Below are 54,932 nucleotides of genomic sequence, written 5' to 3' on the forward strand. Positions count from 1 at the left end.
GCTGAAGCCGCCACATCGGCCACGATGGCCAACTGCGCCTGCACGGCTGGGAGGACGGTGTTGGTCTCTACCTGCTCAGCCGTCGCCACTTCGACGGATACACGGTGCCAGTCGATCGTCACCGCCCCAACCGGGTTGAACGTGGACAGCCGGGTTCGCGCGAAGACTGAGTAGCCGTTCACCCCGGCCTGACGCCCGTCGAGCAGCTTGGTGAAGGTATAGCGCCGCCCCGCCACGCCCGATCCCGCGACGTTGCCCGCCGCATCGGCCTCGGTGGCGAAGTTCAGGTTCAGGCTGCCGCCGATCTGCGAGCCGTCCTGGCGCTTGTGGATTTGGACGCCGGACCCGCGCAGATCGCCAGACACGAGCGTGAACTCAACTGTAAGCGCCAGCCACTCGCCGCCGACCGCACCCGCGAACGTCGAACTGTTAACGCTGTAGTTGGCCGTGCTGGTCGAAGCCGTCCGCAGGCTTTGCGGCTGACCATTGGCTCCCGGCCCCTTCGACAGAACGCCATTGCCCGCGTTGACGGCGAACCAGTTGTCCGGACCGACTGAAGCCGATCCGCTCCATGCCGAGAAAGTCGGGTTCTGGTTCATCGACCCGCCGCCGATCTGGGCAGCAAGGTTGGCGGTGAGCTGCGCCTGCGCCGCCGCCGCCGCTGCATCATCGCGGGCGCTCCGCGCATCGTCGCGGGCATCCTGAGCGGCCTGCGCCAGGGTTCCCGTCGCGTTCCGGGCCGCCACCGCGCCATCGCGGGCGTCGACGGCCTGGTTACGAAAGGCCTGACTGTCGCCCGCGTTCGTTTCAGCCTGCACCGCTGCGCCTTCCGCCGCCGCAGCATGGTCTCCCGCTTCACCTGAGAAAGCCTCTGCCGTGGCGGCTGAAATAACCGACGCCGCCGCTGCGGCCCTGGCCGCCTCCCTCGCCGTCACGTCCTCGATCGTCACCGGGCCGATACGGGTGTCGATCGGCGTCCCGTCGGAACGGTTGAGCCGACAGAGGCGATGATGCGCGCTTGGCACAGGTCAGCTTGGCCTCAGGGACCAGAGGTCTCGCCAATGTCCCAGGCAGGTCTGGCTTTCAATCGTCCCTACGCCGCCATGCTCTCCGCAGCCCCCGCGCCGGAAGGCGGGGTGGTGTCGATCTGGAGCGACGCGCGAAACGTGTTCGTTCGCTACGCCGAGCTGTTCGCCATGACGGAGCGATACGAGGAAGCCAGCGCGATTGCCGACAAGGCAGCGCGTGAGATCGAAGCCCTCCGCGCCCAGCCGCCAGCCCGCTCAGGAGAAGGTCAATGACCAGCACCGTGCACGTCGAAGTCTCGGGCCTGACCGGCTCGGGCAAATCGGCCGTCATGGGCGAGATCGAAATCGCCCTGAAGGCCCTAGGACTGAAGGTCGAGCATGGGCCTGATTTCCAAGCCGAGAAGAACGGCACCCATGCCGACTGGCAACAGGCGCTGGACCTCTATCAGCCGACCGTCGTCCTGACTGAGCGCAATGTCTCCCGTCAGCCGCCAGCCCGCGAGGATGCGCAGCCGTTCGGATATTGGGTTGAACATCGGTCGGGCGAGAACCCGGTCTTGATCCGCTACGGCTCATTCGTTCCTGCCAGCGATCATTACAAGATAACCACGCTCTACTCCCACCCCGCCCCCGACGCCCTGCGGGATGCGATGGCGGCGATCCGCGCCGAGATCAACGCTCCGTTGACCGGACCGACGCACGGCGCATGGGATCGCGGCCGCATTGCCGGACTGAAAGAAGCCCTCGCCGCCCTGCAAGCCGAACAGAAAGGCGGTGCGTGATGGTCGCTTGGTCTCACTACCAGAACGACTTCGACGCCATGTCGGACGCAGAGATCGAATACGAAACGCGCCGGTCTCAGGATCAGGTGGACGAAGCCGAGGACTGGCTTGAAGCCGTTGCGGCGTGGAAGGCGGCAGGCAAACCGCGAACGAAACTGCAAGCCGAACAGGGGGCGAAGTGATGTGCTGCGAAGGATGGGACGACCGCGACGAAGCGGACGGCGAATGCCCAGATTGCGGCGAGCCGACCGTGCAGGGAGAGGCCGCATTTGGGTGCGCCTACTCGCCGGTCGCCTGTGAAAAATGCGGATGGAAACCCTGCGATGGATCGTGCTGACATGACCCACCCCCTCACCCCCCGCGCGAAGGTGGCGCGGGCAGTTTACGACACCGTGACGCGGTTCGACGGCGGGAGCCTGGACGGGCTGGAGCATCAGGTGGTGGACGCCAAGGCCGCAGCTGGGATCGACAAGCACCTCCACGACGCGCGAGGCACCTTCGCCACGCGCCTGCGGAGGGCTGGCCTGACCGCCGCCGAGATCGCGGACATCCTCGGCTGGGAAGAGGATCGGGTGCAGCGTCTGCTGGCCGTTTACGTCGATCGGGACAGCATCGTCATGGAGATCGCAAACCGCATTCGGCGGAACGAAACGGCGACAGATTCTCCCAACTAACTCCCAACTGCGTCTTTCGCGTCGGGCCAGATAGGACATAAGTTGTTGAAAAGATTGGAGCGGGTAGCGAGAATCGAACTCGCGACATTCAGCTTGGGAAGCTGACGTTCTACCTCTGAACTATACCCGCATCTTTCAACGATTTCAGCATCTTACCACCCAATCGCTGAAGCACATCCGCTTCAGTTTACAGGTTGGTTTACACTGACGTTCGCCAAGCGTTCCCTCTAGCCTGTCACGCGCTTCAGCTCAAGACGTTCGATTGCATCGCGGGCAATGAGATCCGGATCGACATACCGCCGAATTATCTGATCAACGCGAGACCGCTCCCAACCGAGAAATGAAGCGACCTCTTGCGGGCTAAACCCACTCCGAATGTATCGTGTTGCCGCCGTCCCTCGGAGGTCGTGAAGCGCTTTTGATACGCCCGCATCTTTCGCCGCGCGAATGAAGGCCTGAGTGAGCGAGGGTCCAAGCCATGCAGTTCTACGTTCGGTGGTCAGGACAAATGCCGACGGAACCCTGCCCTCCGCAATCTGACGCTCTCGCTCCAGACGCAGCTCTTCAACCACCGCCGCTCCGTCTCCCACGAGTGGCGCAATTACAAATGTTCTGCCCCCACTCTTTTTGGTGCTCAGCTCAACACGGTTTCCATGAACCTGATCCCAGCGAAGGGCGACAAGATCGCCCCGGCGCAGACCCGTCGCCGCAGCAAGCCGAATGGCGTAGCGCGCATGAGGAGTTGCTTTGGCGAGGACAACTTCCAGCTCCTCGCTTGAAAGAATCACGTCAGCCCGGTTGGCTCGATAGAGTTGCTTGATACCTACGGCTGGATTCTCCGCAATCACTTCTCGCTCGACACCCACGGCCAGGACGCGCCGCAACACCTGAATGGCATAGTCTGCTTGGCGCGGTGTCGAGGCAAAACGGTCGCGCCATTCCGTGAACGTTCGCCGCGCCCCCTTGGCCTTTAGGAGCTTGAGCGGGAAATCACCGAGATCGACCTCAATGCGGTCCAACCACCGCACCCATTGCGAGCGCGTCGTTATAGCGAGGGCCTGGAGTCCTTCCGGCACCTCCCGGTACAGCTTAACCAAGGAGCCTATCGTCTCCCCGCCATGCGAAGATGCGGCTTTCGCCATATAGGCGGCCAACAACTCATTGGAGCTGGCAGCTTCGATACGTTCCGCGTCCGAAAGCGACGCTCCGGAAAACGCGATCAGCTGGGGACCACCGCGATGTCTGTACCAATAGATCGTTACCCTGCCATCGGAGTGGCGCTTAACGATCCGATGAGTTCCAGGAATCGATACACGTTTAGTAGCCACGGCTAGCCCTCCACACGCTCAACTCAGACTCCATGGCGAAGTCGTCATCCGCAGACGGCGCACAACGTTTGATCGATGACAGGCCGTCCAGCCAGTGATCAAGGGCTCGGCGATCCCACCGCGGAGCCCTCCCCACACCAACTGGAGAAAGCCTGATCGGCCCGACCGGAATGTTCTGAAGAAGCTCCACACTCTTAAAGCCAAGATACGCGGCTGCCTGTGGTCCGGTAAGCAAGCGCGGCGCGGGGCCGTTATTCCGCAGCGGATTTGTTATGGGCGTGTTGTCGTTCGAGCTCGCCCTACGCTCGGCAATGGATGCGTCATGCATGATGTGAAAAACGGCTGGCGGATTTGACCGCTCTTGATGGGCTATAGCCCGCGACATACGCACCGGAGACGTATGAAGTTATTGGTTTAAATAGCTGAGCGCGGCGCTTGCAGCCCGATCACTCAAGGAGAACCGTATAGCGGAGAAGCCCATGAAATGCTCGAATAATTTGCCTTCCACTCCCACTAGCCTAGCGGAGGGGAGGCTCCCCCAAGGACCCAAGTCCTTGCGGAGTATCAGGGCGAGACATATCGGGCAGCGATTTGAAGGTTATACGTAACAGGTGCGCGTAACAAGCGTTTGACTGTCGAATGTCTATGGCGCTTTTCGAAGCGCCTGTTATCCCTCCGATGTGGGAGGTGGCATTTGCGATACATCGATACTGGCGCTCGCGATCCGGGCCATGCCGTAGCAACATGGCTTGGAGCCGTTCTTCTGCCTGATGTTGTTGAAGCGCGCATCCAGTCAGGCTTTTATAGCCGCGAGGTGCTGCCTCTGTTTGTGGGCCCCTTCGCAACGCTGGCCGCTTTAGGGGCTCCAGTGCGCGTCGTGATCGGCTCAAACGATGGCGGGACAGTTGCGTCTCATCTCGATGAGCTTCTGGCCGCCCTCCAAATGCCACGCGTGAACGCGAACCTTGGGGTAGTGTATTTCGCGGGAGCTTTCTTCCACCCTAAAACATATCACTTTCGGAGGGCCGATGGATCGCAAGCTGCTTACATTGGCTCTGCGAACTTCACGTTGCCCGGCATCGCAAAGCACGTTGAAGCGGGCATCACATTAGATACGCGTGACGGCGACCCCCAGCACATCCTCGATGAAATTGCTGCGGCTACTGATGCTTGGTTCACCCCAGGACGCCCCGGCATCGAAGTCATAAATGATGGCGCTGACGTTGTACGGTTGTTAGCCGACGGCATCGTTAGGGCAGCTCCATTGCCGCGACCGCCTTGCCCAACCGGCCGCGGAGGTCAAGCACCGCAACGTCCCGGGCTCGCTCCATTGGTCGCAATCAATGCGCCGCCTCCCGCACCGGTAGCGGCCCGGCCGATAGCGGTCGCTCCCGCATCGACGCCATTGCCGACCATGCAACAAACTCCCCCATACCCTCCCTATATGTGGTTCGCGCCAGGCGCTAACACACCGACGAAGGGGGCGGGCGCATTGACCGGGACGAGCCTCGGAGGCGCTACTGGATTGATACTCCGGCTAAACCGCGATAACGACAGACATTGGCGAAATGCGCCTGGAACCGCAAACGTCAGCATCCCGGTATCGACTGCATCGACGCTACGCTTCGGCATCTACGGCCCCCGAGCTCGACCACGGGCGGAGTTCGAGCTGCAGATACGGTACGTAGATAATAACTCCGACCTCCGCGCCCCTGTTGATGAAACAGGCATCATGTCCTTTGGTTTCACCCCCGGCGATGCAGGCCATGCGGATTTACGATTAGTGCTTCCCAAGGCACCAATCGTCGATCTCAGAGGTCAATTGAATGCGCAGGGAAAACGTTTACCTCAAGCATTAGACTTAGCGCTCTTGGAGTGGCCATCGCCGGCCACCCCGAATTTCCGCCTAACATTTGTTGACCCCGCCTCCGGGCTGGGCACTGCGATTGACGGAATTTGGCAAAATGCCGTTGCAGCAAATCAGCTCGCTAGCCGTGGCGCGTGTTGGTTACCGGTGGGCGTTTCGCCTGCATGGTGAGGAGCGCGAACTACGAGAAGCGTTTCAGCCTTAACGGCGTTCGAAGCGTGGATTCCATATCGCTGATAAGCCTGAAGCGCGGTTACTTCCGATACGGCCCACCCTTCGCTTTCTGCCAAAGAGGCCAAATGCTTCGGAGTATCGATATCGAACCGCTGCCCGCCCAGCACTGTGTGGTTATGACCCACGATTAGCGCAAACGGCGCCCCGGGTTTCAGTTGACGTGAGACCGCCCGGAACGTCTGCGCCATCTGGTCGAAATACCGGTACAATAAGACGGGGACGGCTTGACGCCGGAAGCCATCTTTCTCGGTGAGGGCTGCTTGGAGCTCGGCGCAGAAGTTTGCTTCGGCTTCCGGGAGCCGGGCGAGATTGGAGCATATCGCTTCGACACCGGCTCGCTTGGCCTTAGTGCCCATCTCTCGACTGCCAGTGAGATTGGCCTCTACTTTTGCAATCTCATCCGGCTCAATCAGGCTCAGCCAAACCAGCGACAGGCGCTGGGTGTCGATGTATGGCAGCGCAGTTGCGTAGGGAGGGCTCGTGATCGCAGCGTCCGCCTTTTCAGGCATCTCGACATCCGTCAATGCCCGATTGTCCTGCAAATACGCACGGCCAGGGCGCAGAGCTGTACCGACCACGGCTTGCGCGGACGCAAGCTTCCTAATAGCTTCGCGAGCAGACGCTGAAAAAACTTCAACAAACGACTTAGTGACGTTTGCGGTGGGGCGTCGCCTGATGCGGAGATCAGCAGGATCCTGAAGCGAAAACTCCCGCAGGAGATCACTGGCTACCACGAGGAAGAACTTTGCGAGATGCTCGCTCTCTTGTTCGATGGCAATCCGAAGTTTTTCAATCTGAGGGAGAATCTCCGGTTCGAACCAAGCTTCGAGATACGCGCCCCGTGCAGTTAGATTCTCGCCGAGGCCGATCCCACTTTCCCGATCCACCACCCTTTGCAAAGCCGCGTCCAGCTCATCGGCAGGAGTTACGAGAGCCTGAAGCTTCGTATTCGCAATAAATACAGCCAGCGGATTGAGATCGGTGCCAACTCCTCGCGCGCCCCTATGGGCGGCTTCAACCAAAGTGGTGCCGCTTCCACAGAACGGATCAAGAAGCACGCCATTCTCGGGAACCCCCAAAATGTTGATCAGAGCGCGACAGACTTGAGGATTAAACTTGCCTCGGTACTCATGCAGGCCATGCACTGAGTATCTCGTCGATTGTCGACGTTGAGTGGCCGACGCCGATTGCTCTAGCTGGCGCTGAATCGTAGCCGCCTGACAGCCATCGACTTGTACAGACGCAAAGTACGTCAGCATTTTCGCGGCAGACAGGCTAGCGCCCTCCGACTGGATCTCGCCGGTCGAAGTGAGGCGGGCATCAGTCCCCATGAGAGCTGCAATCTCCCTGAGAGCTAACTCGCGCTCATACGGGAAATGCTTGTACGATCCCCAATCCAGCTTCACGAAGCCACCTTCCGCAGCACTACAATGGCCTCTTGCTTGATGTTAGCATGCGAGAGATTGAATGACTTCCGAGACCCGAGCACGTTTCGTGTACCTCGATAGACAGCCTCAAATCCCATAGCCAACCCAGCCTCTTCGACGATTTTTGCATTGTCTATCACTTCGCCGTGGATGACTGACCGGCCAACCACAAAGCAAACCCACCCTCCGGGCATTAAAAGCTCCCCGAAGCGGGCGAACGCCTCCTGCATCTGATGCACGAAGGTTTCAGACGTGTGGCGATTTTTCTTAAAGAAATGAGCCCGCGCGCCAATCTCCTTTTCTTTGACAGAAATAGGATTGTGACCAAGCCACCACATTCTGTATTTATGATATAACCAGTATTCGTATGCATTCGGGTACGGGGGAGATGTCACAATCATACCCACCCGACCGGAGTACTCTCCCATATCGACCTTGAGAAGGTCACCCTCCACTACGGTTGCGGCATTCAAAACGTAGAATCTTGAAGTCAAAGCAGCGTGAAGGCGGTCGCAAGATTTTCGGAAAGCTTCCCGCACGTCTTTTGCCTCAACACCTTTCTCTATTGCGGCATATCGCGTGTCGCTCTCTTGGTTAGAGACGCGAACGATGATGCTTGATGCTGCCAGACGTAAGAAGTCCTTATGTGCCTCCGGTGCTCGCTCTATCGCCTGCGTTAGTCGGGTGAGCGCTACTTGGATGGAAGGTTTGAACCAGTGCGCAAGGTTGGGGATCAGAGGCACTTCAACCGCAGCGCTCTTATCCAGCTCACGGACCACCAGATCAGCCGACTTCAGGACGCCCTCCGGAAGAGGTGAGGTCTTCACTCGGGCCATTAGGCAGGCGATCGGATTTAGGTCGACGCCCAGCGTCTCAAACCCCCTCCTTTGAGCCTCCGCCAAGGTTGTTCCGCTTCCGCAGAACGGATCCATGATCAGACCACCGGAGGGCACCGGAAGAACATCCAGAAAGGCTCCCGGAAGATCGGCAATAAACTTGGCGGGGTAGGGATGAACGCTCTCAATGTCGTGCTGAACCACGCGGACTTTGAAATCCCAATCGACGGCAGCAAGCTTTGCTGCGACGGCAGCGTTCTCAGCTTGCCGGGCACCAGCAGCAGTCGAGTATGGGGTCGCTTCCGCGGCTCTAACAGGCATTCGAAAACTCCGTACGGGAAACAGCCCGCACTCCATTGAATCCCGCGCCGGACTCTGAAGCAATGGGCGTTCTGTCGATCCCGGTCGCAAGGCGACATTTCCCAGCTTCGCAGCAAGGATCATCACACTGCGTTACCCGAGATCGCTTCGTAAGCAACTCACCACGCCTACCGCCGGACCTTCCCACGTGCGTTTTCGTACGCATAGCCCGCTCAGTCCTGTCAGCAGCACAACTCGTCGTCATTCTCACACGACCGTGCTCTAGTGAGACGCCCACCCCACCCCGGAACAAGTCTCACATAAATAGGTCTTGCATATTGAGACACGACGTCTCACAAAGTCTTTATGTTTGAGAGACACCAACACACCACCGGAGCGGTCGTCGGATACGCTCGCACCTCCACCTTCGACCAAGTTGCGGGACTGGAAGCCCAGATTGCCGAGCTCAAGGTGGCCGGCTGTTCAAAGGTCTATTCAGAGCAGATTTCTAGCATCGACGCTCATCGGCCCCAGCTTAAGGCCGCGCTGGATTTCCTTCGGGAAGGGGACACGTTCGTTGTCACCCGGCCAGACCGGCTTGCGAGAGGCACTACCGACCTTCTCGGCATCGTTGACGATCTGCGAAAGCGCGGCGTGCGCGTCCGATTGCTATCAATGGACCTGGACACTGGAACAGCCACAGGCGAACTCGTGCTGACGGTTCTGGCAGGGATTGCGACATTCGAAAGATCCCTCATGCTCGAACGTCAACGAGCCGGGATCGCCAAGGCCAAGGCAGAAGGAAAATACAAAGGGCGCGCCCCCACGGCGCGAGCCAAGGCCGGAGAGATCATGACTCTAAAAGAGCAGGGAAAATCGATCCCGGAGATCGTGAAGGCTACAGGCGCTAGTCGAGCCAGCATCTATCGCGTCCTGAAAGCCGCGTAAGTCGCACTGAAACCAGCTACCGCCGCTTTCTCGCATTCTGACCCTGACCCAAGATAGAGCGCCCTTGTCGTTGTAGCTGGAGCCTATCCCGGAAGTGGAGCCGCTTCCGCTTTTCCTCTTCCTCGGCCAAACGGCCCAAGCGATTCAATCGATCGATATCTCTCTGCAAAAAACACGCTACCGGGATGGCAACAAAGATAAGAACTGCGCCAAAAATGACAATCGCTTGCATTGGATCCAATATCGCCTCCGTAAGAATTCTCAGTTCAAAGATAAATATCCAACTATTACCCATAGAGAACACAAACGACAACATCAATAAGCTTGATGACCATAAATCAATATCCCACTTATTAGGGAATATTTATTCTCCGCCTTCGGCGTCGGTGCGATCACCTACGCCTTCGCTTCGCTTCAGCTTCGGCGACCACACTCGTTATCGTTTTTCGATGATGTCCATTCTAGAGAAGTCTTCCCCCCCCCCGCGAACAGGAACAGGCATCGCAAACCAACCCGACGACCGCAGAGGGACCGACAGGGCCGGGGCGATGACCTAGAACCTGCTCGCGGGGGGGTTCACAGCGACCATTCCGTCGAAGTGTCGAAGAGTGTTTTCGGCTTTGACATGCCGAGCGCGCCGAGGCGGAATCCATTGCCTGCGCTACACTCCGAACCCGGACTTTCGTCCATTCGGTTATCCGCTTTCACGGAAGCGCCTCGCTTTGCTCAAACTCCTACGCCGCGAGGCCGGGAGCCAAGCTCCCATCTTTCGGTCATCAGTTTCACACCCTCAGAAACCTGAGAGTGTAGGGCCTGAACCCAGAGGCGTTGCAAGGCTTTCGCCGGTCCGCTTGGATTTCCCTTTGGCTGCGCTGCCTACGTCCTGGTCTAAGTCCCAAGTTCGCATTTCCCGGGGGAGGGCCGGCCTAACTCCCTGCGCGATATACGGGCCTGCGTCAGAGGACCGGCTGCGAATGAAGACTCGCAACGACATTATAGTAGCACGAGACCCCGCACACGTAAACCCAAAATGGGTTATCCCGTTTCAGGTTCTATTATCGCTTCCTCACACCAGAAACTGCCCATGCCCAAGCCGCTACATGACCTTGACTACCGGACGCTAATCGAGAGCCTGACCTTGATCAGGCAGGGCTTGGGCATGACGCAGGCCGAACTTGCCGCCCGCCTGGAACGCCCCCAATCGTACGTGTCAAAGATCGAGAGGTTTGAACGTCGAATGGACGTCGGCGAGTGGCGGCGCATGGCCCTTGCGCTAGGCCAGCGGCCCGCCGACGTCTTTAGTGAGGCGGATTCCTTACTCACGGACATGGACATTCTCGCCGAAACCAACCCCTCTCCTCCACGCGAGAAATCAGCGCCGCAAAAGGCGTTAACGAGGACCGCGCATCGACAAATCGGCGGCAAACCCTGACGCGCGCAAAGCTATCTGGCCGCTGCTGACCGTTTTCGTACCACCGGAGCGGCGCGCTCAACTTCAGGCTCGGGTTCGTCGTGGGGGTCGGCCACATCGAAGCGCGGACGCAGCTTCGTCGCCACCAAGAAGTCGTCGTTGCGGTCCGGATAGCTTGAACCAAGCGGATTTAGAACAGTCGCCCGCAGGAACCCCTCCATCTCCGGGTGCATCTCAATCAAACAGCCCGCCATCAACTCGACCGGGTTGACCCCCAACCCTTCCGCAACCTCTTGCCACATATCAACGCTCGGCAAAGCGTGGCCGTCCTCCCAAGACTGGACTTGTCGTGGGTTCGAATGGCCGAGATAGCTGGAAAGCTCAGAAACAGACAACTTCTTGGCTTTTAGAGATTGTCTTACGTAGTTCGAAAAAAGCAGGTTCTGCATGCGTACTCCATTTAAGATTTTAAGATCGTACGGAGGAACCACGCACCTGTCATTACTTTTTTATCTGATAATCACTAGGGAATGTTATTTCCCTTATACTAATCATCATCCGAACGTTTGAATGACGGCGAAGCTTGAAACGCCTAAGGCGGCATACACCCCAAGGGATTCGATTTCTTCGGGCGCGTTAGCTTTCGTAAGGTTGGCCCAACAGGGCCTAGGACCAACCGCCACTAGAACCCTTACCGGGCGGGCATCCAGGCAAAGTATAAGCGATGCCTAAATTTACCGGAGCGGATTTGTTCGGACTTGTACGGGTTGTGTAAGGCAACCCAAACTATAAGGGTCGGCTTGCATCCCACCACTTTAGGTTGGGGACCCGAGTCCTATAGGATGTCGAAATGTCTAGGACTTCGGTTTACCCGAGACGGGTAAGACATTGATAGATATGGCGGTAAACGACCACCAGTTTACATCTATCGTGTTGATTTAAAAGGAAAAGAGTCAGCTTGGGAAGCTGACGTTCTACCTCTGAACTATACCCGCGCTAAAATCTCGTTAAAATTTATCAACTTAGCGCTCAAAACGGCTAACCTATAGGGCGAGGGTTAGCCATTTCCTGTTCCTATTTCAACCCTTTTGACGCGCGATCCGCAAGGCGTTTTTGATCGTGGGCGCGGGTGTATCGCTGAGCCTCTTTCGCCGTCTGGTGACCGGACCAAGCCATGATCTCCACTTCACTGCTCGCGGCCTTCGCAAGCCGGGCGCATCCCGCCTTGCGAAGGCCGCGAGCAGTGCCCGGAACGCCGCCGCTCTGGTTGTTCCCGGGCCAGACGGCTCGTCGCTGGCCACCCTGCGCAAGTCGCTGCAGTTCTCAGACACCAATGATCTGATGCTGAAGGGTGTGCAACGACCAGAACGGCGGCCTGGCGTCAGAAAGCGCGCCGACCGCAAAGAGCATCCGCTACATCGCGACCAACAAGCAGTTGCGTCTCAAGAGGGATGATGGAGTTGCCCTGCTGCTACTTCAGCACCTAGCGAGCGGCCCTGTCGCTGCGTTTCGGCGGAGCGGCGTCGTCACAAGCTCCATAGGCGCCTACCTCGGACGTACGCAATACGGCCTGCCCCCCGACTCCGTTATTATGGGTGGCGTTGGTAGCCAAAAGGGTCTGTCAACGTATGCCCTGGCTCTCATTACATTCGCACAGACGGCGCAGAGGGCTCGACCGGCTATACAAAGTTCGCCGGTACAAGAACCGGAAACACCGGCTGGGCAGCCGTATTCTAGAAGCGCATCACACTAGTCACCCACGACGTCGACGACGCGATCATCAACATCGCTCCTGGGATTGCGTGCCGAACTGGTCGAGACTGGTCTGTTCGACCCGAACGGCAATCCGCTCATGCGCGAAGGAAATGCGCAACCCTCTCCCCGACGGGGCCTATGAAGCCGAGGCTGACATCATCGAGGGCTGGGACGGCGGACTGTACGCGTCCGACGACCCGCGCCGTCTGGGCTAGCATTGCCGACATCGCTGCGTCCCTGCTATGCCTTTCTGAACAATGAAAGGTACGTTATGGCAGACGGCTCCGCAGCAGGTTTGGTAAACGCGAGCGATCTAGACGCAGCTGTAAGGACGTTTCTCAACGAACACCTTTCCAGCCAGAGAGCAACGGCTCTTGAGTTCTATCGTCTAGCTGACGCCCTAACGGATAAAGGGCGGCAAGACCTGCACGACCAGGTGATCCGCGCCGTCCCTGTCGACCGCCTTTCCGAATGGCGCGACCGCAGAAACCATAAGCGGATCGGTGTTGGCCTGTCGTTCTGCGCCGCCATGCACCATCACCGGCAGGTCTACACTGACCTTGAGTTGGAGGGCATTCCCGCTCGCTATACCAGTTCGAAGGTTGGGGGCCGCGAGTTCGCCAAAGCTGTGGGGCTGCGCGTTGCCGAGCGGTATATCGAGCGCGCAAAGATTGATGACATCATCCCGCGCGCCGGAGCCGTCCTGAAGCCCGCCAACGATAGCGGGTCACGAGGCGTCTATCTGTGCCAGGACGATGGCACCTTCTTCTCAGTCCGCGACAAAACCACCTTCACAGATTTCGCTGAGGTGGTGCAGATCATAAAATCGCAGATGAAGTCGAAGGAGATTCTGTCTCATCGCTTCCACCTTGAGGAGATGATCGTAGAGGTAGACGGAGCGCCCGCCCGAGACTTCAAGTTCTACGCTTTCTACGGTGAGATCGGCCTCGTCATTGAGATCGTCCGAAAGCCGGAAACTCGTCACTGCTTCTACGTGAACGGCAAGCCGGCCAACGTCGGAAAATACCCCGGCGAGCTGTTCAAGGGGACAGAAATACCTAAAGGCCTTAGTGAAGAAATACAGGCTGTCAGCAGAGAGCTTCCGGTCCCCTTCACACGGATCGATGTCTACAAGTCCAAGAACGGCGTCGTGTTTGGTGAGTTCACGCACACGCCCGGCAACTTCGAAGGCTTCTCACTGGAGCATGACAGACGGTTGGGTGAAATGTATACGCGCGCCCAAGCGCGCCTTGCAGCTGATATGTTCGCCGGTAAGCGGTTTGAGGCCTTCCGCAAAGCAGCGCCTGCTGGAACAGCCTCGTGACTGAAGAAATCAACCATGCAAACGGCGGCGCCCCTCTGTGGAATCCGGCCGTGCGCTGGGGTGCCTTTTCGCCGAAGAGCGTCCATCGTGATGTGATGCTGTCCGCCGCCGCCGCGCGAGGCGTAGCTGTTGAGCGGTTCGACAATCAGGTGTTTCGCCTGAGCCACCTGGGCCGTAGCGTTCTCTTCCACGGACATATGCCTGACACCACGTCGTTCGTAGCGAGGACGATTTCAAACTCGAAACACCAGACCAAGTTCTTCCTGAAAGAGGCGGGCATTTCCTTTCCTGAGGGCCAGATATTTGAGGTCAAGGACATGGAAGCGGCATGGACGTACGCCAAGTCGCTCGGCCTTCCCACCGTAGTCAAGCCGCTGAGCGGCAGCGGCGGTGACGGCGTGACCTCAGACATCAACGACAAGGAGCATTTCGAACTGGCCTGGCGCTCTATGGCTCCCGCCATCAAACGGGTGGTGGAGAAGCATATTAGAGGCACCGATTATCGGTTGATGATCATCGGTGACAGGTTTATCGCCGCCACGCTCCGGGTTCCTGCTTTCCTGATCGGCGACGGCCAGTCCACTGTCTCGGAACTCATTGAGGCCAAGAACAAGGCACGGGCGCTCAACCCCTATGTCGGCGGCAAGCCTATAAAAGCCACCGAGAACATACTGCGCACCCTGCGAAAGCTCGGCTTGACGCTTGAGTCGGTCCTAAAGGCCGACAGGACCGTGCAGCTCCACGCGGTCGCGAACATAGGCGCCGGGGGCGACAGCATTGATGTTACGCACATGGTCCATCCCGACTTTGCAGACATTGCCGTTAGGGCTGGCCGCTCGATCCCAGGAGCATTCCACGCCGGCGTCGATCTTCTCGTTGATGACATTACCAAACCGGCCGCAGGGCAGACCTATGGCGTCTGCGAAGTGAACACTCGCCCCGACGTTGCGCTCCACCACTTTCCGCTTCAGGGACCAGCGCGAGATGCAGCAGGAGTGATGATCGAAGCCATGTTCCCGCTGGCTCGCCTGGTCCCCAAGGAGAAGTGGGTCACTAAATCGTTGTCACTGACGGGCAAGGTAACGGGCGTGGGTCTTCGCAAGAAAATTGAGCACTTAGCGGCAGAGAACAGCTTGGCTGGGTGGGTGAAAAACAATGATGACGGAACAGTCAGCGCCATTATCTCTGGCCCGCCCATAGCCCTCAACCACGTGATCGACGTCCTGAGAAAGAGACCTTCTACTAGGGTCAACATCTCTGACCACGAGGGCGAAGTCCCAGACGATTTCCGCATCCACCGCTAGGAAGTCGAAACTCCAACATAAACAGCCCCATTCGCCGGGGGCTTTTTTGTGTCCTGAGGTCAGATGACCGCGTCCAAAAAGTTCAACTGGTCGATGGCAGCGTTGTGGTGTCCCTCGTCGCCCAGGCTGCGGCTCTCGTACTCTGGGGAGGGGACCTCTCTCTCGCGTAGCGGCGTTGGAGGCCAGGGCTGTGCCGCTGGCGGATGGAACTCTGACCCGGCTGAATGAGCGGACGCTCTCCATCAGCAAGGCGCTTGAGAGGCGGGAGCGCAAAGAATAGGTGAGGCGGTGATGGACCGCGTCAAACACCTGATCGGCGATCTTGCGGGGCCCTTTGCGATCTGGTGGACCTCTCGCGCGGCAGGCATCGCCATTGTTCGCCTCGCCCGGCCGGACAATCACTTATCCGGGGCCGCTGTTTATATCGGCGCGCGGTCCTTGCGGGCGTGGCCGCCCTCTACGTCGACAAAGCGCGGGAAAACACCAAGACCCGCGCAAAGCTGGACTGATCCATCTGATAATCTGCACCGGAGCCAGCATGGCCTTTCGCCTTGGTGCGCAGTCGCGCGCTCGGCTCACTGGCGTTCACCCTGACCTCATCCGAGTGGTCGAGCGCGCCATCGAGCTATGGCCCGCCTGCTTCTCCGTGCCGGAGGGCCTTCGGACGCCTCAGCGCCCCCGCGAGCTTTACGCGCTGGGTTGCACCAAGCCAGGCCCCAGGGTCACATGGACCCTGACCAGAACCATTACGTCAATGCGAAGACCGGCTATGGTCACGCCGTCGACCTGATCCCTTTTGCCGTCGACTGGAAGAAACCGATTCGCCAAGGCCAGGTTCGCGGCGGCCGCCAAGCTGGGCGTTTCGATCCGTTGGAACACGAACTGGAACTGCAACGGCAAGTCGCGCGAACGGGGCGAGACCAACAGCCCGCATTCAAGTTGGTTAAACGAACTGGACCCGCATCCTTACGGCTACCGGCTGGCGCGCCGTGGTCTGTCTAGCCCTCGCCATGATCCTGGTCACCATGTGCGCCGTGTATGACCGCCAGAAGACCGCTGACAGGCTCCGGCAGACCGAGGCGCACGAAGAGCCAATGGCCGCACAGGGCCCCAGTGCCATCCGCGACCGGGCCGACGCCCGCGATCAATCCAGCGCCTCCATCGTCACCCAGGCTAAAAAGGAAATCCGCCATACGTCTGATCGCAATGCCGCCGCTGATGCAGCTCGCCGCAGGATGTGCCAGCTCTCCGATTACCGTCATGCACAGTGCGCCGTGTTCCGCGCTGATCCCGTCCGGGTGGATTAAACCTGTTCCGTTCGCAGGAGCTCTCCGACGAGCGGGACTGGATGGCGTTCGGTGTGGCGCCGATAGGCGCGCTCAGGACGGCCAACGGGCGAACGGCGGACGTGATCGGGATCGTGCGAGCGTGTGAGGCCCTCGAGTGAACGTGGCGGGCTCGCCTGAGGCCGGGCTGAACTATTGAGCAATAAAGGTTCAACCTGTAAGGCCCGCTTACAAGTTCAACGTCGAGCCATCAGGCTCCGCAACCCGCCCCGTCGCCCTTCACCGCGTGGCGGGGCTTTTTTTTTGCGTTTCAGAGGTTAGCCAGCTGTCGGAAAACGACTTGAAGATCAAAAGCCCCAAAATTGAGGTTAGCCATCACAAGTCGTTAAAATAAAGCGGGGTAGCCTCTACCTCTGAACTATACCCGCATCGCCTAGGCGAGCGCGGAAGATATAGGGCGCGGAGCAAAAGAAAAGGCCCGGCGAACCGGGCCCCTGATTTTTCTCAGATCAGGCGACGAGCCTAGTCGCGCACTTCCTCGACCTTGACGCCGCGCTTGGCCAGCATGGTCTGGACGCTGTCGGCGCCTGCCAGATGGCCCGCGCCCACCGAGATGAAGGCCGTGCCCGAACCTTCGAGCAGGGTCATGATCTGCTGGGTCCAGTCGGCGTTGCGGCGCGTCAGCATGACGTCGTACATCTCGGGAGACTGGTCCTTCATCTCCCGGCCGATCAGGGCGTCAAGGCCATCGACGTCGCCGGTCGACCAGGCGCTGACCATCCGGGTCATGACGACGGACGCCTGATCGAACTCCTTCAGGCCGGAGCGCAGCATGGCCAGTTGCGCCTCTTCGGACATGTCGGCGATCAAGCCGATCTGCTGCGACATGGTCTCAAAGCCCTTGATCGGCTTGCCGGTGGCGGCGGCGCGGGCGTGCAGCACCTGATCCCCGCCGTTCTGCGGCAGATAACCTGCCTTGCTGATGCTGGCGATCGCCAGTTGCAGGGCCGCGAACCAGGGGCGCAAGGGATCCAGGGCGGCCCCCGTGGAACCGACCTGGCGTGCGGCGGCGTCGAGGTCGGCCAGTTCTTCAGCCGTCAGCAGGCTGGACAGGGGGCGGTCGGGCGACACGCCCTTGGCCTGAAAGATCGGCACGGCGCCGGCCACATCGTTCAGATCGGCGATTTCAAACCAGTATTCGTCGGCGCTGTCGAAGGCCCGGTCCAGCTTGGCGCTGCCCCAAGGCGTCTCGGGCTTCAGCACATGGACGGTGCCGAACAGATAGAGGGTCGAATCCTCGTCCTTCACCACCCACAGGCGCGGACCCGATCCGGCCGGAGCGGCCACCACCGCGGCGGGATCGACGGCGGCGGGCGCCGCCTGGGCGAAGGCGGGCGTGGTCGGCGCCAGCAGGGCGGCCGCCAAAACTGCGGTCGAGGCGGCGACGGAAACGGAGGCGCGGCTCCAAAGGCGGCGGATCATGGTCAGACTCCCAAGGGGTCGCAGAAAAAGCGGATGGCGCGTCAGCCCTCTTCGTCGATGAAGATGGACTCGATGGGCATTTCAAACAGCCGGGCGATCTTGAAGGCCAGCGGCAGGGACGGGTCATAGCGGCCGGTTTCGAGCGCATTCACCGTCTGGCGCGACACGCTCAGTTCCTGCGCCAGGTGCGCCTGGCTCCAGTCGCGCTCGGCGCGCAATACCTTGAGGCGGTTCTTCACGGCGTCCTCCTCAACGGCGTCCCAGCCACCACCAGGCCCAGGCCAGGCCGTAGCCCGCGAGCTGGAACAGCAGAATGGCCATCATGCCGTTCAAGAGCAGCTCCGGCGGCGTCTCGCCCGCCCATTGAGGCAGGACGACTTCGTCCCGGCGCAGCGACAGGGCCATCAGCAGCACCGCGCCGACTGCCATGCCGCTGGTTCCGCCCCAGAACCAGGCCCATTTGTGAGCCTCACGCGCAGCCTCATCGAGATGACGCCACCACCAGACGCAGATCGACAGCGCCGCCGCCATCACCAGACTCAGCATCACAGCGGTCATGGCGAACCCGGCCACGCCGGGCTGTTCGGACAGGATGACGCCCAGGACGCCGCCGATCAGGCCCAGCCCCAGGGAGACTGCGAACACCAGCAGGGCGCCGCGAACTCCCAGCGGTTTGAATGATTTGAACGACATCAGCGCTCTCAAGCAGAAACAGACAAGTTTGTTTGTCAGTCCCAGCGCGGAACGTCAAGCGTGTTTGTCACATTCCGACGTCACTCCGGGGCGTTCAACAACTCCGGACGGCTGAGGGCGCGGGGGGATTGTTCGACCGCATTCAGTTCGGGCAGCTCCTTGCCTTCGTGGTCGACCTTCAGGTCCTCGAAGCGGCGCGCCGAGACCATGACCTGACTCTCCAGCGAGCCGACGAACTGGTTGTAGCGGGAAACGGCCGCATCCAGCGCCTTGCCGACCGAAGCCGCGTGGCCCCCCATGACCGACAGCCGCTTGTAGAGCTCCTTGCCCAGACGGGCGACGTCCTCGGCGTTCTTCGCCTGCTCCTCGGCGCGCCAGCCATAGGCGACCGCCTTGCACAGGGCGAACAGGGTGGTGGGCGTGACGATGACCACGCGCGAGGCCATCGCCGTGGTCATCAGGTCCGGCTCATGATCCAGCGCGGCGGCCAGGAAGGCGTCGCCGGGCACGAACATGGCGACAAAATCGGGGCTTGGTTTGAACTGGTCCTGATAGGCCTTGGACGAGAGCTGACGCACGTGGGTCTTCATGCTGGCGGCGGTGCGCAGGGACATGGCGCGCGCCTGTGCTTCTTCGTCGCCATCGGCCTCATCGGCGAAGGCCAGCGACACCTTGGCGTCGATGACGAACATCCCGCCGCCGGGCAGTTTGACGATGAAGTCCGGGCGCTGCTGACGGCCCTCTTCGGTGGCCGAAGAGTTCTGCTCCTCAAAGTCGAAGCGGCCCGCCATGCCTGCGGCTTCCAGCACATTGCGGCAGGTCTGCTCCCCCCAGCGGCCACGACGGCCGGTGTTGCCCTTCAGCGCCTCGGTCAGACGCCGCGCCTCGTCGCGGGTGGCGGTGGAGGCGGCCATCAACAGGTTGAGCTGCTCCTTCAGCCCGCCGTTCTCGTCGGCGCGCTGTTTTTCAAGCGCCGTGACGTGCTGCTGAAACTTGGCGAGGGTTTCGGAGACCGGCTTGAGCTGGGCCTCCATCCGTTCGCGCGCGACGCGGTCCTGGGCCTGAAAGGTCTCGGTGGCGCGCGCGACCAGCTTTGACGCGACCGCCTCGGCCGACTGCGAGGCCTGGGCCTTGAGAAACTCGGCCATGGAGTCGCGGCTCTCCTCCATCAGCTCCAGCCGGGCGTCGGCGGCGTCGAGCGCGCCGCGCGCCTTCTGCCAGCCCATATAGGCCCAGAGGAAACCGCCGCCCGCCATGAGCGCGACGACCAGCAGGATGAGTTCGAGCGTGTTCATGCTCCGTTCCTAGCGGGAGTCGGAGCCCGTTGGAAGTTACCCCTCCCGATGGGAGCGGCTTCAGGCCGGACGCCTGGCGCGCAGGGCCTGGATGATGGTGCCGTCGTCCAGCCAGTCCAGCTCGCCGCCGACGGGGACCCCGCGCGCCAGGGACGTGACCTGCACCCCTGCCGCCGACAGGCGCTCGGCCAGGTAGTGGGCCGTGGTCTGGCCGTCGACCGTGGCGGGCAGGGCCAGAACGACCTCCCTCGCCTCGCCGCCCCCCATCTCGCCGCCTTTGACGCGGCCGATCAGTTCGGCGATGCGCAGCTGTTCGGGGCCGACGCCGTCCAGCGCCGACAGCAGGCCGCCCAGCACATGATACTTGCCGCGAAAGGCGCCCGAACGCTCCATCGCCCACAGGGCGCCCGCCTCCTCGACCACGCAGATCAGGGCGTTGTCGCGGGTCTGGTCCGAACAGACCGAGCAGGGATCGCGCGTGTCGGGCGAGCCGCAGACCGAACAGTTGACGACCTTTGCCGCCGTCTCGGCCAGAGACGCCGCCAGCGGGACCAGCAGTTGCTCGCGCCGCTTCAACAGGGCCAGCGCCGCGCGCCGGGCGGAGCGCGGCCCCATGCCCGGCAACTTGGCCAGCAGGCTGATGAGCCGTTCGATTTCCGGCCCCGCGGAAGCGGCCATCAGAAGAGTTTCGGCATTCCGGGGATGTTCATCCCGGCCATGGGGCCGGCGGCCTCGCGCATCAGGGCGTTGTTGACCTCGTCCAGCTTGCGCTTGGCGTCGGCGTGGGCCGCGACGATCAGGTCGGCCAGAATCTCGCCCTCGCCGGGGGCCATCAGGCTGTCGTCGATCTTCACCGAGGTGATTTCGCCGGGGCCTTTCAGGGCGATGGTCACAAGACCGCCGCCCGAGGTGCCCTCGGCGGTGGATTCGGCCATTTTAGCCTGGGCGTCCTGCAGCTTCTGCTGCATCGCCTGGGCCTGTTGCATCAGGGCGTTGAGATCTTTCATGCCCCTTAGATAGGGCCAAGCGCCGCGCGGCTCCAGACCCCGGCGAAGAAAGCGTCCACCCGCCTCTGTAGATATTTCGCAGAAAATCATCGGCCGATCCCTTGACGCCTTCGCCGCCCCTCCCTAATTAGCCACACCTGAAGTTACCAATCAGTTTCTGGAGAAGCCGTAATGGCCTTTGACGCCCTTTCCACCCGTGACGTTCCGGTCGCCGACGCCGTTCTGGCCCAACTGTTCACCGAAGCGCGTACGCGCAACGGCTGGAGCGACCGGCCGGTGTCCGAAGAGCTGATCCGCAAGCTGTACGACCTGACCAAGTTCGGCCCGACGGCGGTCAACATGACCCCGGCCCGTTTCGTCTTCGTCACCTCGCCGGAAGCCAAGGCGCGTCTGTCCGTGCACATGGCCGAGGGCAACCGGGCCAAGACCCTGGCCGCGCCGGTCAACCTGATCATCGCCCAGGACATCGACTTCCACGACACCCTGCCCAAGCTGTTTCCGCATGCCCAGGGCGTCCGCGACTGGTTCCTGGACGAGGCCGGCCGGCGCGAGGCCGCCTTCCGCAACGCCTCGCTGCAGGGCGGTTATCTGACCATCGCCGCGCGGGCGCTGGGTCTGGATGTCGGTCCGATGTCAGGCTTCGACCCGGCAGGCGTGAAGGCCGAGTTCTTCCCCGACGGCAATGTCGAGCCGAACTTCATCATGAACCTGGGCTATGGCACGGACGAGAACCTGTTCCCGCGCTCGCCCCGCCTCGACTTCGAGGAAGCCGCGCAGATCCTGTAACGCCCCTCCTCCCCATCGACTGGGGCGGAAACCATCAGTCGTCGTCGCCCGCCTCGCCGTCCTCGGGGATGGCGGGCATCTCGACGGCCGGGGCCAGGGTGACGATCTCCTTGATCTCGGCGCCGGGGAAGGCCTGCATGATCGACACGACGAAGGGGTCCGCCTCGACCGCCGCGCGGCGGGCGATGCGGGCCTTTTTCTCGACCTCGATCAGGGTCTCGCCGCCGCCCTGGCCGTTGGCGGCGATCAGCCAAGTGCGGCCGGTCCATTCCTTCAGCCGTCCGGCCAGACGCCGCGCCAGATCGTGGGGCGAGCCTTCGGCCGGTTCATAGGTGATGGCGCCGGGGCGGAAGCTGACGACGCGGACGTAGCGCTCCACGTCCATCTGCAGGGTGATCTCGCGCTTCTCGCCAATCAGGGCGACCACGGCCTCGAAGCTCTGTGGATCCGGCAGGGCGGGCGCCGTCATCGGCCGCGCCGCCAGCATGGCCGAGGCACCGCCGCCTCCACCGCCAGAACCGCCGCCGCGAGGACCGCCCGCGCCGCCGCCGGGGACGCCGCCCGACTGAATCGCCTTCAGCGCCTCTTCGGGGCCAGGCAGGTCGGCGGCGTAGGCCAGCCGCACGATGGCCATCTCCACCGCATCGGCGGGATTGGGCGCGCGCCGCACCTCGTCCAGCGCCTTCAGCAGCATCTGCCAGGTGCGCGATAGCGTCCCTGCCGAAATGGCTGCGCCCAGCGCCGCCAGCTTCTGCGCCTGATCGCCGGGCAGGCGGGTGGCGTTCGGCCCCAGCATCTTGGCGACCGAGGCCGCGTGGCAGTGCTCCAGCAGGTCGTTGGCCACCTGCACCGGATCGGCGCCGTAGCCATAGAGGGTGCGGAAGGTCGTCAGCGCCTCGGCCGTCTTGCCCGCCATCGTCTGTTCGAACAGGGCGATGGTCTGGGTGCGGTCGGCCAGACCCAGCATATCGCGCACCGTGGCCGTCTCGACCACCGTACCGCGTTCAGCCTGAACCAGCGCCTGATCGAGCAGGCTGAGGCCGTCGCGCACCGACCCTTCGGCCGCGCGCGAGATGAGGGCCAGGGCCTCCTGCTCGATCTTCATGCCCTCGCGCTCGGCGACGCGGCCCAGATGGCCGACCAGAACCTCAGGCTCGACCCGGCGCAAGTCGAAGCGCTGGCAACGGCTCAAGATCGTCACCGGCACCTTGCGGATCTCGGTAGTGGCGAAGATGAATTTGGCGTGGGGCGGCGGCTCTTCCAGCGTTTTCAGCAGGGCGTTGAACGCCTGCGTCGACAGCATGTGGACCTCGTCCAGCACATAGACCTTGTAGCGGGCCTCGACCGGGGCGTAGCGGACGCTTTCGAGGATGTCGCGGATGTCATTGACGCCGGTGTGCGAGGCGGCGTCCATCTCCATCACGTCCATGTGCTGGCCCGCCATGATGGCGGCGTCGTGCCGCCCGGTGGGCGTCAGGGCCAGGGACGGCTTGTCGATGGTCTCGGTTTCGTTGTTTAGCGCGCGGGCCAACAGGCGCGCCGTCGTCGTCTTGCCGACGCCCCTCACCCCCGTCAGCATGAAGGCGTGGGCGATCCGGCCGGTGGCGAAGGCGTTGGTCAGGGTGCGGACCATCGCCTCCTGACCGATCAGGTCTTCGAACGCGCGCGGGCGGTATTTGCGGGCCAGGACGGTGTAGGCCTCGCCCTGCGCGGGCGGCGCCTCGAACGCTGCAGGGGCGTTAACAGATGCTGGCTCAGCCTTCGTTTCAGGCGCGGGTTCAGCCGCCGCGACAGGCGGCGGGGCGCCGAACATGTCGTCGGTGTTGGGGTCGCGCTCCTCGACTTCGGGCGCGTCTTCCTCCCACGGAGGACCATCGAGACTGTGATCGGCGTCGCTCATGGTCCTGTCTTAGCGCGAAGGGGGGCTGTCGCGCACCCCCTCGCGCCAGAGAGACTCAGAGATCGGTGGGCAGTTGGCCGCCGTTGTCGCGGATCTTCTGGATCACCTGCTTGTGCAGCCAGATGTTCATGCTGGCGCTGTCCGACTTGTCGCCGGTGTAGCCCAGTTCGTCGGCCAGCTCCTTGCGCTCGGCCAGCGAGGACTCCATGCCCACCAGCTTCATCAGGTCGACGATGGAGGTGCGCCAGTTCAGCTTCTGCGCGCGCTGCTCGTTCATGAAGTCCAGGATGCCGGCGACATCGACCTCGGGCGCGGGCTGGGGCGCGACGGCGGCTGCGGTGGGGGACGGCGCCGGAGTCGGGGCCGACGCTTCGGGGGCGGGGGCCGCGGGCGTCGCCTCCTTCTTCTTGAAGACGCCGCCGAGAATCTTGCCGAGAATGCTCATTCGCCTGCTCCTGAAAGGGATGAAGCCCTTTCAGCGAATGAGGCGCGCGCCGGTTCCGTGAAGCTTGGACGACGGGTAGATGCAAACGATAGCGCGCTCAAACAGCGAGGCTCCGCGAGCCAAGCGATAGCGCACTAAACATGACGCACAAAAAAAGCGCTCAAGTCGTGAGCGCCCGCGGCGCGAACATAGCGCCCTAAAATAAAGTAGAGACCGCGACCCGAAGGGGAATTCGTTGTGGCTGCTGCCTTCCGGCCCTGACCAGGTTGGCGAAGCCTTCGCCCGCGATCTCCGAGAGGGGATATGAAGGCGGACGGCGCGGGAATCAAGCCCTCCCCTGTACGCGCCGTCGGGGCTATGAAGCGACATGCCCTATCGCAACGCCTTTTCCGGCAATCCCCTCGACCGCTCCGGCGACCTTCGCAACGACGCCGCCTGGCTGGCCGAGCAGGAAGCCAATCCCGAAGCCCTGGCCATGATCCTGTGGGAGGGGCGGCCGCTGATCGAAACCCATGAGGGCGCCGAGCGGCTGGTCTGGCTGTCGCTGGGCCATGCGCGCGATCTGGCGCGCGACCGCGACGTCTTTCTGGGCCTGTGGAAGGGGGCGCCGGTCTTCGCCGCGGAGTTCGAGGGCTCGATCGACCCGACCAGCGGTCCCGCCGGAGGCCTGGGCCGCTTTGTCGAAATGCGCGAGGCGGCTGTCGTCCTGCCCGAAGCCGACGCCGCCATCGCCGCCACAGCCAAGAGCCTGTTCGACTGGCGCCGTCGTCACGGCTTCTGCGCCGCCTGCGGCAAGGCGTCGGATCAGGCGTCCGGCGGCTGGAAGCGCGTCTGCCCGGCCTGCGGTACCGAGCATTTTCCGCGCGTCGACCCGGTCGTCATCATGCTGCCGGTCTACAAGGGCGGGGCCGAACCTGTTTGCCTGCTGGGCCGTCAGGCGGCCTGGCCCGCCGGTCGGATGTCGGCTCTGGCGGGCTTCATGGAGCCGGGCGAAGCGATCGAGGAGGCCTGCGCCCGCGAGGTGATGGAGGAGGCCGGGCTGACGGTCTGCGACGTGCGCTACCACTCCAGCCAGCCCTGGCCCTTCCCGGCTCAACTGATGATCGGCCTGATCGCCGAGGTCACGACCGATGAAGCCGCCCCCGACCAGACCGAGCTTGAGGCCGTCGCCTGGCTGACCCGCAGCGAAGCGCGCGCCGTTCTGGACGAGACGCACCCGACCATCCACGCCCCGCCGCCCTACGCCATCGCGCGACGGCTGCTGGAAAGCTGGGCGGCGGAATAAAGCCCTTCTCCCCTTGTGGGAGAAGGGCAGCAGGGTCACGCCAGCGCTCGCGCCGCCTCCAGGTCGGCTGGATTGTCCACCGACAGCGGCGCCTCGTCGATCACTGAGGCCCAGATCTGCAGGCCCATCTCCAGGGCGCGCAGTTGCTCCAGCTTCTCGCGCTTCTCCAGAGGCGACGGCGGGGCGGCGCAGAAGCGGGTCAGGGCCTGGCGGCGATAGCCGTAGATGCCGACGTGGCGCCAGACGGGGCCGTCGCCGTAAAGCGTCGAACGGGTGAAGTAGAGGGCGCGGCCGCTGGTCCCGTTCTCCGGCAGGGCCAGCACCGCCTTGACCACATCGGGATTGGCGCGGTCCGACACATCCGCCTCGGCCGCGACCAGGGTGGCGATGTCGCAGGCTGATTCGCGCGCCAGCAGCTCGGCGCAGGCCTGAGCCAGCCCCGGGGAGGCGAAGGGCATGTCGCCCTGAATGTTGATGACCACCTCATGCACGCCGTCAGGATCGACCGCCTGAGCCGCCGCCAGAATGCGGTCCGAACCGCTGGGCAGGTCGGGATCGGTCAGCACCGCCTCCCCGCCCGCCGCCTGAACCGCCGCGACGATTTCAGGGTCGCCCGCCGCCACGGCGACGCGGAAGCCGGACAGGCTGGCCTGCTCCCAGGCGCGCACGATCATGGGTTTGCCGCCGATGTCGGCCAGGGGCTTGCCGGGCAAACGGGTCGCAGCCATGCGAGCGGGTATCATTATCAGGGGTTTCATGGTCGCCAAGCGCCTTGAAAACGCCCGGAAACGTCCGGGCCGGTTGCGAAGGTCGCGCTAGCGTGTAAGAGACGCCCACGCAAGAATATGCCTGAGCGCCGCTCTGCGGTCGGGGGGCTCATCTAGAGACGGGATGCGACGACGCGGAATGAGCGGCGATCTGAAGTGGAACAAGATTATGGGCGCGTGCCTGGGCACCGCCTTTGCGATCCTGGTGGTCCAGCAGGTTTCGGGCATGGTCTACCACACCAAGCAGCCCGAAAAGATGGGCTATTTCGTCGACGCGCCGGATGAATCGGCTGCAGGCGCGGCTGAAGAAGTTCTGCCGATCGACTGGGGCACGGTCCTGCCGACCGCCGACCTGGCCGCCGGCGAGGCTGCCTTCGCGCGCTGCCAGGCCTGTCACACCGTGAACTCGGGCGGGGCCGACGGCATCGGCCCGAACCTGTTCGCCGTGGTCGGCGGCCCCGCCATGCACCGCGCGGGCTTCGCCTATTCGGACGCCATGTCCAAGCACAAGGCCGAAGCTCCGACCTGGAACTACGATGAGCTGGATCACTTCATCAACGCGCCGGGCCGCTATGTGCCGGGCACCAAGATGTCGTTCGCCGGCATCCGTGATGAGAAGACCCGCATCAACCTGATCGCCTGGCTGCGCACGCAGGGCTCGGGCGGCTACGCCATCCCGGCGCCGGACCCCGCCCGCCAGCCGGGCGCCGCCGCCCCGGCCGAGGGCGAGGCCCCGGCTGCTGAAGGCGACGCCGCGACCGAAGCCGGTTCGGCTCCGGCTGACGCCCCGGCCGCCGACGCGCCTGCGACCCAGGCGACGAACCCGGCGCCGCAAGCCTGAGGCTGACGGACAGGACAGACGACGGAAAGGCGGCCTTCGGGGCCGCCTTTCTTCGTTTCGGGGATCAGGTTGAGGCTCAGACCCGGCGGAAGATCGCGGAGGCCAAGCCGTCAGCGGCCAGGCGCGCCTCGACCTCGGCCAAGGCCTCGATCACCACCCCGCCGCGCGCGCCCGTAGAGTGGATGATGCGTTCGGCGTCGATCATCAGGGCGGAATGACCGGTCCAGTCGCCCTCGGCCGAGGACAGCCAGATCACCAGATCGCCGCGCTGGGCGTCGTTTCGAGACACGGCGCGACCCAGCTCGGCCTGATCGGCCGCACGACGCGGACCGGGCAGGCCGCAGGCCAGAAGCGCCTGCTGCACCAGGCCGGAACAATCAGTCTCGATCGACGAACGGGCGCCCAAAGAGTGAGGTCGCCCCAGCAGACGCTCGGCCACGGCGACCAGATCGCGCTCGAAGGCGCCGATCATTTCGAGATCAGTCTCGGCCAGCCCGTGCGCGTCTTCGCCGATCAGGGCGTTGAGCGGCAGTTTTGCGGAAACCGAGGCCACGCGGCGGCTCGCCAGAGGCGCGCCGGGCGCCAGAGCATCCAGCGAGACCCAGCCCACGACGCCGTCACGCCGCGCGCGGCCCCAGGCGCGATCCTCGCGACGCTCCAGCACGTCGAAGACCTCGCCGAACAGCAACTGGTCGATGCGCTGGCCGTCGTCGGCGACGATATCGGCGAGCGGCAGGCAGCAATGAAAGGGATCGGTCCGGCGATAGGCCTCAGCCCGCATCAGCCCTTCCAGCGCTTGTTCGGCCAGCACCACACGGTCCCCATCCCGCAGGATCAGGGGCGCGCCAGGCGGCAGAAGGGCGAGAACATCGGTCAAGCGGCGGTCTCTGGGCGGCTCGGAGAAATCGAACCGCAGACCCTAGGCGCCGATCCCAAAGGGGGCGTTAACAGCCTTGGCTATTTGACGAATTTGTCGCTGAGGTAGCGGAAGCAGGCGCGGATGGCCTGCGCTTCCCCGCCCTCGGGCCAGCCGGGCCGGGCGCGCGGATTCCAGGCGAAGACGTCCATGTGCGCCCAGCTGCCGGTCGTGGGGGCGAACTTCTGCAGGAACAGGGCTGCCGTCACCGAGCCGGCCTGGGCCCAGGCGGCGGAATCGTTACGCACGTCGGCGATCTCGCTGTCCAGCGAGGCGCGATAACCCGCCCACAGCGGCATCCGCCACAGGGGGTCGCCCACGGCGCGACCGGCGCTGAGCACGCCTTCGGCCAGGGCGTCGTCGTCGGTGTAGAGCGGCGGCAGTTCGGGCCCCAGGGCGATGCGCGCCGCCCCGGTCAGGGTGGCGAAGTCCAGCGTCAGATCCGGCTGGTGCTCGCCCGCCCGCGTCAGGACGTCGGCCAGGATCAGCCGCCCTTCAGCGTCGGTGTTGCCGATCTCGATAGTCAGGCCCTTGCGGCTATTGAGGATATCGCCCGGCCGGAAGGCGTCGGCCGACACCGCGTTCTCGACCGCCGCGACCAGCACCACCAGCCGCATGGGCAGACCGGCCTGCATGATTAGGCGCCCCAGCGCCAGGGCGTGGGCGGCGCCGCCCATGTCCTTCTTCATATTGCGCATCCCGGCGGCGGGCTTCAGGTCCAGACCGCCGGTGTCGAACACCACCCCCTTGCCGACCAGGGCCACCAGCGGCAAGTCCGCCCGGTCCAGATTCCAGCCGATCTCCAGCACACGCGGGGCGCGGTGCGGGGCGGCGGCGCGGCCGACGGCGTGAACGGCCGGATAGTTGTCTTCCAGCAGGGCGTCGCCGGTCGTGACGGTCAGGCTAGCGCCCGCGCCCTCGGCGATCTCGCGCGCGATGGTTTCGAGCTGCAGCGGCCCCATGTCGGCGGCGGGGGTGTCGACCATCTCGCGCGTCAGGGCGCAGGCGGCGGCGATGTTCAGCGTCGCCGTCAGGTCGAGGCCGTCCGGCGCGACCAGACGGGCGCGGCCGCGCTCCGGGCCTCCCCTGATCTTGGCCTTGTAGCGGTCGAACAGATAGCCGCCGAGCGCAAAGGCCAGGGCCGCCGAATGCGCCGCCTCGCCCTCGACGCACTCCAGCCGCCAGTCGCCGGCGGGAAGGCGCGTCGGCAGGCCGCGCGCCGTCATGGGATCGAAGACTTCGCCTGCGCCGAACAGAGCCTGCTCCGGCGCGCCGTCGGCGCCCGGCACAACCAGCAGCTGGCCCGCCTTGCCGGTGAAGCCGTTGACCTCGGCCCAGACGGCGATGCGCCCCTCCAGCGCCGCGCCCGCTGCGACGATGCGAACCGGGCGCGCGGTCTCGGCGGCGGCGATCAACAGTTCGGACTGAGGGGACATAGGGCGACCTTTCCGACGCTTAACGTCGATTAACCAAACCTTGACCCGTCGGCGCGACCCTAGGGGCTGAACCGCCACGGACCCTTTCCATGTCGCGCAACGCCGTCCTCGCCGCAACCGTCAGCCTGACGCTTCTGGCCCTCGCCGCCCCGGCCCTGAGCCAGACTGAGCTCGCCGTCCGCGCCCCTGCCGACGCCGTGACGCGCGCGGGCTATGACCGGGCCGACGCCCTCAGCCGGTCGGTCTTCTGGACCAATGAGCAGCAGCTCAACCCGATGGACCCCGTCGCCGGGGTCAAGCTGTCGCAGGCCCTGCGCGAACTGGGCCAGTTCGACCGCGCCGCCGAGACGGCGCAGGGCGTACTGGTCGTCCAGCCCGCCAATGTCGAAGCCATGCTGGAGGTCGGCCGCGCCCACATCGCGCGCGGTCAGGCCTTCTACGGCATCGCCGCGCTGGAACAGGCCAAGGCGGCGGCGCCGCGCGACTGGCGGCCCCTGTCGCTTCTGGGCGTGGCCTATCAGCAGGTGCGCCGCCCCGACGACGCCCGCGCCGCGTGGAACGAGGCCCTGCGTCTGTCGCCCGACAACGCCGACGTCCTGACCAACGCCGCCATCGCCCGCATCGGCGAGGGGGATGCGCCCTCAGCCGAAATCCTGCTACGCCGCGCCGCGAGCCAGCCGAGCGCCGGGCTGCAGGTGCGCCAGAACCTGGCGCTGGCGCTGGGCCTGCAAGGCAAGACCGCCGAAGCCGAAGCCATCCTGCGCCGCGACCTGCCGCCCGAGGCCGCCGACCAGAACCTTCGCTGGCTGGCCGCGCGGATGCAGCCAGGACAGAGCGCGACACCTGCCGTCGCCCCCGCCCTCACTGAGACGTCGCCGACCGCGCGCACATGGTCGTCGTTACAGGGCGGGTAGAACGCGACTTTCTCCCTCCCCTTCATGGGGAGGGTGGCTGAGCCCGTAAGGGCGAAGTCGGGTGGGGGCGGCGAAGCTATTTACGCGCCGCGTCCATGACCCAGCCCTCCCCACCCGGTCGCTGCGCGACCACCCTCCCCATGAAGGGGAGGGAGAGGCCTTGCGTCTCTTCACCTTCCGCCCGTGAACGCCTATCTTCATACCGTGATCGACGACCTCTACAGCGCGCGCATCCTGTCGCTGGCGGCCAACCTGCCGCACAGCGGGCGCCTGCCTGCACCCGAAGGCTCGGCCGAGCGGGTGGCCAAGCTGTGCGGGTCGAAGGCCATCGTCGACGTGACGCTGGACACCGACGGCCGCGTCGGCGACTTCGCCCAGACGGTGAAGGCCTGCGCCCTGGGCCAGGCGGCGGCGGGCGTGGTCGGGGAGAACGTTCTCGGCGCCTCGGTTCAGGAAATCGAGGCCGCGCGCGACGCCATGTCAGCCATGCTGAAGTCGGGCGGCGACGGTCCCGAGGGCCGCTTCGAAGCCTTGCGCGTCCTGAAGCAGGTCGCCGACTATCCCGCCCGCCACGCCTCGACCATGGTGGCGCTTGAAGCGACGCTGGACGCCGTCAGACAGGCGTTGGCGAAACACCACAGCGATACGCGAACTCGCCTCGCCGGCGTGGCCTGAACGGCGCGTCGGTTGATCCCCCTGCTGTGAAGAGGGATAAGCGCGACGAACCCGAAACAGAGCCCCCGGCGAAGGGACAGATGTCTCTCTATGAACGCAGCGTCCGCGCGGCCCATCGGGGCTATAAGCTGACGCTGTCCCCCCTGATCGGCCAGCAGTGCCGGTTCATGCCGACCTGTTCGGATTACGGGCGCGACGCCCTGATCCGGCACGGTCCGGTGCGGGGGGGATGGCTCACCGTGCGGCGCCTCTGTAAATGCCATCCCTTCGGCGGTTCGGGCTATGATCCCGTTCCGCCCGCCAAGACCGAAAAAGAACGACCGTCATGATCGAACTGAAATTCCCCGACGGCGCCGTGCGTCAGTATCCGGCCGGCTCGACGGGCCGCGACGTGGCCGCCGCCATCTCGCCCTCGCTGGCCAAGAAGGCGGCCCTGGTCGTCTGGAACGGCGAGCAGCGCGACCTGGACCGCGTTATCGACGGGAACGGCGACTTCCGCCTGCTGATGCGCGACGATCCCGAGGCGCTGGAGACCATCCGTCACGACGCCGCCCACGTGCTGGCCCAGGCGGTGCAGGAGCTGTTTCCCGGCACGCAGGTCACGATCGGCCCGGCCATCGAGGACGGCTTCTATTACGACTTCGCCCGCGATGAGCCCTTCTCGACCGACGACTTCCCGAAGATCGAGAAGAAGATGGCCGAGATCATCGACCGGGGGGCCCCGCTGGAGCGTCAGGTCTGGAACCGCGACGAGGCCATCGCCCACTTCGAGACGCTCGGCGAAACCTATAAGGCCGAACTGATCCGCGACCTGCCCGAGAGCGAGACGATCACCGTCTACAAGCAGGGCGAATGGGCCGACCTGTGCCGCGGGCCGCACTTCCCGACGACCAAGTTCGTGGGCAAGGCCTTCAAGCTGACCAAGCTGGCAGGCGCCTATTGGCGCGGCGATTCCAGCCGCGCCCAGCTTCAGCGAATCTACGGCACGGCCTGGGCGACCAAGGAGGATCTGGACGCCTATCTGCTGCGCATCGAAGAGGCCGAGAAGCGCGACCACCGCAAGCTGGGCCGCCAGATGGAGCTCTTCCACATGCAGGAAGAGGGCCGGGGCATGGTCTTCTGGCACCCCAAGGGCTGGGTGCTGTGGCGCGTGCTGGAGGCCTATATGCGCCGCCGCCTGGACGCCGCCGGATACGTCGAGGTCAAGACGCCGCAGGTGCTGGACCGCAAGTTCTGGGAGGCCTCGGGCCACTGGGACAAGTACCGCGCCAATATGTTCGTCTGCGAAACGGTCGAGGGCGAGACGCTCAGCCTCAAGCCGATGAACTGCCCCGGTCACGTGCAGATCTTCGATCAGGGCCAGCGATCGTATCGCGAACTGCCGCTGCGCATGGCCGAGTTCGGCGCCTGCCACCGCTATGAGCCGTCGGGCTCGCTGCACGGCCTGATGCGGGTGCGCGGCTTCACCCAGGACGACGCCCACATCTTCTGCCGCGAGGACCAGATCGTCGAGGAGACGGCCGAGTTCATCAAGCTGGCCTATTCGGTCCACGCCGACCTCGGCATGGAGACCAAATACATCAGCCTGGGCACCCGCCCCGAGCTGCGCGCCGGCACCGAGGAATTCTGGGACAAGGCCGAGGCCCAGATGCTGGAAGCCGCCCGCGCCGCCGGAACCGAGCCGGTCGTCACCGAGGGCGACGGCGCCTTCTACGCGCCCAAGCTGGACTTCATCGTCAAGGACGCCATCGGCCGCGAATGGACCTGCGGCACGATCCAGCTGGACTATGTCCTGCCGGAACGTCTGGATGCGACCTACATCGCCGAAGACGGCCAGAAGCACCGCCCGGTCATGCTGCACCGCGCGATCCTGGGCTCTTTCGAGCGCTTCATCGGCATCATGATCGAGAACTACGCCGGGGCCTTCCCGCTGTGGCTGGCGCCGACCCAGGCCGTGGTGGCGACCATCACCTCCGACGCCGACGGTTACGCCGAAGAGGTTCTGGCCAAGTTCCGGGCGGCGGGTCTGCGCACCGAGATCGACCTGCGCAATGAGAAGATCAACTACAAGATCCGCGAACACTCGGTCGCCAAGGTGCCCGCCATCGCCGTGGTCGGCCGCAAGGAGGCCGAGGAAGGCAAGGTCGCCATCCGCCGCTTCGGCTCCCAGGCCCAGACCATCGTCACGGTCGAGGAAGCCATCGCCATGCTGACGGACGAGGCCCTGGCGCCCGACCTGAAGCGCCTCCGCGACGGCGTGGCGTAAGACTGAACGCGCTTCTCCTCCCCACTTTGTGGGGAGGTGGCGCGGCGCCGCAAGGCGACGTGACGGAGGGGCTGCCGGTCGTGCTGGCCCCTCCACCACTTCGTGGTCCCCCTCCCCATGAAATGGGGAGGAAAAGGCGCCATAAGCCTGTCATGGCCACCACCCTCTACATCGACGCCGACGCCTGCCCCGTGAAGGAGGAGGTCTATCGCGTGGCGCGCCGCTGCGGCCTGAAGGTCTTCGTGGTGTCCAACGCCTGGATCAACACCCCGCGCGAGCCGCTGATCGAACAGGTCGTCGTCGACGCCGGGCCGGACGTAGCCGACGACTGGATCGCCGAGCGCGCCAAGCGCGGCGACATCGTCATCACCGCCGACATTCCGCTGGCCGACCGGGTGTTGAAATCGGGCGCGCAGGCGCTGAAGTCCAACGGCCAGCCGTTCACGGCGGACTCCATCGGGTCCGCTCTGGCCGGGCGGATGATCGGCGAGCACCTGCGCTCCATGGGGGTGCCGACCAGCGGACCGCCGCCCTTTTCCGCCGCCGATCGCTCGCGCTTCCTGCAGGCGCTGGACGCCGCCGTGGTGCGGGCGCGCCGAGAAGCGTCATGAGCCGCATTCCTGAAGATGAGCTAGAGTTCCGCTTCTTCCGCGCCGGGGGGCCTGGCGGGCAGAACGTCAACAAGGTCTCGACCGCCGTGCAGATGCGGTTCGACGTCAAGAACTCGCCCAGCCTGACCGAGCCGGTGAAGGCGCGGCTGATGAAGCTGGCGGGCAGCCGCCTGACGCTGGACGGGGTGATCGTCATCAGCGCCGTGCGCTTCCGCACCCAGGAACGCAACCGCGCCGACGCCATCGAACGGCTGGAGGCCATGGTGGCCGAAGCCTCGATCAAGCCGGTCTATCGCGTGCCGACCCGCCCGACGCGGGCGTCCAAGGAGCGTCGGTTGCAGGCCAAATCCAGCCGATCGTCGATCAAGAGCGGACGCGGCAAGCCGTCGCTGGATTGAAGGCGCCGCCCGTCAGTCCTGGGCCGGACGGAACAGCAGGGCGGCGATCAGATCGTCCTCGTTGAAGCCGATGATCCAATCCGTGGCCTGTTTGTCGAACACGACGCGGAAGACGTCGGCGCCGTTCTGTTGATCCAGGTGTGAAATCGACTTCAGCGGGCCGAACTGCTGGATCAGGGGCGCCACCGCGCCGGACTGGGCGCGGATCTGCTCGGCCAGATCGGGGGTGAACACCGTATAGTCGATCTGACCGGCCTGCATGGCGGCGATGACGGCGCGCAGGGCCTCTTCTGAACGGGCGATATCAGGCGCGGTCGCCGTGGTCGCAGGCGCGGGCGGCGCGGCTTGCGGGCGAGCCGAAGCAGCATCGCCCTCGAAGGCTTCAGGCAGGGTGGCCGCCGCCGCGCCCGAGCCTGTCGTGGGGCCTGTCGTGGGGCCGGTTGCGGGCTGGGCGGGCGCCTGTTGCGCCAGGGCGGGGGCGGCCAGCAGGGTCGCGCCCATCAGGGCGGCGGTCAGAGAAAAGGTCTTCATGCGCAGGCTCCGAAGAAACGTCAGGCGACGATCATCGGCCAAAGCGTCAGCACCAAGGCGGCGACCGACGCACAGACAGCGACGGTGACGGCGGCGACCACCCAGGGCCGCGTTCCGGCCTTCTCGATCACCAACGTCTGAGACGGCGGCGGGTTCTGCACCAGACGCGACAGGGCTTTCAGCGTGGCGACGGCTTCCTCCATCGCCTCCTTGGCCTGGTTCGCGGGCCCCAGTTCGCGGCGAATCCAGCGCTCGACCACCGGCTTGGCCGCGTCCCACAGGTCGTGATCAGGGTTGAGGCGGCGCGCCACCCCCTCGACCGAGACCATCGTCTTCTGCAGCAGCACCAGCTCGGGCCGCATATGCATGTCGAACAGGGCGGTGATCTCGAACAGCTGGCCCAGCAGACGCCCCATCGACACCTGGCTGGCCTGACGGCCGATCACCGGTTCGCCCACCGCGCGCAGGGCCTGGGCGAAGGTGTCGACCGAATGATGCGGCGGGACATAGCCAGCCTCGAAGTGAACTCGGCTGATGCGGTCGTAGTCGCGGCTGATGAAGCCCCACAGGATCTCGGCCAGATAGCGGCGCTCGGCCGGGCCCAGCCGCCCGACGATGCCGAAGTCGATGGCCGTCAGTTGCGCGGGCGCGTCGGCGAACAGATTGCCCTCGTGCAGGTCGGCGTGGAAGACGCCGTGGTCCAGCGCCTGCACCAGAAAGGCGCGCACCACCTTGTCGGCCAGCGCATCCTTGTCGAGGCCCGGCAGTTCGACCAGCGCCGGGTCCGTCATCGGCAGGCCCTGCGCCCATTCCAGGGTCAGCACCCGCTTGCCCACCCCGTCCCAGACCACGGCGGGCGCGGACATATAGCCGTCCTTGGCCATGACCTCGGCCAGTTCGGAGGCGGCCGCCGCCTCCAGCCGCATGTCCAGTTCCAACTGCAAGGACTGGGCGATGATCTCGACAAAGGCGCGCGGCTCCAGCCGACGCGCGGGCTCGACGAAGCGGTCGACCAGCTTGGCGCCCAGACGCATGGCGTCCAGTCCCTGGGCCACGCGGCGCTCGACGCCGGGACGCAGCACCTTGACCGCCACCTTGCGCCCATCGGCCAGCCAGGCCGGATGCGCCTGAGCCAGCGACGCGGCGCCCATCGGTTCGCTCAGATCAATGAACAGGCTCTCGGCCGGACGGCCCAGCGAGCGTTCGATCTCGCGCCTGGCCTCTTCCAGCGGGAAAGGCGGCAGCTTGTCCTTCAGACGCCCCAGATCCTGGGCGAACTGCAGGCCGAAGATGTCGGCGCGGGTGGCCAGCACCTGCCCCAGCTTGATGGCGACGGGACCGAGGTGCTCGAAGGCTTCGCCGACGCGCTGGCCGGGCCGCCCGGCGCGATGTTTGCGGCTGGCGAACATCTGGATCAGGCGGGCGAACGGACGCCCCCAGGCGGGCAGCAGGGGGTTGGCCTCGCGCGGGATCAGGGCGTCGTGGCGCGCCAGCACCCAGCCCCAGCGGACCATGCGGAAGGCCGCGCCCACCGGATGGCGGACCGGCTGGGCCTGAGGCGTCGGCGGCGGGGCGTTGAAGGTCAGCCGGCTCAGATCGCCCACCCGTGGTGGATGGCGGCGATCCCGCCCGACAGATTGGTGACGCTGACGCGGCTGAAGCCCGCCTCCTCGATCATCCGCTTGAAGGTCTGCTGATCGGGGAAGCGACGGATGCTCTCGACCAGATACTGATAGGAATCACGATCCTTGGCGACCAGTTGGCCGATGCGTGGAATGGCGTGGAAGGACCAGGCGTCATAGGCCTTCCTCAACGCGCCGGTCGTGGGCCGCGAAAACTCAAGGCAGATGAAGCGGCCGCCCGGCTTCAGGGCGCGACGCGCTTCGCGCAGGGCCTGCGGAATGTCGGCCACGTTGCGGATGCCGAAGCTGATCGAATAGGCGTCTATCGAGGCGTCGGGCAGCGGCAGATGCATGGCGTCGCCGACGCCCCAGGCCATCTCGGGCTCGCCGCCCTTGGCCACGCCGTTCAGGATCATCTCGGCATTGTAGTCCATGACGATGACGGTGGCGTCCTCGCCGCCGCGCCGTTCCTGCGCCGCGCGGGCCATCTTCGAATAGCGGCGAGCCATGTCGCCGGTGCCCCCAGCCATGTCCAGCACCACCTCGCCCGGCCGGACGTTCAGCTTGGCCGCCGTGGCGTCCTTCCAGATGCGGTGGACGCCCGCGCTCATCAGGTCGTTCATCAGGTCGTAGTTGGAGGCGACGGAGTTGAACACGCCGCGCACCATCTGCACCTTTTCCTTGGCGTCCACGTCGCGGAAGCCGAAGGAGGAGGTCTTGCCGGAAGCGTCGGAGGAGGGATCGGCCTGGGTCATGGATGCGGGTGTAACGCCTCCCGCCGCCGCCGTCATCCGGGGAAGCGTCGCATCTGACGCAGGCTGGCGGCTTGTCGCGCCTCAGGGCGCGCGATACGCCTGACGAAAGCATAAGGAGACGCCCATGACCGCCGCCCTCGACGTGACCGAAGTTCTGGCGGGCCTGCCCGACTGGCGCCGCGCCGACGATCCGCGTCCGGCCATCGCGCGCACCCTGCGCTTCGCCGATTTCAACGCCGCCTTCGGCTTCATGACCCGCGTCGCCCTCTTGGCCGACAAGGTCGACCATCATCCGGAGTGGTCGAACGTCTACAACCGCGTCGAGGTGCTGCTGACCACCCATGACGCAGACGGGGTGACGGAACGCGACGTGGCGATGGCCCGCTTCATCGACGAAGCGGTCAAGGGGCTGGTCGAGTAATGGCCCCCCCTCACGGACGCGTCGCAGGCAAGGCGGCCCTGATCACCGGCGCCGCTGGCGGGCTGGGCCAGGCGATGGCGCGGATGCTGGTCCGCGAGGGCGCGAAAGTGGCGCTCAGCGATCTGGACCTGAACGGCGCGCGGGCGCTGGCCGAGGCGATCAACGCCGACCACCCCGGCATGGCGTTCGCCTATGAGCACGACGTCACGCGCGAGGACGACTGGGTCCGCGTGGTGGGCGCGGCGGTCGAGGACATGGGCGGTCTGTCGATTCTGGTGAACAACGCCGGGATCGGCGGCCAGTTGCTGTGGGCCGAGCAGGACACGCTGGAGAACTGGCGCCGGGTTCAGGCGATCAACCTGGAATCCGTCATGCTGGGCTGCAAGCACGCCATGGCCCCGCTCAGGGCGTCGGGCGCGGGGTCGATCGTCAACATCTCCTCGATCGCGGGACTGGCGGCGGCGCCAGGCATGGGCGCCTACAACGCCACCAAGGCGGCGGTCTGGCTCTACACCAAGACGGTGGCGCTGGAGGCGGCCAAGGCGGGCTGGAACGTGCGCGCCAACTCGGTGCACCCGGTCTTCATCAAGACGCCGATCCTCGATCCCTTCGTCGTCATGGCCGGCGGGAACGAGGCGAGCGCGCACGAAAAGCTGGCGCGCGGCATCCCGCTCAAGCGCATCGGCGAGCCGGACGACGTGGCGTACTGCGTGCTGTATCTGGCTTCGGACGAGTCGAAGTTCGTGACCGGCGCCGAGTTCAAGATCGACGGCGGACTGACAGCGCAGTAGCGCTCGGGCCTACATACCCGCTCATCCCGGCGGAGGCCGGGATGAGCGGAAGTCGGGAGCAATGAAAAAGGGCGCCGCGGTCTCCCGCAGCGCCCTTCCGTCTTCAGTCCTTGAAACCCTAGTTGCCGTAGGCGGGCGGCATGGCGCCCTCGCCGCCAGTGCGGTAGCGGTCGCGCAGCAGCAGGTTGCGGGCCTGCAGCGGCTGCTCCACCCCGTCGATCAGCACGGCTGACGGCTGGCTCAGCGGCTCCAGCGGATCGCCGGACCAGACCACGACGTCGCCCGCCGCCCCGGCCTTCAGCTCGCCGAACTGGCCGTCGAAGCCGAAGATGCGGGCCGGATTGACCGTGATCGCCTGAATGGCCGCCGCGAACGGCAGGCCGTGCGAGACGGCGTTGCCCGCATTGTAGCGGATGTCGCGGGCGCGGTGGGCCGAGCCTTCGTTGCCCTTGATGGCGATGACGACGCCCGCCGCGTTCAGCGCCGCCGCGTTCTGCATCCGCGCCGCCCGCATCTCGAAGTTCGAGGGCAGGTTGGTGATCGGGTGCAGCAGGACCGGCACGTTCGCCGCCGCGATCTCATCGGCCACCAGCCAGCCTTCGGCGGCGCCGTCCAGGATGATCTTGATCCCTTCCTCGCGCGCCAGACGCAGCACCTGCTGGATGTCCGAGGCGCGGTTGACGGTGACGATCAGCGGCATACGCCCCTCGGCCACCGGGATCAGGGCCTCCATATCGGCGCGCGACAGCGACAGGGCGCGCATGTCGGCCCGCTCATAGGCCGCCTTGTTGCGGGCGTAGGTCCGCACCTCGGCCAGGGTCTCCTTGAACAGGACGAACTCGGCGCCGCGCGCGCCGCCCGCCACCGCCTTGCCGGCCTCGCCGAAGGGCGCGACCATGGCCACGCGCGGCTTCACCAGGATGTCGGCGCCGCCCAGTTTGATGACCGCCGCCTGACCGGCGAATAGGCCCGGCGTCTGGAAGCCGCCCGCCCCGGCGCCGGCGAAGTCGCTGTCGTCATGGCTGTGGCCGCCGCCCGAGCCGCCGTGCTGCGGCGTGACGACGGCGCGCGTGACGCCTCCCAGACGCGCGACCGGCAGGGTGAAGGACCACGGATCCAGCCCATAGGACAGGTCGAAGGCCGCCGTCAGGGTGTTGGCGCGGTTGGCCAGGTCATTGGAACCGCGCACCGAACCGACCTCGGTGCCGCCGAGACCGGAATCCACGGCGACGAAGCCCGGCGTCACCACCTTGCCGCGCGCGTCGATGACCCGCAGACCGGCCGGGGCCGCGCCGGTTCCGACTGAAACGACCTTGCCGTTACGGATGACGACGGTGCCGTTCTCGATGACCGAGGTCCCGGTCAGCACCTGGCCGCCGGTGATGGCCACGTCCTGGGCCAGAGCGGGGCTGGTCAGTGCGAAGGCTGCGACTGCGCCCGCAAGCAGAGTTTTGATACGCATGGTTCAGCGGGCTCCCTGGGCGACGCCGGCGGCGGACAGGCCGAAGCCGGGCTGGCCCAGTTCGAAATCGGACACGGGCTGGAAGGCGGGGTTCTGGCGATCAAACGCCAGGCCGCCGTCGATGAAGACCTGATCGGCGCGGGCGTAGATCGAGAAGGGATCAGCGCTCCAGATCACCACATCGGCGCGTTTGCCGTTCTCCAGAGAGCCTGTTTCCTTGTCGATGCCGATGGATTTGGCCGCATTCAGCGTGATCCAGCCGATGGCGTGTTCTTCAGAAATATTCATCCCGGCGCGACGACCGGCCGACAGGGCGGCGGCGGCTTCCTGGTTCAGGCGCTGGATCAGTTCGGCGTCGTCCGAGTGGATGACGGCGCACGAGCCCTCGGGCGCGTCGGTCAGGGCGGCGTTCTCCTCGATGCCGTCCAGAGCCTCCATCTTGAATCCCCACCAGCCGGTCCACATGGCGGCGCAGACGCCTTCGCGCGCCAGCAGGGGCGCGATCTTGTAGGCCTCGACCGCGTGGTGGAAGGTGGTGACCTTGTAGCCGAACTCCTTGGCCACATCGAGCATCACGGCCATTTCGTCGGCGCGATAGCAGTGGTTCTGGACCAGGATCGAGCCGTCCAGCACGCCCGCCAGAGTCTCAAGCTGCAGGTTGCGGGTCGGGGGCGTCCCCTGACCGTCCTCACGCCACTTGTCCCACTTGGCCTTGTAGTCGCGCGCGGCGATGAAGCCGGCGCGATAGCCGGCGACATTGCCCATGCCGGTGGCGGGCGACTGATTGCGGCCGCCGTAGACGCGCGAAGGGTTCTCGCCGCAGGCCATCTTCAGGCCGTAGGGGGCATTGGGGAACTTCATCCCCTGCATGGTGACCGAGGGGACGTTGCGCAAAGTCACGCCGCGACCGCCGAACAGATTGGCCGATCCGGGCAGGATCTGCACAGTCGTCACGCCACCCGCGCGGGCGGTGTTGAAGCCCGGATCCTGGGGCCAGATCGAGTGCTCGGACCAGACCTGGGCGGTGTTGGGGTTGGTGGCCTCGTTGCCGTCGCTCATCCCCTGCACGCCGGGCGAGGGATAGACGCCCAGGTGGCTGTGAATGTCGATGATGCCGGGCGTGACGAAGCGGCCGCGCGCGTCCACCACCTGGTGACCCGCCGGAACCGGGGTGTCCGCCCCGCCGACAGCGGCGATGCGGCCGTCGGTGACGACGACGACGCCGCCCTCAATCTTCTGGCCCGCGCCGGTCAGCACCGTGGCGCCGACGATGGCCATGTCCTGGCGCGGCAGGCCGCGATAGGTCGAGGGATAGGGGTCCTGATTGGCCCAGCCGTCCAGACCCGGCGCCATCGTGCGATCCTTGGAGGCCGACGACGTCGAAGCGGTCTGCGTCTTGGGCGACGCCTCGCCGGTCGTGGCGCAGGCCGACAGGCTGAGCGCGCCGAGCGCGTAGGTGAGGACAGCGAGGCTTGGCCCCCGCAGGCGACTGAACAACATGGGCGAGCCCCCTCGCGCCCGCGAACGGCGGGCAAACAATGGCGCGTATACAATCGCCTGTTTCCGTCAGGGTAAAGCTCTAAAAGCGGTTGCTCGCGGCAAAGTCAGCGCGGCGCTCAATCGGCAGGCAAGCGCGCGCGGACCTCCGCGTCGGTCAGGCCGTCGACCTCGATCATCTTCAGCCGCGACTGACCGCCGCGCGCCAGGGTCACGTCGCGCTTGGGCACGCCCAGCGCCTTGGCCAGGAAGGCGGTCAGGGCGGCGTTGGCCTCGCCCTCGACCGGCTGGGCGCGAACGCGGACCTTCAGCACCGGACGGCCGTCCGGGTCGACATCCCAACCGTCGATGCGATCGGCCGATGCGCGCGGGGTCAGTTTGATGGCGAGGCGGGCGGTCATGAGACGTGTTTGGCCCATTCACGCGAGAGCGCCAAGCTAACCTTCCCGCTCATCCCGGCGGACGCCGGGATGAGCGGATATAGAAGGCGGATAAGAAAACGCGCCGGACGATCCCTCGCCCGGCGCGCTTCAATGCTCAGCGTGACGCCCGCCCTTAGCCCAGGGCGGCCATCAGCTCCGGCACGGCGGTCTTGTAGTCGGCGACCCAGCCGTAGTCGGCGACCTGGAAGATCGGGGCGTCAGCGTCCTTGTTGATCGCGACGATCACCTTGGAATCCTTCATCCCGGCCAGGTGCTGGATGGCGCCCGAGATGCCGATGGCGATGTACAGGCCCGGCGCCACGACCTTGCCGGTCTGGCCGACCTGATAGTCGTTGGGGGCGTAACCCGCGTCGACCGCCGCACGCGAGGCGCCGACGGCGGCGCCCAGCTTGTCGGCCAGCGGGTCCATGATGGCGGCGAACTCTTCAGCCGAACCCAGTGCGCGACCGCCCGAGACGACGATCTTGGCGGCGCCCAGTTCGGGGCGGTCCGACTTGACCATTTCTTCCGAGACGAAGGCGGTCTTGAGCGCTTCGCCCGCAGCGACGCTCTCGACCGGGGCTGAACCGCCTTCAGCGGCGGCGGCGAAGGCCGTCGGGCGCACGGTGATGACCTTCTTGGCGTCGGCCGACTGGACCGTCTCCAGCGCGTTGCCCGCATAGATCGGGCGCACGAAGGTGTCGGCCGAGACGACTTCGACGATGTCCGAGATCGGCGCCGTGTCCAGCTTGGCGGCGATGCGCGGGGCGAAGTTCTTACCGTCGGTGTTGGCCGGAGTCAGGATGGCGTCGTAGTTTCCGGCCAGCGGCAGGACGGTGGCCTCGACGGCCTCGGCCAGACCGTGAGCGACGGCGTCGCCTTCGGCCAGCAGCACCTTGCGCACGCCCGTGATCCTGGCGGCGGCGTCAGCCACGCCCTTGGCGTCCTTGCCGAGGACCAGAACGTCCACGTCGGACGACAGCGCCAGAGCCGCCGTCACGGTCTTGTGGGTGGTGTCGCGAACGGCCGAGCCGTCGTGGTCGGCGATGACGAGAACGGCCATTACAGAACCCCTGCGTCTTTGAGCTTGGAAACCAGTTCGGCCGCATCGGCGACCTTGACGCCCGCCGAACGCTTCGGCGGCTCCGTCACCTTCAGCACCTTGAGGCGATCCGCCGTATCGACGCCGTAGTCGGCGACCGCCTTCATGGCGATCTCCTTCTTCTTGGCCTTCATGATGTTCGGCAGCGACGCATAGCGCGGCGTGTTCAGGCGCAGGTCGACCGACACCACGGCGGGCAGTTCCGCCGAGACGGTCTGCAGGCCGCCGTCGACTTCACGCGTGACGACAGCCTTGCCGCCTTCGATCGCCAGCTTGCCGGCGAAGGTGGCCTGCGGCCAATCCAGCAGGGCGGCCAGCATCTGGCCCACGGCGTTGTTATCGCCATCGATCGACTGCTTGCCCAGCAGGACCAGATCCGGCTTCTCCTCGTCCACGACCGCCTTCAGCACCTTGGCGACGGCCAGCGGCTCCAGGTCCGTGTCCGACTGCACCAGGACGCCGCGATCGGCGCCCATGGCCAGGGCGGTGCGGATGGTTTCCTGAGCCTGGGTCACGCCGATGGAGACGACGACGATTTCCGTCGCCGTGCCTGCGGCATGGTGTTCCTTGCCTTCCTTCAGACGCACGGCCTCTTCGACGGCGATTTCGTCGAAGGGGTTCATGCTCATTTTGACGTTGGCGAGGTCGACGCCGGTCTGGTCCGCTTTCACGCGAGCCTTGACGTTGGAGTCGATCACCCGTTTCACCGGGACGAGTACCTTCATGAGACTATCCGCTTGGTCACCGAAATATCGGCCGAGGGATTGGACCGACGAGGCCGACCTGTCAACGTAACGCTACGTGAAGTGCGGTCGTGTCGCGGACGCATTTTTGATCTATTGAGACCGGCATGAAACGCTTCCTGACGATCCGTCGCCTCAGCTTTATCTTCTTCAGCCTGTTTGCGGTGACGCTGGCGGGGCTGTTCGTCCTGCAGCGTTTCTGGGTCGATCCGGGCGATCGCTGTACGGCCAAGGGCTATTGGTACGACATGGAGACGCGCATCTGCGCCCAGCCCGTCTATATTCCCGACATCACCAAACGGCCCGAAGGCATGACGCGCGCCGAAGCCTCGGCCGAGGCCAACCGCGATCTGGTCAAGCTGGAAGACCAGATCGCCGCCGACAAACGCGCCCGCGCCGCCGCCACCGAAGCCGAGCGCGAGCGGGTCAAGGCGCTTCAGGGCCGCTAAGGCCCCCCTGCTCTTCAGGCATCGCTCAGCCTCAGCGCGTCGCGCCAGGGCGCCACAGCACGTCGCCCGCGCCATTGGCGTTGGCGCGGCGGGCGGCGACGAACAGATGGTCCGACAGGCGGTTCAGATAGCGGACCGCGTCCGGATTCACCGTCTCGCCGCTTTCCACCAGCCGCACCGCGTCACGCTCGGCCCGACGGCACACGGTGCGCGCCAGATGCAGATGCGCCGACAACGGCGAGCCGCCTGACAGGATGAAGCTGTCCAGCGGCTTCAGGCTTTCGTTCATCCAGTCGATTTCCTTCTCCAGCCGCTCGACCTGTGAGGCGATGATGCGCAGCGCCTCCCATTTCGGGGCCGGGTCCAGCGGGGTGGCCAGATCGGCGCCGAGGTCGAACAGCTCGTTCTGGATGCGGCCCAGCATGGCGTCGATGCGGTCGTTCTGGCCGCTGTTCAGACGCGCCACGCCGATGACGGCGTTCAGCTCGTCCACCGTCCCATAGGCCTCGACCCGCAGATCAGTCTTGGACACTGGCGCGCCCGAGGCCAGCCGCGTCTGACCGGCGTCGCCGGTGCGAGTGTAGATCTTGTTCAGCGTCACCATGGCGCGCCCTCCCTGTTTCCGTCAGCGCCGGCCTCAGCCCGCGTGCGTGCGCTTCAGCCACATCCCGATCATCAGCAGCAGCACCGCCACCGCCTGCAGGGCCACTCGCCACCGCATCAGCTTATTGGACCGCGCACCCGCGCCCTCGCCCCCGCGCTGCAGATTGTACAGGCCCAGGCCCAGGGTGATCGCGACAGCGGCCACGGCGATCAGGATCAGGATGTCGATGATGTCCATGACCGCCTCTTTAGGCCCGAGCGCATTTGCGCGCCAGTCGTGTCGGAAGCACGGCGCAAATGCGACCTATTCGCACACCCCCATTGCCAAGAAAGTTCGAACGCTGTTGAGAAGCGTTCTCATTTCTTAAGGCTCCGCTCCAATGTCCTCCTTCCGCTCGTCCCGCCGCTCGTCCCTGCTGGCGGCCACCGCCCTGATGACCGTCGGGGCAGCGGCGCCCGCCCTGGCTGACGAAGCTGCGGACGTCCTGGAGCAGAGCCATCAGGTGGCCGACGTGGTCGTCACCGCCTCGGGCTTCGAGCAACGCATCGAACAGGCTCCGGCTTCGATCAGCGTCATCCCGCGCGCCGAAATCGAAGAGATCCGCGCCGTCTCCATCGCCGAAATCCTGGCCAATGTAGAAGGCGTCGACACGGGCGCCGCCGTGGGCAAGACCGGCGGCCAGACCATCAACATTCGCGGCATGGGCTCGGACTACACCCTGATCCTGATCGACGGCCGCCGCCAGAACACGGCCGGCAGCGTCACGCCCAACGGCTTCGGCGAGACTTCGTCCAGCTTCATGCCGCCCGTGGCCGCCATCGAGCGCGTCGAAGTGGTGCGCGGGCCGGTCTCGACCCTCTATGGCTCCGACGCCATGGGCGGGGTGGTCAACATCATCACCCGCAAGGTCGGCGATCGCTGGCTGGGCGCGGTCACCGGCCACTACACCCTTCAGGGAGACGACGACTTCGGCGCCATCTGGGGCGGCGACTTCTACGCCAGTGGACCTCTGGTCGCCGACCGGGTCGGCCTGGCCCTGCGCGGCGCCTATTCCGAGCGCGAACAATCCAGCCTGACCTATGAGAATGTCAACGGCGTGGAGACGCCGGTCAGCGGCTTCGGACGCAGTTCGACCGCGAATGAAATCTGGTCGCTGGGCGCGCGCCTGTCGCTGAACCTGCACCCGGATCACGACCTGTGGTTCGACTATGACACCGCCAACCAGTGGTACGACAACACCAACGGCCAGATGGGCACGGCCACCACCGCCGGCGGCTACGACAAATTCCTGGAGTTCAACCGCGACCAATTCGTCATCGCTCACAACTGGCGCCTGCCGTTCGGGGTGCTGGAGTCCAACTATTCGGTGGGCACGACCGAGACGGTCGGGCGGATCATCCCCAACGGCGTCGCCGGCGCCGGCGGCCCGCGCACCCTGGAGAGCGAGAACCGCATCTTCGACACCAAGCTGTTCTCGCAATGGCGCAACCACAGCTTCACCGTCGGCGGCCAGTACTGGGAAGCCGAGATGGTCGACGGCGTCGCCCCCACCCGGTTCGAGCACACCCAGTGGGCGATCTTCGCCGAGGACGAATGGCGCTTTACCGACACCCTGGCGCTGACGCTGGGCGCCCGCCATGACGACCACTCGACCTTCGGTTCGCACTTCAGCCCGCGCGCCTATGTCGTGTGGAACGCCACGGCCAACTGGACTCTGAAGGGTGGGGTCAGCCAGGGCTTCAAGACTCCGCGCCTGGAACAACTGGCCGAAGGCATCAACGGCTTCGGCGCCCAGGGCCGCCTGCCGCTGCTGGGTTCGCCCGGCTTGAAGCCCGAGACCTCGACCTCGACCGAGTTGGCGGTCTTCTACGACAACCGCGACAATTTCCGCGCCAGCATGACGCTTTTCCACAATGCCTTTGACGACAAGATCGCCTCGGGTCCCCAGGTCGCCAACTGCTTGTTCGGCCTGGATCAGGCCCAGTATGACGCGGGCGGCTATCCGACCACGGGCTGCTATGATGTCGGCTTCTTCACCCCCTATATCGCCACTGTCGCGGGCTTCGGCCAGTCGGTGAACATCGATGAGGCCGAGACCCAGGGCGTCGAACTGTCGGCTCGCTGGCGCGCTGCACCCGACTGGACCCTTCAGGCCAACTACACCTATACCGAAAGCGAACAGAAGTCGGGCGCCTCGGCCGGTCTGCCCCTGACGGACACGCCCGAGCACATGCTGAACGCCAATGTCCGCTGGAACGCCACCGACCGGCTGAACCTGTGGGTGCGGGGCGAATACCGCTCGGAACGCTATCGCGGCGCCGGCCCGGCCCAGGACGCTTGGGGCGACTACGCCGCCTACGAACTGTTCCACCTGGGCGGATCGTATGAGGTCAACGACCGGCTGACAGTCAATGCAACGATCTACAATCTGTTCGACAAGGACTTCGTCAGCCTGCTGCCCTACGGCACGCCGGTCGCCTATACGCCGGAATACGCCAACAACCAGGAGCCGCGTCGTCTGTGGGTGTCGGTGACGACGACCTTCTGATCCCCTTTTCAGTTTCCTCCCCGACTGACCGGGCCGCCTCCTGCTGGAAGCGGCCCGTTTTTTTTTCGCGCTCCAAACTAAGCCGTTGGTCACCTTTGGCGGGCACAATGTCGCCATGACCGACCGCGCCATCCGCAATCTTGAACACCTGCGCCGCACCGCCTCGACGGCGCGGGTGCTGAACCTGCTCAAGGTCTATGACGAACACGGCGACACCGAGGACTGGGCCGAGCGGCCGATGTTCCGCACGCCGGCGCTGAACCGCGCCCTGATCATCAAGCACCGCCTGCGCCGCAATGAGACCGACGCCTTTCCGGGCCGTCGCCAGGTGGCGACCAAGATCGTGGTGCCGATCGACAGCACCGACCTGAAGACCGGCGGCCGATTCATCTTCGTCAATCAGATCGGCTTTGAACGCGCCATGCATGAAGCGTTCGGCGTCGACGCCGATCATCCGGACCTGAAGACCCTGCGGCTGATGGACCGGCTGCCGTCGCTGGACCCCTTCCTGCTGCGCGAGCAGCTTCGGCGGGGCAGTGTGGATGCGGCGGCCTGTTATTTCGCCCTCAGCGAGGCCGACCTGGAGCGGATGCTGGAGTTCGTCCAGAGCGAGATCGAGCCCCTGGTCACCCTCAGCGTCGGCGACGGCGTGGTCGCCGCCGGCTCCACCGCGCGGATGGCGGCGAAAATCCTGTCCAACGCGCCCGGCGACCGACTGGAGGCCCTGCGCCTGACGCTGAAGCTGGAGCCCGAGCAGTATCAGGAGGGCGTCTTCTGCTGGAAGGGCTTCCTCTATTACAAATGGGCGCTCAGCAGCCTGATGGCCGATATCGTCAACGTCGCCGACGAGGTGGTGACGGTGCAGGCCGTCGGCCCCAGCGACCGGGCCGCCGCCGAATACATTCAGCGCGGACGCGGCGTCCTGCGCGCGCGGATCATGAAGACCTGCGACGAGGTCAGCCGGACGCTGCGCTATTACGACGACGCCTATGCGGCCCTGACGCGCGAGGGCAATCCGGTGGCGTTCAGGGACTTCCTGCTGGAGGCGCCCGCCATGTTCACCCGGCTGGGCGACCAGTTGGGCGCAGTGCAGCACATCGTCAGCTTCTGGCGCTTCCGCTTCAACCCCAAGGCGCCGCCGGTCGGGGTGGACGAACTGATCGACATCTTCATGGACTTCGAGACCGGCCTGATGGGGCGCGGGCCGGACGAGTTCGATCCGCGCGACATCGCCGCGTGACAAAGAAAACCCCGCGCCGTCGACAGCGCGGGGTTCTGTTTTCAGACCGGAAGCCGGTCCTTAGTAGCGGTAGTGTTCCGGCTTGAACGGGCCTTCGACCGGCACGTTGATATAGTCGGCCTGTTCCTGGTTCAGCGTCGTCAGCTTGGCGCCCAGCTTGGCCAGATGCAGGAAGGCGACCTTCTCGTCCAGGTGCTTGGGCAGGGTGTAGACCTTGTTCTCGTACCTGGCGGCGTTGGTCCACAGTTCGATCTGGGCCAGCGTCTGGTTGGTGAAGGACGCCGACATCACGAAGGACGGGTGTCCCGTGGCGTTGCCCAGGTTCACGAGGCGGCCTTCCGACAGCAGTATGATCTTCTTGCCGTCCGGGAACTCGACGTGGTGGACCTGATCCTTGATCTTGTCCCACTTGAAGTTCTTCAGGCCCGCGACCTGAATCTCAGAGTCGAAGTGGCCGATGTTGCAGACGATGGCGTTGTTGCGCATGGCGCGCATGTGCTCGACGCGGATGACGTCCTTGTTGCCCGTGGTGGTGACGAAGATGTCGGCCTTGTCGGCGACGTCTTCGAGCGTCTGGACCTCATAGCCTTCCATCGCCGCCTGCAGGGCGCAGATCGGGTCGATCTCGGTGACGATCACGCGGGCGCCGCCGTTGCGCAAGCTGGCCGCCGAACCTTTGCCCACGTCGCCGTAGCCGCAGACCACGGCGACCTTGCCCGACAGCATGACGTCGGTGCCACGACGGATGGCGTCGACCAGCGATTCACGGCAGCCGTACAGGTTGTCGAACTTGGACTTGGTGACGCTGTCGTTGACGTTGATGGCGGGGAACGGCAGTTCGCCCTTTTCCGCCATCTGATACAGGCGGTGAACGCCCGTGGTCGTCTCTTCCGACACGCCGCCGATGGCGTCGCGGATGGCCGAGTAGAAGCCCGGCTTTTCCTTCAGATAACGCTTCATGACCGAGAAGAGGGCTTCCTCTTCCTCGTTCTGCGGGTTGTCGAGGACGGAGGCGTCCTTCTCGGCCTTCGGCCCCAGCACGCACAGCAGGGTGGCGTCGCCCCCGTCGTCGAGGATCAGGTTCGGGTAGCCGCCATCGGCCCATTCAAAGATCTTGTGGGCGTATTCCCAATACTCGACCAGATTCTCGCCCTTGAAGGCGAAGACCGGCGTGCCCGACGCGGCGATGGCGGCGGCGGCGTGGTCCTGGGTCGAGAAGATGTTGCACGAGGCCCAGCGCACTTCGGCGCCCAGAGCTTCCAGCGTCTGGATCAGCACCGCCGTCTGGATGGTCATGTGCAGGGAGCCGGCGATGCGGGCGCCCTTCAGAGGCTGGGACGCGCCGTATTCGTCGCGCAGCGCCATCAGGCCCGGCATCTCGGTTTCGGCGATGGCGATTTCCTTGTTGCCGAAATCGGCCAGGGAGATGTCGCGGACGATGTAGTCGGTCATGCTGAAATGTCTTTCGGCCACTGTCGGAGATTGTCGCCGCTATAGCGCGACGCGACGGGTGGAGCAATCAAGACATAAGGATGTCTTTATATGAACCACGCCAAGGCGCTGACGCCTCGGCCTCCCACAGCGATTTGAGCCTGCTCATTAAGGGAATCTACGCATCCGCAGCTTAACCCGGCCAATACCCTCTTGATGACAAGGGATATTAAGGGCCCTCCCTCCGCCCTGCCGTTGCAGTGAGTATTGCGTCATGGCTTCCCACGAGATCGACCGCCGCATGAACTTCATGGGCCTGGGTCGGCCGTCCGCCGGTTACAGCGCCGTTTCGGGCGTGCTGCGCAAGAACGCGCCTGTGGCCCTGGCCGCCTTCTACGACAAGGTGCGCGCCGAACCTGAGATGCGCCGCTTCTTCCGCGACGAAGGGCACATCAGCGCCGCCAGCAACGCCCAGCAGCGCCACTGGGACGCCATCATCGACGGCCGGGCCGACGAGGACTACGCCGCCTCGGTGCGCACCATCGGCCGGGTTCACGCCCGCATCGGTCTGGAGCCGCGCTGGTATATCGGCGGCTACAGCGTGATCCTGGCCCACCTGACCCGCGCCATCGTCGAGCGGCCCAGAAAGCTGTTCGCCAATCGCCGCGAACATGACCGCATCACCGCCGAGGCCGTGGCCGAACTGAACCAGCGGGTCATGCTGGACATGGATCTGGCCATCTCCATCTACCTCGACGCCCTGCAGGAAGAGCGCGACCGCGTCCAGGCCGAACACGACGCCGCCGAGGCGCGACAGGCCGAGGTGGTGCGTGCGCTTGGCGCCGCCCTGCACAGTCTGGCCGACAACGACCTGTCGGTGACGCTGCCGGACGTCTTCCCCGAGGAATACCGCTCGCTACAGAACGACTTCCATGCCGCGACCCGCGCCCTGCGCACCGCCGTGCGCGCCGTGGCCGACAGCGTCGAGAGCCTGAGCGCCGGCTCCAGCCAGTTGGCCGTCGCCTCCGAGGACCTGGCCAGCCGCACCGAGCGTCAGGCCGCCAATCTGGAGCGCACCGTCAACGAAGCCGACGCCATCGCCCGCGAAGTGGCCTCCACCGCCGACGGGGCCCGCCAGACCGCCGAGGCCCTCGCCGCCGCCCGCACCGATGTCGAACACACGACCCAGGTGGTCGGCGACGCGGTTTCCGCCATCCACGCCATCGCTGAATCCTCTGCCGAGATCGCTCGCTTCACCAGCCTGATCGACGAGATCGCCTTCCAGACCAATCTGCTGGCGCTCAACGCCGGGGTCGAGGCCGCCCGCGCGGGCGACGCCGGGCGCGGCTTCGCCGTCGTGGCCCAGGAAGTGCGCGCCCTGGCCCAGCGCTCGTCCGAAGCCTCGGGCGAGATCCGCACCCTGATCGCAACCTCCTCGGCCCAGGTGGCGCGAGGGGTCGATCTGGTCGAGCGCACCGGCGCGGCGCTTGAGCGCATCGGCGCCAAGGTCACGGCCGTCGACGGCCTGGCGGGCGGAATCGCCGGCTCGGCTCAGGAACAGGCCGAGGGCCTAGCCCGCGTCCGCCGCGCCATGGGCGAGATGGACGACATCACCCAGCAGAACGCCGCCATGACCGAGGAAGCGACAGCCGCCGCCCGTCAACTGGCCAATGAAGCCGTCAGCCTGAACCAGCAGGTCGGCCGCTTCCGACTGGACCGTTCGGTCGCAAGCATGGCCGGTCCGCGCCTGGTCGCCTGACGGTCGCTTCGCGCAACACCGTGCGGCCAAGACAGGCTTGGCGGATCGGCCGCAAGTCGTTTAAGCCGTCGCCTCATGGCTGACGACGCTTCGATCCGACCCGCCCGCGATCTCTCGATCCCCCGCCACGATTGGACGCTGGAGGAGGTCGAGGCCCTGTTCGCCCGCCCCTTCATGGAGCTGGTATTCGAGGCTGCGACCGTGCACCGCCGCACCTTTAATCCGAACGAGGTGCAGAAATCCCAGCTGCTGTCGGTCAAGACCGGCGGGTGCGCCGAGAACTGCGGCTACTGCTCCCAGTCGGCCAGCTTCAAGACCGGGCTGAAGGCCGAGAAGCTGATGGAACCGACCGCCGTCATCGCCGAGGCCATGGCGGCCAAGGCGGGCGGGGCCAGCCGCTTCTGCATGGGCGCCGCCTGGCGCGAGCTGAAGGACCGCGACACGCCCAAGCTGGCGGCCATGATCTCAGGCGTGAAGGCGCTCGGTCTGGAGACCTGCGCCACCCTGGGGATGCTGAACGCCGATCAGGCGAAACAGCTGAAGGACGCGGGTCTCGACTACTACAACCACAACCTCGACACCGGGCCTGAGTATTACGCCGAGGTGGTGACGACCCGCTCCTATCAGGACCGACTTGAGACGCTCCAACACGTCCGCGACGCCGGGATGTCGACCTGCTGCGGCGGCATCGTCGGCATGGGCGAGAAGCGCCGTGATCGCGCGGGCCTGCTGCACGCCCTGGCCACCCTGCCCGTCCACCCCGACAGCCTGCCGGTCAACGCCCTGGTCCCCGTCGGCGGCACGCCGCTGGGCGAGCGCGTGCTGAAGGACGGCGAGATCGACCCGATCGAGTTCGTCCGCACCGTCGCCGTCGCCCGTCTGGTCTGCCCCCGGTCGATGGTGCGCCTGTCGGCCGGTCGCGAGGGCATGACGCCGGAGATGCAGGCCCTGTGCTTCCTGGCCGGCGCCAACTCCATCTTCGTCGGCGGCAAGCTGCTGACCACGCCGAACCCGGAAGAGGACGACGACGCTAGGCTGTTCGCCCTGCTGGACCTGAAGCCCATGCCCGCCAAGGGCTGCGACGCCCATTGATCCGGGTCCGCCCGACGCGCGCGACGGACCTCGAGCATCTCGACGCCATAGAGCGATCGTCGGCGACGCTGTTCCGCACCATCCCCGATCTGGCCTGGCTGGCGGATGACCGCACCGCAGGGCCAGAGGCTCATACGCATGCCGTTGAACAGGGCCTGTCCTGGGTCGCCATGGACGAAGGGGATCAGCCGGCAGGCTTCCTGATCGCCGCCGTCGAGGATGATGCAGACCTGCACATTCTTGAACTGGCCGTCGGCGCCGACCATCAGGGACGCGGCGTCGGGCGAGCGCTGATGCAGATGGCCCGCCATGAGGCCGAGGCCCGCGCCCTGAAGGCTCTCACCCTGACGACGTTCAGAAGCGTCGCGTGGAACGCCCCATTCTACGCTCGTCTCGGCTATGAGGAACTGGCCGCCGAAATGGCGCCGTTCTATCTGCGCGAGGCTCTGGCTGCACAGGCTGAGCACGGCCTGACCGACCGCGTCGCCATGCGGCTTAGTCTCTGACGCCTATTTGGCCATCCATGGACGAGCGGCGCCGCTCTTGATACGGGCCGCCTGCTCGCGCTGGAAACGACCGCCCAGCGGCGGCTTGGGTCGCGCGTCGATCGCCGCCTTCTTGAGCCGCAGCGCCCGCTGAACCGGGGTTTCGCCGGGAACAGCGTCTGCGGGGCCGGCGGCGGGGGCGTGATCGTCGTCAATGCTCATGGCCGACCTGTAGCACGGCAGCGCGTTCAGGGCCGAGATTTTGCGCCGTCTTCAAGGCTGGCGTCGCGCCTTCATCTCGCCTCGCGCCATCACTTCAGCGACAGCTTCCACTTGAGCCGACACCGACCGCCTCTGCGCGCGAGGCGCATACAGAGCCGATAGATAAGATCGATCCCATTCGGTCAGCCCCGCCGTATCCCCTCCAGAGAAGAGATTCAGAACAGTATCAAAAGCCGCCGTGTCAGCGCTGGCGTCGATCTGTGCCAAGCTGACCATCGAGACGTAATCCGCAAGCTGGGTGGTATTAACGGAACCGATCTCGTTCATATCAATGATTACGATCACTTTGAACAGCGCCTCCACCACGGCCGTGTTCAAACGGGCAGCACCACCTCTCCGTGTAATCATCGGCGCCGCACCAAGCGGACAATCAGCGCTATTGCAGTCGAACATAAGCGCTAACGCTAGGTCTACCGTCGCTCCCGCCTGATCACCCGGCGCCCTGACCGCGCGCTGTCCCGTGTCCGGGTCGGTCGGAACGCTCAATGACCACCAGCGCACAGGTCGGTCGTCCGACAGAAAGGCGCGGAACGCCGCCCGGCCCGCATCCCAGCCTGTCACGTTCTGGCGGAAGAGTTTGGGGTTCGCCTGGTTCAGGCCCTGCGCCGTCGCCCGGCCGTCTTCGGCGAAGACCACGACGAGATTACTCTCGCAGCCGGGCTTGCCAGTTTGAAGTCCTAGCTCAGAGGCATTTTGACTGACGCGATCGATGATCGCCTGGGCGGCCTCCCGCTCTAGGTTGACTACGCCAGGGCAGATAGAGCTACGCCATTGCGCTAGAGAGCGTCCGGGAGACGGCGCCGCCACCCGATCAACGAAGTCACGCACAGCCTCAGGCGTCGCCCGGCCCTGTACAGCGACGTCAGGCAGGACCGTGACATCAGGCTGGACCTGAGCGTCGGCTGTCGAACTCAACGCCGACAAAGCCAGCACGGCCCATAAGGCGCCCATACAGAATTTGCGCACGACCGAGGCCTCCCGCCAACAAGAACGACGATACTCTAATCGAAATCACGTCGTTAGAGTAGAGACAGAAGGCCATACTTGCTGACCAGCTCTACCTCCCCGGCCGCCGGGTCATCGCAGAGGCGGGGGCCAGTTGCAGGCCGCGCGCTTCCAGACCCGCCGTCCAGCGGGCGGCGGCTTCGACGGTGACGGGGTAGGAGAAGCCGGTTCCCAGCGCCGCGCCGTTGGTCTTGGCGGCGGCCTCCAGCGCGTTGAACTGGCGCAGGATGGCGGCGGGGCTCTGTTCCTCGTCGATGATGCGGTCGGCGCTGGCGCGGGCGAAGGCGCCGGGGCGGCGGCGCATCGAGCCGTCGTCGAGGAAGGCCAGACCGCGCTGACGCAGATGGGTCATCAGCGCGCCCATGCTCTCGTCCGAGGTCGCGAACCGGTCGCCCAGATAGTTGGTCACGCCGAAATAGCCGGTGGCGCGCGCCAGCAGCCAGTCCAGCTTGACCGCCACATCGTCGCCA

The 54,932-nt window shown here is 65.1% G+C and carries 57 protein-coding genes, 1 tRNA gene and 1 other RNA gene (1 of these 59 running past the window's edge); 27 read left to right on the plus strand and 32 right to left on the minus strand.

Annotated elements, in window-relative coordinates; translation table 11 throughout:
- Positions 1 to 1,025, minus strand: a 1,025-nt coding sequence (locus H556_RS15770) for a hypothetical protein (protein ID WP_211216136.1), incomplete at its 3' end; no start/stop codon positions are given.
- A gap of 36 nt (positions 1,026 to 1,061) precedes the next feature.
- Here H556_RS15770 and H556_RS15940 point away from each other — a divergent pair.
- From H556_RS15940 to H556_RS0114200, 4 genes are all read left to right on the plus strand, one after another.
- Positions 1,062 to 1,301: a hypothetical protein gene (locus H556_RS15940; RefSeq protein ID WP_024355075.1), complete on the plus strand. Its 240-nt coding sequence runs from the start codon at positions 1,062 to 1,064 to the stop codon at positions 1,299 to 1,301.
- On the plus strand, positions 1,298 to 1,810 hold the full coding sequence (locus tag H556_RS15945) for a hypothetical protein (protein ID WP_024355076.1): 513 nt from the start codon (positions 1,298 to 1,300) through the stop codon (positions 1,808 to 1,810). The genes H556_RS15940 and H556_RS15945 overlap by 4 nt, the downstream gene beginning before the upstream one ends.
- Positions 1,810 to 1,992, plus strand: coding sequence for a hypothetical protein (locus H556_RS0114190; protein ID WP_024355077.1), 183 nt, complete (start codon positions 1,810 to 1,812; stop codon positions 1,990 to 1,992). The genes H556_RS15945 and H556_RS0114190 overlap by 1 nt, the downstream gene beginning before the upstream one ends.
- 156 nt (positions 1,993 to 2,148) lie before the next feature.
- A complete protein-coding gene (locus tag H556_RS0114200; protein ID WP_035303153.1) occupies positions 2,149 to 2,484 on the plus strand; it encodes a site-specific integrase in 336 nt (111 codons plus the stop codon).
- Positions 2,485 to 2,539: 55 nt separating this feature from the next.
- On the opposite strand, the gene H556_RS0114205 is transcribed toward H556_RS0114200, so the two are convergent.
- Positions 2,540 to 2,614 (minus strand) — tRNA-Gly (locus H556_RS0114205).
- Between the two features lie 97 nt (positions 2,615 to 2,711).
- Complete coding sequence (locus H556_RS0114210) at positions 2,712 to 3,812, minus strand: tyrosine-type recombinase/integrase (RefSeq protein ID WP_155802494.1); 1,101 nt, start codon at positions 3,810 to 3,812, stop codon at positions 2,712 to 2,714.
- A gap of 694 nt (positions 3,813 to 4,506) precedes the next feature.
- On the opposite strand from H556_RS0114210, the gene H556_RS16835 reads away from it, so the two are divergent.
- On the plus strand, positions 4,507 to 5,850 hold the full coding sequence (locus H556_RS16835; protein WP_162140917.1) for a phospholipase D family protein: 1,344 nt from the start codon (positions 4,507 to 4,509) through the stop codon (positions 5,848 to 5,850).
- On the opposite strand, the gene H556_RS0114220 is transcribed toward H556_RS16835, so the two are convergent.
- Positions 5,793 to 7,319, minus strand: a complete 1,527-nt coding sequence (locus tag H556_RS0114220; RefSeq protein ID WP_024355080.1) for a TRM11 family SAM-dependent methyltransferase — start codon at positions 7,317 to 7,319, stop codon at positions 5,793 to 5,795. The genes H556_RS16835 and H556_RS0114220 overlap by 58 nt on opposite strands.
- On the minus strand, positions 7,316 to 8,497 hold the full coding sequence (locus H556_RS0114225; RefSeq protein ID WP_029673679.1) for a DNA methyltransferase: 1,182 nt from the start codon (positions 8,495 to 8,497) through the stop codon (positions 7,316 to 7,318). Before H556_RS0114225 ends, H556_RS0114220 begins: the two co-directional genes overlap by 4 nt.
- A 345-nt stretch (positions 8,498 to 8,842) precedes the next feature.
- On the opposite strand from H556_RS0114225, the gene H556_RS0114230 reads away from it, so the two are divergent.
- Positions 8,843 to 9,424 (plus strand): recombinase family protein, encoded by a 582-nt coding sequence (locus H556_RS0114230; protein ID WP_024355082.1) that lies wholly within the window; start codon positions 8,843 to 8,845, stop codon positions 9,422 to 9,424.
- A gap of 1,030 nt (positions 9,425 to 10,454) precedes the next feature.
- Positions 10,455 to 10,856, plus strand: a complete 402-nt coding sequence (locus tag H556_RS0114235) for a helix-turn-helix domain-containing protein (RefSeq protein WP_211216137.1) — start codon at positions 10,455 to 10,457, stop codon at positions 10,854 to 10,856.
- A gap of 11 nt (positions 10,857 to 10,867) precedes the next feature.
- On the opposite strand, the gene H556_RS16175 is transcribed toward H556_RS0114235, so the two are convergent.
- Complete coding sequence (locus H556_RS16175; RefSeq protein ID WP_081650966.1) at positions 10,868 to 11,284, minus strand: helix-turn-helix domain-containing protein; 417 nt, start codon at positions 11,282 to 11,284, stop codon at positions 10,868 to 10,870.
- A gap of 1,577 nt (positions 11,285 to 12,861) precedes the next feature.
- Here H556_RS16175 and H556_RS0114250 point away from each other — a divergent pair.
- From H556_RS0114250 to H556_RS0114265, 3 genes are all read left to right on the plus strand, one after another.
- Positions 12,862 to 13,914, plus strand: coding sequence for an ATP-grasp fold amidoligase family protein (locus tag H556_RS0114250; protein WP_024355085.1), 1,053 nt, complete (start codon positions 12,862 to 12,864; stop codon positions 13,912 to 13,914).
- The gene (locus H556_RS0114255; protein WP_155802496.1) at positions 13,911 to 15,218 is read left to right on the plus strand and encodes an acylphosphatase; all 1,308 of its coding nucleotides are present in this window, start codon (positions 13,911 to 13,913) and stop codon (positions 15,216 to 15,218) included. Before H556_RS0114250 ends, H556_RS0114255 begins: the two co-directional genes overlap by 4 nt.
- A gap of 1,010 nt (positions 15,219 to 16,228) precedes the next feature.
- Complete coding sequence (locus tag H556_RS0114265) at positions 16,229 to 16,525, plus strand: hypothetical protein (RefSeq protein ID WP_024355088.1); 297 nt, start codon at positions 16,229 to 16,231, stop codon at positions 16,523 to 16,525.
- A 501-nt stretch (positions 16,526 to 17,026) separates the two neighbouring features.
- Here the strand turns inward: H556_RS0114265 and H556_RS0114270 are convergent.
- The 6 genes from H556_RS0114270 to H556_RS0114295 all read right to left on the minus strand — a co-directional run bounded on the left by H556_RS0114270 (position 17,027) and on the right by H556_RS0114295 (position 20,981).
- Entirely contained in the window at positions 17,027 to 17,986 is a 960-nt protein-coding gene (locus H556_RS0114270) for a TraB/GumN family protein (RefSeq protein ID WP_029673681.1), read from the minus strand.
- Positions 17,987 to 18,027: 41 nt separating this feature from the next.
- A complete protein-coding gene (locus tag H556_RS0114275; protein WP_024355090.1) occupies positions 18,028 to 18,225 on the minus strand; it encodes a helix-turn-helix transcriptional regulator in 198 nt (65 codons plus the stop codon).
- Positions 18,226 to 18,235: 10 nt separating this feature from the next.
- Positions 18,236 to 18,679 (minus strand): hypothetical protein, encoded by a 444-nt coding sequence (locus H556_RS0114280; protein ID WP_024355091.1) that lies wholly within the window; start codon positions 18,677 to 18,679, stop codon positions 18,236 to 18,238.
- A gap of 80 nt (positions 18,680 to 18,759) precedes the next feature.
- Positions 18,760 to 19,974 (minus strand): DNA recombination protein RmuC, encoded by a 1,215-nt coding sequence (locus H556_RS0114285; protein ID WP_024355092.1) that lies wholly within the window; start codon positions 19,972 to 19,974, stop codon positions 18,760 to 18,762.
- A gap of 60 nt (positions 19,975 to 20,034) precedes the next feature.
- Entirely contained in the window at positions 20,035 to 20,652 is a 618-nt protein-coding gene (gene recR / locus H556_RS0114290) for a recombination mediator RecR (RefSeq protein WP_024355093.1), read from the minus strand.
- Complete coding sequence (locus H556_RS0114295; protein ID WP_024355094.1) at positions 20,652 to 20,981, minus strand: YbaB/EbfC family nucleoid-associated protein; 330 nt, start codon at positions 20,979 to 20,981, stop codon at positions 20,652 to 20,654. The genes recR and H556_RS0114295 overlap by 1 nt, the downstream gene beginning before the upstream one ends.
- A gap of 171 nt (positions 20,982 to 21,152) precedes the next feature.
- Here H556_RS0114295 and H556_RS0114300 point away from each other — a divergent pair, with 171 nt between their 5' ends.
- Positions 21,153 to 21,767 (plus strand): malonic semialdehyde reductase, encoded by a 615-nt coding sequence (locus H556_RS0114300; RefSeq protein WP_024355095.1) that lies wholly within the window; start codon positions 21,153 to 21,155, stop codon positions 21,765 to 21,767.
- Between the two features lie 34 nt (positions 21,768 to 21,801).
- On the opposite strand, the gene H556_RS0114305 is transcribed toward H556_RS0114300, so the two are convergent.
- The 3 genes from H556_RS0114305 to ffs all read right to left on the minus strand — a co-directional run bounded on the left by H556_RS0114305 (position 21,802) and on the right by ffs (position 24,409).
- On the minus strand, positions 21,802 to 23,667 hold the full coding sequence (locus H556_RS0114305) for a DNA polymerase III subunit gamma/tau (RefSeq protein ID WP_024355096.1): 1,866 nt from the start codon (positions 23,665 to 23,667) through the stop codon (positions 21,802 to 21,804).
- Between the two features lie 55 nt (positions 23,668 to 23,722).
- Positions 23,723 to 24,112: a DUF3597 domain-containing protein gene (locus H556_RS0114310; protein ID WP_024355097.1), complete on the minus strand. Its 390-nt coding sequence runs from the start codon at positions 24,110 to 24,112 to the stop codon at positions 23,723 to 23,725.
- A 201-nt stretch (positions 24,113 to 24,313) separates the two neighbouring features.
- Positions 24,314 to 24,409: signal recognition particle sRNA small type (ffs, locus tag H556_RS16180), an RNA gene on the minus strand.
- A 70-nt stretch (positions 24,410 to 24,479) separates the two neighbouring features.
- On the opposite strand from ffs, the gene nudC reads away from it, so the two are divergent.
- Complete coding sequence (nudC, locus tag H556_RS0114315) at positions 24,480 to 25,397, plus strand: NAD(+) diphosphatase (protein ID WP_024355098.1); 918 nt, start codon at positions 24,480 to 24,482, stop codon at positions 25,395 to 25,397.
- A 35-nt stretch (positions 25,398 to 25,432) separates the two neighbouring features.
- Here the strand turns inward: nudC and H556_RS0114320 are convergent, their stop codons facing one another.
- Complete coding sequence (locus H556_RS0114320; protein WP_024355099.1) at positions 25,433 to 26,155, minus strand: 3-deoxy-manno-octulosonate cytidylyltransferase; 723 nt, start codon at positions 26,153 to 26,155, stop codon at positions 25,433 to 25,435.
- Between the two features lie 148 nt (positions 26,156 to 26,303).
- Between H556_RS0114320 and H556_RS0114325 the strand changes: the two genes are divergently transcribed.
- The gene (locus H556_RS0114325; protein ID WP_024355100.1) at positions 26,304 to 27,005 is read left to right on the plus strand and encodes a c-type cytochrome; all 702 of its coding nucleotides are present in this window, start codon (positions 26,304 to 26,306) and stop codon (positions 27,003 to 27,005) included.
- Between the two features lie 76 nt (positions 27,006 to 27,081).
- Here H556_RS0114325 and H556_RS0114330 read toward each other — a convergent pair whose 3' ends face one another.
- Positions 27,082 to 27,882: a C40 family peptidase gene (locus H556_RS0114330; protein ID WP_024355101.1), complete on the minus strand. Its 801-nt coding sequence runs from the start codon at positions 27,880 to 27,882 to the stop codon at positions 27,082 to 27,084.
- Between the two features lie 80 nt (positions 27,883 to 27,962).
- Positions 27,963 to 29,357 (minus strand): leucyl aminopeptidase family protein, encoded by a 1,395-nt coding sequence (locus tag H556_RS0114335; RefSeq protein WP_024355102.1) that lies wholly within the window; start codon positions 29,355 to 29,357, stop codon positions 27,963 to 27,965.
- Positions 29,358 to 29,446: 89 nt separating this feature from the next.
- Between H556_RS0114335 and H556_RS0114340 the strand changes: the two genes are divergently transcribed.
- The 6 genes from H556_RS0114340 (at position 29,447) to arfB (ending at position 34,221) form a co-directional block, all read left to right on the plus strand.
- The gene (locus H556_RS0114340) at positions 29,447 to 30,271 is read left to right on the plus strand and encodes a tetratricopeptide repeat protein (protein WP_024355103.1); all 825 of its coding nucleotides are present in this window, start codon (positions 29,447 to 29,449) and stop codon (positions 30,269 to 30,271) included.
- Between the two features lie 204 nt (positions 30,272 to 30,475).
- The gene (locus tag H556_RS0114345; protein WP_024355104.1) at positions 30,476 to 30,946 is read left to right on the plus strand and encodes an iron-sulfur cluster assembly scaffold protein; all 471 of its coding nucleotides are present in this window, start codon (positions 30,476 to 30,478) and stop codon (positions 30,944 to 30,946) included.
- Between the two features lie 80 nt (positions 30,947 to 31,026).
- Positions 31,027 to 31,275, plus strand: a complete 249-nt coding sequence (gene yidD / locus H556_RS0114350; protein WP_024355105.1) for a membrane protein insertion efficiency factor YidD — start codon at positions 31,027 to 31,029, stop codon at positions 31,273 to 31,275.
- The gene (gene thrS, locus H556_RS0114355) at positions 31,272 to 33,212 is read left to right on the plus strand and encodes a threonine--tRNA ligase (protein WP_024355106.1); all 1,941 of its coding nucleotides are present in this window, start codon (positions 31,272 to 31,274) and stop codon (positions 33,210 to 33,212) included. Before yidD ends, thrS begins: the two co-directional genes overlap by 4 nt.
- 152 nt (positions 33,213 to 33,364) lie before the next feature.
- Positions 33,365 to 33,823 carry a YaiI/YqxD family protein gene (locus H556_RS0114360; protein WP_024355107.1) on the plus strand — a complete coding sequence of 153 codons (459 nt, stop codon included), beginning with the start codon at positions 33,365 to 33,367 and terminating at the stop codon, positions 33,821 to 33,823.
- On the plus strand, positions 33,820 to 34,221 hold the full coding sequence (arfB, locus tag H556_RS0114365; protein WP_024355108.1) for an alternative ribosome rescue aminoacyl-tRNA hydrolase ArfB: 402 nt from the start codon (positions 33,820 to 33,822) through the stop codon (positions 34,219 to 34,221). Before H556_RS0114360 ends, arfB begins: the two co-directional genes overlap by 4 nt.
- 12 nt (positions 34,222 to 34,233) lie before the next feature.
- Here the strand turns inward: arfB and H556_RS0114370 are convergent, their stop codons facing one another.
- The 3 genes from H556_RS0114370 to H556_RS0114380 are packed head-to-tail and all read right to left on the minus strand — an operon-like array spanning position 34,234 to position 37,129.
- Complete coding sequence (locus H556_RS0114370) at positions 34,234 to 34,752, minus strand: hypothetical protein (protein ID WP_024355109.1); 519 nt, start codon at positions 34,750 to 34,752, stop codon at positions 34,234 to 34,236.
- A 20-nt stretch (positions 34,753 to 34,772) separates the two neighbouring features.
- A complete protein-coding gene (gene ubiB, locus H556_RS0114375; RefSeq protein WP_024355110.1) occupies positions 34,773 to 36,356 on the minus strand; it encodes a 2-polyprenylphenol 6-hydroxylase in 1,584 nt (527 codons plus the stop codon).
- Complete coding sequence (locus tag H556_RS0114380) at positions 36,344 to 37,129, minus strand: class I SAM-dependent methyltransferase (protein WP_024355111.1); 786 nt, start codon at positions 37,127 to 37,129, stop codon at positions 36,344 to 36,346. The genes ubiB and H556_RS0114380 overlap by 13 nt, the downstream gene beginning before the upstream one ends.
- Positions 37,130 to 37,253: 124 nt before the next feature.
- Here H556_RS0114380 and H556_RS0114385 point away from each other — a divergent pair, with 124 nt between their 5' ends.
- Both H556_RS0114385 and H556_RS0114390 read left to right on the plus strand, forming a co-directional pair.
- Positions 37,254 to 37,550 carry a 4a-hydroxytetrahydrobiopterin dehydratase gene (locus H556_RS0114385; protein ID WP_024355112.1) on the plus strand — a complete coding sequence of 99 codons (297 nt, stop codon included), beginning with the start codon at positions 37,254 to 37,256 and terminating at the stop codon, positions 37,548 to 37,550.
- Positions 37,550 to 38,341 (plus strand): SDR family oxidoreductase, encoded by a 792-nt coding sequence (locus H556_RS0114390; protein ID WP_024355113.1) that lies wholly within the window; start codon positions 37,550 to 37,552, stop codon positions 38,339 to 38,341. Before H556_RS0114385 ends, H556_RS0114390 begins: the two co-directional genes overlap by 1 nt.
- Before the next feature lie 118 nt (positions 38,342 to 38,459).
- On the opposite strand, the gene H556_RS0114395 is transcribed toward H556_RS0114390, so the two are convergent.
- The 5 genes from H556_RS0114395 to H556_RS0114415 all read right to left on the minus strand — a co-directional run bounded on the left by H556_RS0114395 (position 38,460) and on the right by H556_RS0114415 (position 43,549).
- A complete protein-coding gene (locus H556_RS0114395; protein WP_024355114.1) occupies positions 38,460 to 39,803 on the minus strand; it encodes an amidohydrolase family protein in 1,344 nt (447 codons plus the stop codon).
- A 3-nt stretch (positions 39,804 to 39,806) separates the two neighbouring features.
- Positions 39,807 to 41,303, minus strand: a complete 1,497-nt coding sequence (locus H556_RS0114400; protein ID WP_024355115.1) for an amidohydrolase — start codon at positions 41,301 to 41,303, stop codon at positions 39,807 to 39,809.
- 116 nt (positions 41,304 to 41,419) lie between these two features.
- Positions 41,420 to 41,701: a DUF167 domain-containing protein gene (locus tag H556_RS0114405; RefSeq protein ID WP_024355116.1), complete on the minus strand. Its 282-nt coding sequence runs from the start codon at positions 41,699 to 41,701 to the stop codon at positions 41,420 to 41,422.
- 154 nt (positions 41,702 to 41,855) lie between these two features.
- Positions 41,856 to 42,785 (minus strand): electron transfer flavoprotein subunit alpha/FixB family protein, encoded by a 930-nt coding sequence (locus tag H556_RS0114410; RefSeq protein ID WP_024355117.1) that lies wholly within the window; start codon positions 42,783 to 42,785, stop codon positions 41,856 to 41,858.
- Positions 42,785 to 43,549, minus strand: a complete 765-nt coding sequence (locus H556_RS0114415; protein WP_003167502.1) for an electron transfer flavoprotein subunit beta/FixA family protein — start codon at positions 43,547 to 43,549, stop codon at positions 42,785 to 42,787. Before H556_RS0114415 ends, H556_RS0114410 begins: the two co-directional genes overlap by 1 nt.
- Before the next feature lie 125 nt (positions 43,550 to 43,674).
- Between H556_RS0114415 and H556_RS0114420 the strand changes: the two genes are divergently transcribed.
- Positions 43,675 to 44,016: a hypothetical protein gene (locus H556_RS0114420; RefSeq protein ID WP_024355118.1), complete on the plus strand. Its 342-nt coding sequence runs from the start codon at positions 43,675 to 43,677 to the stop codon at positions 44,014 to 44,016.
- A gap of 31 nt (positions 44,017 to 44,047) precedes the next feature.
- On the opposite strand, the gene H556_RS0114425 is transcribed toward H556_RS0114420, so the two are convergent.
- Both H556_RS0114425 and H556_RS0114430 read right to left on the minus strand, forming a co-directional pair.
- Complete coding sequence (locus H556_RS0114425) at positions 44,048 to 44,620, minus strand: cob(I)yrinic acid a,c-diamide adenosyltransferase (protein WP_024355119.1); 573 nt, start codon at positions 44,618 to 44,620, stop codon at positions 44,048 to 44,050.
- A gap of 33 nt (positions 44,621 to 44,653) precedes the next feature.
- On the minus strand, positions 44,654 to 44,857 hold the full coding sequence (locus H556_RS0114430) for a twin transmembrane helix small protein (RefSeq protein WP_024355120.1): 204 nt from the start codon (positions 44,855 to 44,857) through the stop codon (positions 44,654 to 44,656).
- A 142-nt stretch (positions 44,858 to 44,999) separates the two neighbouring features.
- Between H556_RS0114430 and H556_RS0114435 the strand changes: the two genes are divergently transcribed.
- On the plus strand, positions 45,000 to 47,168 hold the full coding sequence (locus H556_RS0114435; RefSeq protein ID WP_024355121.1) for a TonB-dependent receptor domain-containing protein: 2,169 nt from the start codon (positions 45,000 to 45,002) through the stop codon (positions 47,166 to 47,168).
- A gap of 115 nt (positions 47,169 to 47,283) precedes the next feature.
- Positions 47,284 to 48,408 carry a hypothetical protein gene (locus H556_RS0114440; protein WP_024355122.1) on the plus strand — a complete coding sequence of 375 codons (1,125 nt, stop codon included), beginning with the start codon at positions 47,284 to 47,286 and terminating at the stop codon, positions 48,406 to 48,408.
- Positions 48,409 to 48,468: 60 nt separating this feature from the next.
- On the opposite strand, the gene ahcY is transcribed toward H556_RS0114440, so the two are convergent.
- Complete coding sequence (gene ahcY / locus H556_RS0114445) at positions 48,469 to 49,860, minus strand: adenosylhomocysteinase (protein ID WP_024355123.1); 1,392 nt, start codon at positions 49,858 to 49,860, stop codon at positions 48,469 to 48,471.
- Positions 49,861 to 50,113: 253 nt separating this feature from the next.
- Between ahcY and H556_RS0114450 the strand changes: the two genes are divergently transcribed.
- From H556_RS0114450 to H556_RS0114460, 3 genes are all read left to right on the plus strand, one after another.
- Entirely contained in the window at positions 50,114 to 51,598 is a 1,485-nt protein-coding gene (locus H556_RS0114450; protein ID WP_024355124.1) for a globin-coupled sensor protein, read from the plus strand.
- Between the two features lie 75 nt (positions 51,599 to 51,673).
- Entirely contained in the window at positions 51,674 to 52,690 is a 1,017-nt protein-coding gene (bioB, locus tag H556_RS0114455) for a biotin synthase BioB (RefSeq protein WP_024355125.1), read from the plus strand.
- Entirely contained in the window at positions 52,687 to 53,196 is a 510-nt protein-coding gene (locus H556_RS0114460) for a GNAT family N-acetyltransferase (RefSeq protein ID WP_024355126.1), read from the plus strand. The genes bioB and H556_RS0114460 overlap by 4 nt, the downstream gene beginning before the upstream one ends.
- A gap of 3 nt (positions 53,197 to 53,199) precedes the next feature.
- Here the strand turns inward: H556_RS0114460 and H556_RS0114465 are convergent, their stop codons facing one another.
- The 3 genes from H556_RS0114465 to H556_RS0114475 all read right to left on the minus strand — a co-directional run.
- On the minus strand, positions 53,200 to 53,397 hold the full coding sequence (locus H556_RS0114465) for a hypothetical protein (protein WP_051130290.1): 198 nt from the start codon (positions 53,395 to 53,397) through the stop codon (positions 53,200 to 53,202).
- A 51-nt stretch (positions 53,398 to 53,448) separates the two neighbouring features.
- Entirely contained in the window at positions 53,449 to 54,423 is a 975-nt protein-coding gene (locus H556_RS0114470) for a hypothetical protein (RefSeq protein ID WP_245559508.1), read from the minus strand.
- A 91-nt stretch (positions 54,424 to 54,514) separates the two neighbouring features.
- Positions 54,515 to 54,932, minus strand: the final stretch of a protein-coding gene (locus H556_RS0114475; protein WP_024355129.1) for a divergent polysaccharide deacetylase family protein. 788 nt of this gene lie beyond the right edge of the window; the window shows 418 of its 1,206 coding nt (coding positions 789–1,206); its start codon lies off the right edge, out of view — the gene reads right to left on this strand; its stop codon occupies positions 54,515 to 54,517.

The sequence above is a fragment of the Brevundimonas naejangsanensis DSM 23858 genome (genome assembly GCF_000421705.1).
GTDB lineage: Bacteria > Pseudomonadota > Alphaproteobacteria > Caulobacterales > Caulobacteraceae > Brevundimonas > Brevundimonas naejangsanensis.

What these genes read in the sequence shown, in the direction of transcription:
- H556_RS0114230 (WP_024355082.1), top strand. Translation starts at nt 8,843, where the DNA reads ATGTTTGAGAGACACCAACACACCACCGGAGCGGTCGTCGGATACGCT.
- H556_RS0114200 (WP_035303153.1), top strand. Translation starts at nt 2,149, where the DNA reads ATGACCCACCCCCTCACCCCCCGCGCGAAGGTGGCGCGGGCAGTTTAC.
- H556_RS15940 (WP_024355075.1), top strand. Translation starts at nt 1,062, where the DNA reads ATGTCCCAGGCAGGTCTGGCTTTCAATCGTCCCTACGCCGCCATGCTC.
- H556_RS0114430 (WP_024355120.1), bottom strand. Translation starts at nt 44,857, where the DNA reads ATGGACATCATCGACATCCTGATCCTGATCGCCGTGGCCGCTGTCGCG.
- H556_RS0114405 (WP_024355116.1), bottom strand. Translation starts at nt 41,701, where the DNA reads ATGACCGCCCGCCTCGCCATCAAACTGACCCCGCGCGCATCGGCCGAT.
- H556_RS0114400 (WP_024355115.1), bottom strand. Translation starts at nt 41,303, where the DNA reads ATGTTGTTCAGTCGCCTGCGGGGGCCAAGCCTCGCTGTCCTCACCTAC.
- H556_RS0114370 (WP_024355109.1), bottom strand. Translation starts at nt 34,752, where the DNA reads ATGAAGACCTTTTCTCTGACCGCCGCCCTGATGGGCGCGACCCTGCTG.
- H556_RS15945 (WP_024355076.1), top strand. Translation starts at nt 1,298, where the DNA reads ATGACCAGCACCGTGCACGTCGAAGTCTCGGGCCTGACCGGCTCGGGC.
- H556_RS0114300 (WP_024355095.1), top strand. Translation starts at nt 21,153, where the DNA reads ATGGCCTTTGACGCCCTTTCCACCCGTGACGTTCCGGTCGCCGACGCC.
- H556_RS0114305 (WP_024355096.1), bottom strand. Translation starts at nt 23,667, where the DNA reads ATGAGCGACGCCGATCACAGTCTCGATGGTCCTCCGTGGGAGGAAGAC.
- H556_RS0114225 (WP_029673679.1), bottom strand. Translation starts at nt 8,497, where the DNA reads ATGCCTGTTAGAGCCGCGGAAGCGACCCCATACTCGACTGCTGCTGGT.
- H556_RS16175 (WP_081650966.1), bottom strand. Translation starts at nt 11,284, where the DNA reads ATGCAGAACCTGCTTTTTTCGAACTACGTAAGACAATCTCTAAAAGCC.
- arfB (WP_024355108.1), top strand. Translation starts at nt 33,820, where the DNA reads ATGAGCCGCATTCCTGAAGATGAGCTAGAGTTCCGCTTCTTCCGCGCC.
- yidD (WP_024355105.1), top strand. Translation starts at nt 31,027, where the DNA reads ATGTCTCTCTATGAACGCAGCGTCCGCGCGGCCCATCGGGGCTATAAG.
- H556_RS0114465 (WP_051130290.1), bottom strand. Translation starts at nt 53,397, where the DNA reads ATGAGCATTGACGACGATCACGCCCCCGCCGCCGGCCCCGCAGACGCT.
- nudC (WP_024355098.1), top strand. Translation starts at nt 24,480, where the DNA reads ATGCCCTATCGCAACGCCTTTTCCGGCAATCCCCTCGACCGCTCCGGC.
- H556_RS0114250 (WP_024355085.1), top strand. Translation starts at nt 12,862, where the DNA reads ATGGCAGACGGCTCCGCAGCAGGTTTGGTAAACGCGAGCGATCTAGAC.
- H556_RS0114280 (WP_024355091.1), bottom strand. Translation starts at nt 18,679, where the DNA reads ATGTCGTTCAAATCATTCAAACCGCTGGGAGTTCGCGGCGCCCTGCTG.
- thrS (WP_024355106.1), top strand. Translation starts at nt 31,272, where the DNA reads ATGATCGAACTGAAATTCCCCGACGGCGCCGTGCGTCAGTATCCGGCC.
- H556_RS0114235 (WP_211216137.1), top strand. Translation starts at nt 10,455, where the DNA reads ATGGGTTATCCCGTTTCAGGTTCTATTATCGCTTCCTCACACCAGAAA.
- H556_RS0114320 (WP_024355099.1), bottom strand. Translation starts at nt 26,155, where the DNA reads ATGAAACCCCTGATAATGATACCCGCTCGCATGGCTGCGACCCGTTTG.
- H556_RS0114190 (WP_024355077.1), top strand. Translation starts at nt 1,810, where the DNA reads ATGGTCGCTTGGTCTCACTACCAGAACGACTTCGACGCCATGTCGGAC.
- H556_RS0114340 (WP_024355103.1), top strand. Translation starts at nt 29,447, where the DNA reads ATGTCGCGCAACGCCGTCCTCGCCGCAACCGTCAGCCTGACGCTTCTG.
- H556_RS0114410 (WP_024355117.1), bottom strand. Translation starts at nt 42,785, where the DNA reads ATGGCCGTTCTCGTCATCGCCGACCACGACGGCTCGGCCGTTCGCGAC.
- H556_RS0114420 (WP_024355118.1), top strand. Translation starts at nt 43,675, where the DNA reads ATGAAACGCTTCCTGACGATCCGTCGCCTCAGCTTTATCTTCTTCAGC.
- H556_RS0114415 (WP_003167502.1), bottom strand. Translation starts at nt 43,549, where the DNA reads ATGAAGGTACTCGTCCCGGTGAAACGGGTGATCGACTCCAACGTCAAG.
- H556_RS0114385 (WP_024355112.1), top strand. Translation starts at nt 37,254, where the DNA reads ATGACCGCCGCCCTCGACGTGACCGAAGTTCTGGCGGGCCTGCCCGAC.
- H556_RS0114435 (WP_024355121.1), top strand. Translation starts at nt 45,000, where the DNA reads ATGTCCTCCTTCCGCTCGTCCCGCCGCTCGTCCCTGCTGGCGGCCACC.
- ahcY (WP_024355123.1), bottom strand. Translation starts at nt 49,860, where the DNA reads ATGACCGACTACATCGTCCGCGACATCTCCCTGGCCGATTTCGGCAAC.
- recR (WP_024355093.1), bottom strand. Translation starts at nt 20,652, where the DNA reads ATGGCCGCTTCCGCGGGGCCGGAAATCGAACGGCTCATCAGCCTGCTG.
- H556_RS0114295 (WP_024355094.1), bottom strand. Translation starts at nt 20,981, where the DNA reads ATGAAAGATCTCAACGCCCTGATGCAACAGGCCCAGGCGATGCAGCAG.
- H556_RS0114265 (WP_024355088.1), top strand. Translation starts at nt 16,229, where the DNA reads ATGATCCTGGTCACCATGTGCGCCGTGTATGACCGCCAGAAGACCGCT.
- H556_RS0114360 (WP_024355107.1), top strand. Translation starts at nt 33,365, where the DNA reads ATGGCCACCACCCTCTACATCGACGCCGACGCCTGCCCCGTGAAGGAG.
- H556_RS0114335 (WP_024355102.1), bottom strand. Translation starts at nt 29,357, where the DNA reads ATGTCCCCTCAGTCCGAACTGTTGATCGCCGCCGCCGAGACCGCGCGC.
- H556_RS0114325 (WP_024355100.1), top strand. Translation starts at nt 26,304, where the DNA reads ATGAGCGGCGATCTGAAGTGGAACAAGATTATGGGCGCGTGCCTGGGC.
- H556_RS0114390 (WP_024355113.1), top strand. Translation starts at nt 37,550, where the DNA reads ATGGCCCCCCCTCACGGACGCGTCGCAGGCAAGGCGGCCCTGATCACC.
- H556_RS0114270 (WP_029673681.1), bottom strand. Translation starts at nt 17,986, where the DNA reads ATGATCCGCCGCCTTTGGAGCCGCGCCTCCGTTTCCGTCGCCGCCTCG.
- H556_RS0114395 (WP_024355114.1), bottom strand. Translation starts at nt 39,803, where the DNA reads ATGCGTATCAAAACTCTGCTTGCGGGCGCAGTCGCAGCCTTCGCACTG.
- H556_RS0114310 (WP_024355097.1), bottom strand. Translation starts at nt 24,112, where the DNA reads ATGAGCATTCTCGGCAAGATTCTCGGCGGCGTCTTCAAGAAGAAGGAG.
- bioB (WP_024355125.1), top strand. Translation starts at nt 51,674, where the DNA reads ATGGCTGACGACGCTTCGATCCGACCCGCCCGCGATCTCTCGATCCCC.
- H556_RS0114285 (WP_024355092.1), bottom strand. Translation starts at nt 19,974, where the DNA reads ATGAACACGCTCGAACTCATCCTGCTGGTCGTCGCGCTCATGGCGGGC.
- H556_RS0114440 (WP_024355122.1), top strand. Translation starts at nt 47,284, where the DNA reads ATGACCGACCGCGCCATCCGCAATCTTGAACACCTGCGCCGCACCGCC.
- H556_RS0114450 (WP_024355124.1), top strand. Translation starts at nt 50,114, where the DNA reads ATGGCTTCCCACGAGATCGACCGCCGCATGAACTTCATGGGCCTGGGT.
- H556_RS0114380 (WP_024355111.1), bottom strand. Translation starts at nt 37,129, where the DNA reads ATGACCCAGGCCGATCCCTCCTCCGACGCTTCCGGCAAGACCTCCTCC.
- H556_RS0114425 (WP_024355119.1), bottom strand. Translation starts at nt 44,620, where the DNA reads ATGGTGACGCTGAACAAGATCTACACTCGCACCGGCGACGCCGGTCAG.